The 52,770-nt window shown below is 63.8% G+C and carries 62 protein-coding genes, 1 tRNA gene and 1 pseudogene (2 of these 64 cut by a window edge); 35 read left to right on the top strand and 29 right to left on the bottom strand.

The window, feature by feature from the left end; all coding sequences use genetic code 11:
• From LDH74_RS07235 to moaA, 3 genes are all read right to left on the bottom strand, one after another.
• A protein-coding gene (locus LDH74_RS07235) for a 30S ribosomal protein S13 (protein ID WP_226041845.1) crosses the window boundary here: on the bottom strand, positions 1 to 475 show its 5' portion. 62 nt of this gene lie to the left of the window's left edge; 475 of the gene's 537 nt are visible here — the first part of the coding sequence; it begins with the start codon at positions 473 to 475; its stop codon lies off the left edge, out of view.
• A gap of 72 nt (positions 476 to 547) precedes the next feature.
• Positions 548 to 630: transfer RNA gene (locus LDH74_RS07230), tRNA-Ser, on the bottom strand.
• A gap of 210 nt (positions 631 to 840) precedes the next feature.
• Positions 841 to 1,830: a GTP 3',8-cyclase MoaA gene (gene moaA / locus LDH74_RS07225; RefSeq protein ID WP_226041844.1), complete on the bottom strand. Its 990-nt coding sequence runs from the start codon at positions 1,828 to 1,830 to the stop codon at positions 841 to 843.
• A gap of 225 nt (positions 1,831 to 2,055) precedes the next feature.
• Here moaA and LDH74_RS07220 point away from each other — a divergent pair, with 225 nt between their 5' ends.
• Positions 2,056 to 2,283 carry a hypothetical protein gene (locus tag LDH74_RS07220; protein ID WP_226041843.1) on the top strand — a complete coding sequence of 76 codons (228 nt, stop codon included), beginning with the start codon at positions 2,056 to 2,058 and terminating at the stop codon, positions 2,281 to 2,283.
• 95 nt (positions 2,284 to 2,378) lie between these two features.
• Here LDH74_RS07220 and LDH74_RS07215 read toward each other — a convergent pair whose 3' ends face one another.
• The 3 genes from LDH74_RS07215 to LDH74_RS07205 form a co-directional block, all read right to left on the bottom strand.
• Positions 2,379 to 2,603 (bottom strand): AbrB/MazE/SpoVT family DNA-binding domain-containing protein, encoded by a 225-nt coding sequence (locus LDH74_RS07215; RefSeq protein WP_226041842.1) that lies wholly within the window; start codon positions 2,601 to 2,603, stop codon positions 2,379 to 2,381.
• Between the two features lie 64 nt (positions 2,604 to 2,667).
• Entirely contained in the window at positions 2,668 to 4,134 is a 1,467-nt protein-coding gene (locus LDH74_RS07210; protein ID WP_226041841.1) for an RtcB family protein, read from the bottom strand.
• Positions 4,135 to 4,251: 117 nt separating this feature from the next.
• Complete coding sequence (locus LDH74_RS07205; protein ID WP_226041840.1) at positions 4,252 to 4,683, bottom strand: archease; 432 nt, start codon at positions 4,681 to 4,683, stop codon at positions 4,252 to 4,254.
• Positions 4,684 to 4,861: 178 nt separating this feature from the next.
• Here LDH74_RS07205 and LDH74_RS07200 point away from each other — a divergent pair, with 178 nt between their 5' ends.
• The 4 genes from LDH74_RS07200 to bcp all read left to right on the top strand — a co-directional run bounded on the left by LDH74_RS07200 (position 4,862) and on the right by bcp (position 8,126).
• Positions 4,862 to 5,338: an N-acetyltransferase gene (locus LDH74_RS07200; protein ID WP_226041839.1), complete on the top strand. Its 477-nt coding sequence runs from the start codon at positions 4,862 to 4,864 to the stop codon at positions 5,336 to 5,338.
• A gap of 122 nt (positions 5,339 to 5,460) precedes the next feature.
• Positions 5,461 to 6,636, top strand: a complete 1,176-nt coding sequence (priS, locus tag LDH74_RS07195; RefSeq protein ID WP_226041838.1) for a DNA primase small subunit PriS — start codon at positions 5,461 to 5,463, stop codon at positions 6,634 to 6,636.
• The gene (locus tag LDH74_RS07190) at positions 6,633 to 7,544 is read left to right on the top strand and encodes a hypothetical protein (protein ID WP_226041837.1); all 912 of its coding nucleotides are present in this window, start codon (positions 6,633 to 6,635) and stop codon (positions 7,542 to 7,544) included. Before priS ends, LDH74_RS07190 begins: the two co-directional genes overlap by 4 nt.
• A gap of 108 nt (positions 7,545 to 7,652) precedes the next feature.
• Positions 7,653 to 8,126: a thioredoxin-dependent thiol peroxidase gene (gene bcp / locus LDH74_RS07185; RefSeq protein WP_226041836.1), complete on the top strand. Its 474-nt coding sequence runs from the start codon at positions 7,653 to 7,655 to the stop codon at positions 8,124 to 8,126.
• Positions 8,127 to 8,161: 35 nt separating this feature from the next.
• Here bcp and LDH74_RS07180 read toward each other — a convergent pair whose 3' ends face one another.
• Positions 8,162 to 8,488 carry a HalOD1 output domain-containing protein gene (locus LDH74_RS07180; protein WP_226041835.1) on the bottom strand — a complete coding sequence of 109 codons (327 nt, stop codon included), beginning with the start codon at positions 8,486 to 8,488 and terminating at the stop codon, positions 8,162 to 8,164.
• Positions 8,489 to 8,722: 234 nt separating this feature from the next.
• On the opposite strand from LDH74_RS07180, the gene LDH74_RS07175 reads away from it, so the two are divergent.
• Positions 8,723 to 8,896, top strand: a complete 174-nt coding sequence (locus tag LDH74_RS07175) for a hypothetical protein (protein ID WP_226041834.1) — start codon at positions 8,723 to 8,725, stop codon at positions 8,894 to 8,896.
• Between the two features lie 112 nt (positions 8,897 to 9,008).
• On the opposite strand, the gene LDH74_RS07170 is transcribed toward LDH74_RS07175, so the two are convergent.
• From LDH74_RS07170 to LDH74_RS07155, 4 genes are all read right to left on the bottom strand, one after another.
• A complete protein-coding gene (locus LDH74_RS07170; protein ID WP_226041833.1) occupies positions 9,009 to 9,191 on the bottom strand; it encodes a hypothetical protein in 183 nt (60 codons plus the stop codon).
• 2 nt (positions 9,192 to 9,193) lie between these two features.
• Positions 9,194 to 9,580, bottom strand: coding sequence for a cupin domain-containing protein (locus LDH74_RS07165; protein ID WP_226041832.1), 387 nt, complete (start codon positions 9,578 to 9,580; stop codon positions 9,194 to 9,196).
• A gap of 186 nt (positions 9,581 to 9,766) precedes the next feature.
• A complete protein-coding gene (locus LDH74_RS07160; protein ID WP_226041831.1) occupies positions 9,767 to 12,028 on the bottom strand; it encodes a CDC48 family AAA ATPase in 2,262 nt (753 codons plus the stop codon).
• On the bottom strand, positions 12,025 to 12,273 hold the full coding sequence (locus tag LDH74_RS07155) for an Hsp20/alpha crystallin family protein (RefSeq protein ID WP_226041830.1): 249 nt from the start codon (positions 12,271 to 12,273) through the stop codon (positions 12,025 to 12,027). The genes LDH74_RS07160 and LDH74_RS07155 overlap by 4 nt, the downstream gene beginning before the upstream one ends.
• Before the next feature lie 237 nt (positions 12,274 to 12,510).
• Here LDH74_RS07155 and LDH74_RS07150 point away from each other — a divergent pair, with 237 nt between their 5' ends.
• The gene (locus LDH74_RS07150) at positions 12,511 to 13,308 is read left to right on the top strand and encodes an alpha/beta hydrolase (RefSeq protein WP_226041829.1); all 798 of its coding nucleotides are present in this window, start codon (positions 12,511 to 12,513) and stop codon (positions 13,306 to 13,308) included.
• A 41-nt stretch (positions 13,309 to 13,349) separates the two neighbouring features.
• On the opposite strand, the gene panB is transcribed toward LDH74_RS07150, so the two are convergent.
• Entirely contained in the window at positions 13,350 to 14,162 is an 813-nt protein-coding gene (gene panB / locus LDH74_RS07145) for a 3-methyl-2-oxobutanoate hydroxymethyltransferase (protein WP_226041828.1), read from the bottom strand.
• Between the two features lie 115 nt (positions 14,163 to 14,277).
• Here panB and LDH74_RS07140 point away from each other — a divergent pair, with 115 nt between their 5' ends.
• Complete coding sequence (locus LDH74_RS07140) at positions 14,278 to 14,511, top strand: DUF5822 domain-containing protein (protein ID WP_226041827.1); 234 nt, start codon at positions 14,278 to 14,280, stop codon at positions 14,509 to 14,511.
• 30 nt (positions 14,512 to 14,541) lie between these two features.
• Here LDH74_RS07140 and LDH74_RS07135 read toward each other — a convergent pair whose 3' ends face one another.
• From LDH74_RS07135 to LDH74_RS07125, 3 genes are read right to left on the bottom strand one after another with little or no spacing between them, the layout of a single operon-like run.
• Positions 14,542 to 15,081 carry an HAD hydrolase-like protein gene (locus tag LDH74_RS07135; protein ID WP_226041826.1) on the bottom strand — a complete coding sequence of 180 codons (540 nt, stop codon included), beginning with the start codon at positions 15,079 to 15,081 and terminating at the stop codon, positions 14,542 to 14,544.
• A 51-nt stretch (positions 15,082 to 15,132) separates the two neighbouring features.
• Positions 15,133 to 15,549, bottom strand: coding sequence for a hypothetical protein (locus LDH74_RS07130; RefSeq protein WP_226041825.1), 417 nt, complete (start codon positions 15,547 to 15,549; stop codon positions 15,133 to 15,135).
• Positions 15,550 to 15,604: 55 nt separating this feature from the next.
• Positions 15,605 to 16,729, bottom strand: a complete 1,125-nt coding sequence (locus LDH74_RS07125) for an acyl-CoA dehydrogenase family protein (RefSeq protein ID WP_226041824.1) — start codon at positions 16,727 to 16,729, stop codon at positions 15,605 to 15,607.
• A gap of 374 nt (positions 16,730 to 17,103) precedes the next feature.
• Here LDH74_RS07125 and LDH74_RS07120 point away from each other — a divergent pair, with 374 nt between their 5' ends.
• The gene (locus tag LDH74_RS07120; protein WP_226041823.1) at positions 17,104 to 18,261 is read left to right on the top strand and encodes a hypothetical protein; all 1,158 of its coding nucleotides are present in this window, start codon (positions 17,104 to 17,106) and stop codon (positions 18,259 to 18,261) included.
• Positions 18,262 to 18,273: 12 nt separating this feature from the next.
• On the opposite strand, the gene LDH74_RS07115 is transcribed toward LDH74_RS07120, so the two are convergent.
• The 3 genes from LDH74_RS07115 to LDH74_RS07105 form a co-directional block, all read right to left on the bottom strand.
• Complete coding sequence (locus LDH74_RS07115) at positions 18,274 to 19,185, bottom strand: dihydrodipicolinate synthase family protein (protein WP_226041822.1); 912 nt, start codon at positions 19,183 to 19,185, stop codon at positions 18,274 to 18,276.
• Between the two features lie 114 nt (positions 19,186 to 19,299).
• Positions 19,300 to 19,980: a helix-turn-helix domain-containing protein gene (locus LDH74_RS07110; protein ID WP_226041821.1), complete on the bottom strand. Its 681-nt coding sequence runs from the start codon at positions 19,978 to 19,980 to the stop codon at positions 19,300 to 19,302.
• A 376-nt stretch (positions 19,981 to 20,356) separates the two neighbouring features.
• The gene (locus LDH74_RS07105; protein ID WP_226041820.1) at positions 20,357 to 21,667 is read right to left on the bottom strand and encodes an HAD hydrolase family protein; all 1,311 of its coding nucleotides are present in this window, start codon (positions 21,665 to 21,667) and stop codon (positions 20,357 to 20,359) included.
• Between the two features lie 306 nt (positions 21,668 to 21,973).
• On the opposite strand from LDH74_RS07105, the gene LDH74_RS07100 reads away from it, so the two are divergent.
• Positions 21,974 to 23,098, top strand: a complete 1,125-nt coding sequence (locus LDH74_RS07100; protein ID WP_226041819.1) for a glucose 1-dehydrogenase — start codon at positions 21,974 to 21,976, stop codon at positions 23,096 to 23,098.
• On the top strand, positions 23,095 to 23,754 hold the full coding sequence (gene gfcR, locus LDH74_RS07095; protein ID WP_226041818.1) for a transcriptional regulator GfcR: 660 nt from the start codon (positions 23,095 to 23,097) through the stop codon (positions 23,752 to 23,754). Before LDH74_RS07100 ends, gfcR begins: the two co-directional genes overlap by 4 nt.
• 71 nt (positions 23,755 to 23,825) lie before the next feature.
• On the opposite strand, the gene LDH74_RS07090 is transcribed toward gfcR, so the two are convergent.
• Entirely contained in the window at positions 23,826 to 24,788 is a 963-nt protein-coding gene (locus LDH74_RS07090) for a transcription initiation factor IIB (RefSeq protein ID WP_226041817.1), read from the bottom strand.
• Positions 24,789 to 24,950: 162 nt separating this feature from the next.
• Between LDH74_RS07090 and rnhA the strand changes: the two genes are divergently transcribed.
• Together rnhA and LDH74_RS07080 are read left to right on the top strand one after the other, a co-directional pair.
• Entirely contained in the window at positions 24,951 to 25,544 is a 594-nt protein-coding gene (rnhA, locus tag LDH74_RS07085) for a ribonuclease HI (protein WP_226041816.1), read from the top strand.
• 487 nt (positions 25,545 to 26,031) lie between these two features.
• Positions 26,032 to 26,667: a rnhA operon protein gene (locus LDH74_RS07080; RefSeq protein WP_226041815.1), complete on the top strand. Its 636-nt coding sequence runs from the start codon at positions 26,032 to 26,034 to the stop codon at positions 26,665 to 26,667.
• On the opposite strand, the gene LDH74_RS07075 is transcribed toward LDH74_RS07080, so the two are convergent.
• The gene (locus LDH74_RS07075; RefSeq protein ID WP_098726897.1) at positions 26,664 to 27,023 is read right to left on the bottom strand and encodes a PadR family transcriptional regulator; all 360 of its coding nucleotides are present in this window, start codon (positions 27,021 to 27,023) and stop codon (positions 26,664 to 26,666) included. The two genes, LDH74_RS07080 and LDH74_RS07075, sit on opposite strands and share 4 nt — an antisense overlap.
• A 205-nt stretch (positions 27,024 to 27,228) precedes the next feature.
• Between LDH74_RS07075 and LDH74_RS07070 the strand changes: the two genes are divergently transcribed.
• From LDH74_RS07070 to bluB, 7 genes are all read left to right on the top strand, one after another.
• Positions 27,229 to 27,759, top strand: a complete 531-nt coding sequence (locus LDH74_RS07070; protein ID WP_226041814.1) for an inorganic diphosphatase — start codon at positions 27,229 to 27,231, stop codon at positions 27,757 to 27,759.
• A 248-nt stretch (positions 27,760 to 28,007) separates the two neighbouring features.
• Positions 28,008 to 28,142 carry a hypothetical protein gene (locus tag LDH74_RS26440; RefSeq protein WP_255680959.1) on the top strand — a complete coding sequence of 45 codons (135 nt, stop codon included), beginning with the start codon at positions 28,008 to 28,010 and terminating at the stop codon, positions 28,140 to 28,142.
• Positions 28,143 to 28,332: 190 nt separating this feature from the next.
• Entirely contained in the window at positions 28,333 to 29,676 is a 1,344-nt protein-coding gene (locus LDH74_RS07065; protein ID WP_226041813.1) for an alkaline phosphatase family protein, read from the top strand.
• Between the two features lie 65 nt (positions 29,677 to 29,741).
• Positions 29,742 to 30,116: a hypothetical protein gene (locus tag LDH74_RS07060; protein ID WP_226041812.1), complete on the top strand. Its 375-nt coding sequence runs from the start codon at positions 29,742 to 29,744 to the stop codon at positions 30,114 to 30,116.
• Positions 30,117 to 30,176: 60 nt separating this feature from the next.
• Positions 30,177 to 30,590 (top strand): DUF371 domain-containing protein, encoded by a 414-nt coding sequence (locus LDH74_RS07055; RefSeq protein WP_226041811.1) that lies wholly within the window; start codon positions 30,177 to 30,179, stop codon positions 30,588 to 30,590.
• An 82-nt stretch (positions 30,591 to 30,672) separates the two neighbouring features.
• Positions 30,673 to 31,590 (top strand): endonuclease III, encoded by a 918-nt coding sequence (nth, locus tag LDH74_RS07050; protein WP_226041810.1) that lies wholly within the window; start codon positions 30,673 to 30,675, stop codon positions 31,588 to 31,590.
• A 105-nt stretch (positions 31,591 to 31,695) separates the two neighbouring features.
• The gene (bluB, locus tag LDH74_RS07045) at positions 31,696 to 32,394 is read left to right on the top strand and encodes a 5,6-dimethylbenzimidazole synthase (RefSeq protein ID WP_226041809.1); all 699 of its coding nucleotides are present in this window, start codon (positions 31,696 to 31,698) and stop codon (positions 32,392 to 32,394) included.
• Between the two features lie 239 nt (positions 32,395 to 32,633).
• On the opposite strand, the gene LDH74_RS07040 is transcribed toward bluB, so the two are convergent.
• Positions 32,634 to 34,568: a beta-CASP ribonuclease aCPSF1 gene (locus LDH74_RS07040; RefSeq protein WP_226041808.1), complete on the bottom strand. Its 1,935-nt coding sequence runs from the start codon at positions 34,566 to 34,568 to the stop codon at positions 32,634 to 32,636.
• Between the two features lie 489 nt (positions 34,569 to 35,057).
• Here LDH74_RS07040 and LDH74_RS07035 point away from each other — a divergent pair, with 489 nt between their 5' ends.
• Positions 35,058 to 35,543: a hypothetical protein gene (locus LDH74_RS07035; RefSeq protein WP_226041807.1), complete on the top strand. Its 486-nt coding sequence runs from the start codon at positions 35,058 to 35,060 to the stop codon at positions 35,541 to 35,543.
• 63 nt (positions 35,544 to 35,606) lie between these two features.
• On the opposite strand, the gene LDH74_RS07030 is transcribed toward LDH74_RS07035, so the two are convergent.
• Positions 35,607 to 36,206 carry a hypothetical protein gene (locus tag LDH74_RS07030; RefSeq protein WP_226041806.1) on the bottom strand — a complete coding sequence of 200 codons (600 nt, stop codon included), beginning with the start codon at positions 36,204 to 36,206 and terminating at the stop codon, positions 35,607 to 35,609.
• A 125-nt stretch (positions 36,207 to 36,331) separates the two neighbouring features.
• Between LDH74_RS07030 and nucS the strand changes: the two genes are divergently transcribed.
• Positions 36,332 to 37,075 (top strand): endonuclease NucS, encoded by a 744-nt coding sequence (gene nucS / locus LDH74_RS07025; protein ID WP_226041805.1) that lies wholly within the window; start codon positions 36,332 to 36,334, stop codon positions 37,073 to 37,075.
• Positions 37,076 to 37,523: 448 nt separating this feature from the next.
• Here nucS and LDH74_RS07020 read toward each other — a convergent pair whose 3' ends face one another.
• Together LDH74_RS07020 and LDH74_RS07015 are read right to left on the bottom strand one after the other, a co-directional pair.
• A complete protein-coding gene (locus LDH74_RS07020) occupies positions 37,524 to 37,985 on the bottom strand; it encodes a YbhB/YbcL family Raf kinase inhibitor-like protein (RefSeq protein ID WP_226041804.1) in 462 nt (153 codons plus the stop codon).
• Positions 37,986 to 38,117: 132 nt separating this feature from the next.
• Positions 38,118 to 38,261: a hypothetical protein gene (locus LDH74_RS07015; protein ID WP_226041803.1), complete on the bottom strand. Its 144-nt coding sequence runs from the start codon at positions 38,259 to 38,261 to the stop codon at positions 38,118 to 38,120.
• Positions 38,262 to 38,367: 106 nt separating this feature from the next.
• Here LDH74_RS07015 and LDH74_RS07010 point away from each other — a divergent pair, with 106 nt between their 5' ends.
• Positions 38,368 to 38,895, top strand: coding sequence for a GNAT family N-acetyltransferase (locus LDH74_RS07010; RefSeq protein WP_226041802.1), 528 nt, complete (start codon positions 38,368 to 38,370; stop codon positions 38,893 to 38,895).
• Between the two features lie 16 nt (positions 38,896 to 38,911).
• On the opposite strand, the gene mutS is transcribed toward LDH74_RS07010, so the two are convergent.
• A complete protein-coding gene (gene mutS, locus LDH74_RS07005; protein WP_226041801.1) occupies positions 38,912 to 41,656 on the bottom strand; it encodes a DNA mismatch repair protein MutS in 2,745 nt (914 codons plus the stop codon).
• A 367-nt stretch (positions 41,657 to 42,023) separates the two neighbouring features.
• Between mutS and LDH74_RS07000 the strand changes: the two genes are divergently transcribed.
• A complete protein-coding gene (locus tag LDH74_RS07000; protein ID WP_226041800.1) occupies positions 42,024 to 43,340 on the top strand; it encodes a helix-turn-helix domain-containing protein in 1,317 nt (438 codons plus the stop codon).
• 43 nt (positions 43,341 to 43,383) lie between these two features.
• Here LDH74_RS07000 and LDH74_RS06995 read toward each other — a convergent pair whose 3' ends face one another.
• Positions 43,384 to 43,734, bottom strand: a complete 351-nt coding sequence (locus LDH74_RS06995; RefSeq protein WP_226041799.1) for a CHY zinc finger protein — start codon at positions 43,732 to 43,734, stop codon at positions 43,384 to 43,386.
• Positions 43,735 to 44,496: 762 nt separating this feature from the next.
• Between LDH74_RS06995 and LDH74_RS06990 the strand changes: the two genes are divergently transcribed.
• The 4 genes and pseudogenes from LDH74_RS06990 to LDH74_RS06975 all read left to right on the top strand — a co-directional run.
• The gene (locus tag LDH74_RS06990) at positions 44,497 to 45,012 is read left to right on the top strand and encodes an AsnC family transcriptional regulator (protein WP_226041798.1); all 516 of its coding nucleotides are present in this window, start codon (positions 44,497 to 44,499) and stop codon (positions 45,010 to 45,012) included.
• Between the two features lie 176 nt (positions 45,013 to 45,188).
• Positions 45,189 to 45,542 carry an ArsR family transcriptional regulator gene (locus LDH74_RS06985; RefSeq protein ID WP_226041797.1) on the top strand — a complete coding sequence of 118 codons (354 nt, stop codon included), beginning with the start codon at positions 45,189 to 45,191 and terminating at the stop codon, positions 45,540 to 45,542.
• Positions 45,543 to 45,597: 55 nt separating this feature from the next.
• Complete coding sequence (locus LDH74_RS06980; RefSeq protein ID WP_226041796.1) at positions 45,598 to 45,870, top strand: HalOD1 output domain-containing protein; 273 nt, start codon at positions 45,598 to 45,600, stop codon at positions 45,868 to 45,870.
• A gap of 159 nt (positions 45,871 to 46,029) precedes the next feature.
• Positions 46,030 to 46,173, top strand: a pseudogene (locus LDH74_RS06975) (transposase); the annotation flags it as partial.
• Between the two features lie 127 nt (positions 46,174 to 46,300).
• On the opposite strand, the gene gvpO reads toward LDH74_RS06975, so the two are convergent.
• Genes gvpO through gvpA form a run of 3 tightly spaced genes read right to left on the bottom strand, consistent with a single transcriptional unit; the run spans position 46,301 to position 48,231 of the window.
• Entirely contained in the window at positions 46,301 to 46,855 is a 555-nt protein-coding gene (gvpO, locus tag LDH74_RS06970) for a gas vesicle protein GvpO, halophile-type (protein WP_226041795.1), read from the bottom strand.
• 56 nt (positions 46,856 to 46,911) lie between these two features.
• A complete protein-coding gene (gvpN, locus tag LDH74_RS06965; RefSeq protein WP_226041794.1) occupies positions 46,912 to 47,946 on the bottom strand; it encodes a gas vesicle protein GvpN in 1,035 nt (344 codons plus the stop codon).
• Positions 47,947 to 47,952: 6 nt separating this feature from the next.
• Entirely contained in the window at positions 47,953 to 48,231 is a 279-nt protein-coding gene (gene gvpA / locus LDH74_RS06960) for a gas vesicle structural protein GvpA (protein ID WP_226041793.1), read from the bottom strand.
• A gap of 408 nt (positions 48,232 to 48,639) precedes the next feature.
• Here gvpA and LDH74_RS06955 point away from each other — a divergent pair, with 408 nt between their 5' ends.
• The 7 genes from LDH74_RS06955 to gvpL all read left to right on the top strand — a co-directional run.
• Positions 48,640 to 49,263, top strand: a complete 624-nt coding sequence (locus tag LDH74_RS06955; RefSeq protein WP_226041792.1) for a GvpL/GvpF family gas vesicle protein — start codon at positions 48,640 to 48,642, stop codon at positions 49,261 to 49,263.
• A gap of 2 nt (positions 49,264 to 49,265) precedes the next feature.
• The gene (gene gvpF, locus LDH74_RS06950; RefSeq protein WP_226041791.1) at positions 49,266 to 49,520 is read left to right on the top strand and encodes a gas vesicle protein GvpF; all 255 of its coding nucleotides are present in this window, start codon (positions 49,266 to 49,268) and stop codon (positions 49,518 to 49,520) included.
• Positions 49,517 to 50,113 carry an Hsp20/alpha crystallin family protein gene (locus tag LDH74_RS06945; RefSeq protein WP_226041790.1) on the top strand — a complete coding sequence of 199 codons (597 nt, stop codon included), beginning with the start codon at positions 49,517 to 49,519 and terminating at the stop codon, positions 50,111 to 50,113. Before gvpF ends, LDH74_RS06945 begins: the two co-directional genes overlap by 4 nt.
• The gene (locus LDH74_RS06940; RefSeq protein WP_226041789.1) at positions 50,110 to 51,036 is read left to right on the top strand and encodes a hypothetical protein; all 927 of its coding nucleotides are present in this window, start codon (positions 50,110 to 50,112) and stop codon (positions 51,034 to 51,036) included. Before LDH74_RS06945 ends, LDH74_RS06940 begins: the two co-directional genes overlap by 4 nt.
• 86 nt (positions 51,037 to 51,122) lie before the next feature.
• Positions 51,123 to 51,716 (top strand): gas vesicle protein, encoded by a 594-nt coding sequence (locus LDH74_RS06935; protein WP_226041788.1) that lies wholly within the window; start codon positions 51,123 to 51,125, stop codon positions 51,714 to 51,716.
• Positions 51,713 to 52,057: a gas vesicle protein K gene (locus tag LDH74_RS06930; protein ID WP_226041787.1), complete on the top strand. Its 345-nt coding sequence runs from the start codon at positions 51,713 to 51,715 to the stop codon at positions 52,055 to 52,057. The genes LDH74_RS06935 and LDH74_RS06930 overlap by 4 nt, the downstream gene beginning before the upstream one ends.
• A protein-coding gene (gvpL, locus tag LDH74_RS06925; RefSeq protein WP_226041786.1) for a gas vesicle protein GvpL crosses the window boundary here: on the top strand, positions 52,054 to 52,770 show its 5' portion. 252 nt of this gene lie beyond the right edge of the window; 717 of the gene's 969 nt are visible here — the first part of the coding sequence; it begins with the start codon at positions 52,054 to 52,056; its stop codon lies beyond the right edge, outside the window. Before LDH74_RS06930 ends, gvpL begins: the two co-directional genes overlap by 4 nt.

The following is a 52,770-nucleotide window of genomic DNA, read 5'->3' as shown; positions in this document are numbered from 1 at the left end:
GGATCTCTTCGACGTTGACTCCGATGGTGCCCTCCGTTCGGCCGGTGGACTTGGTTCGCTGACCGCGAACCTTCTGGCCTCGCTTGTGGCGAGAGCCCTTGTAGGAGTCGATCATCTTCATCCGGTTGATGTCGTGCTGTCGGGTCAACTGGAGATCGTTCCCGATCTCGTGGGTCGTTTCGCCGCTGTAGAAGTCGCCCTGACGGTTGTTGAGCCAGTCGGGGACCTGGTCGGCGTAGTTCTCCACGGCCTCGATGACGCCGTCGATGACGTCGTCGTCGAGTCGACCGAACGTCGCGGTTCGGTCGACGCCCGCTTCCTCGGCGATGAGTCGGGCGGTCCGGCGACCGATCCCGTTCATCTCCGAGAGCGAGCGCTCGACGGACTTCGTCCCATCGAGGTCCGTTTGTCCGATGCGGACGAAGTATCGGAGGTCTTCGTCGTCTTCTTGTTCTTGAGGTTCTTCCGCGCTCATGTATCGTGTATCTGTCTCTGGTCTGCCTGCGATGCAAATCGACTGGCGGGAAAACGCCAGCGAAGTGTCCGACGTTGTGGCGGGGATTTGAACCCCGGAGGCTTGACGCCACATGGTTAGCAACCATGCGCCTTGGGCCGCTTGGCTACCACAACACCGTTCCGTCTATCATCGCCCTCTCGGACTCGGGGATCACTCCCCTACACGTATTGCACCCGGACCTACCCCCGTCGACTACTTAAGGGCAACGAAAGGTGGTCGCTCCTCGTTCGAATCGATTCCACCGTTGATCGCGCTCAAGTCCCCACCATTCGACTCGAGTCGGTGGCAGAACGAAGGTGACAAAAACGGAGACGCGGGTGAGATCAGGCTCCGGCGTACTCTTCGATGTACTTCTCGTTGACCTCCCACTGTCCCTGCTCGTTCTGGATCATGTACTCGCCGTAGTAGGGAACCCGGTTCGCGACGGTGTCGCGAAAGGCCTCGCGGATCTCCGACGTGGTCATCTCGCCCATCGACTTGAGGTCGTCGTTGCGGTTGAGACAGCCCTTCAGGTAGCCCTCGTGGGTGACCCGAACCCGATGGCAGTTCGCACAGAAGGTCGGGTTCTCGACGGGGTCGACGATCTCGACCATGCCACCGCCGCTCCCGTCCTCGCCGCCGATCCAGTAGCGCTTTCGGTCGTGCATCTCTCGGTGTTCGATTTCGTCGGCCTGCTCGGCCAACCAGTCGTGAACCCGCTGGATGTCGATGTTCCACTCCGGCTTCCCCGTCAGCTCCGGCATGTACTCGATCAACTGGAGCTGTAGTCCCTCGTTCTCGGCGACGTGATCGACCATCTCCGGCACGTACCCCGCGGTGTGCTCGAAAACGACCATGTTGAGCTTGACCGGATCCAGACCCGCCTCGAGCGCCGCTTCGACGCCTTCGAGGACTTTGTCGTAGGCTCCGCTCTTCGTCACCGCGGCGAAATCCTCGGGATCGAGCGCGTCCTGCGAGACGTTGACCCGCTCGAGGCCGGCGTCCACGAGCGCCTCGGCGCGGCCGGGGAGGAACGTGCCGTTCGTGGTCAGCGAAACCTCCATCTGATCGGGCGTCCGTGCGATAATTTCCTCCAGGTCCTGTCGCAGCATCGGCTCTCCACCGGTGAACTTGACCGCGTCGACGTCGAACTCGGCGGCGACCTCGAGAAAGCGGACGACGTCGTCGGTCGACATCTCGTCGTCCTGCGGATCCATCGGTCCGCGAGTGTCCCCGAGCCCCTCGTTGTGACAGTAGACGCAGTCGAAGTTACACCGATCGGTGAGAGAGACGCGAACCCCGGAAACCTCCCGCCCGAATTCGTCGGTGAGCATGACACTGAGTTGCAGCCGGATCCGCTTAAACGCGCCGGGGATTTCGGCGGCTCGTAACCGATTTCGGTTTCTAGATACTGTCAACGAGGGAGTGAGACGCCGTTCGACTCGAGAGTCCCCCTCGGTTCATCGGGGCCGCGAAATCAAACGGTCGGGTGTCCCCCAGAGCGAGACCTCCCACCTTCCGACGGAAGACATACCTCTCCGACGCTCGAACGAGACGCTATGGACGAGGACATGCTCGCGGACCAGCGCCGGCTCGTGGAACTCGTCGAGGAGGAGGGATGGGACGTGACCGATCTCGAGATTTCGGCCTACGACAGTCCGTGGGCCGACGAGGACGACCCCGAAGCGACCGTGACGATCACGGCGCGGAAGCCGTACGAGAGCGAGGACAACGATGACGGTCGCGAAACGGACGAGGACGACGAGAGTCCGTTCCGCGTAAAGTAGCAATCGAGCGCACCGACAGAGAGTTTCGTTCTTCTCATTCGACCCGGTCAGCGTCGCCGTCGCAATCCAATTCAATCGAACTCGGTTTCAGTGTTTCACTCGCCAGCTTCTTCGAGCGCCTCTTTCAGTGCGCTCTCCTCGAGTTGTGCCGCTGTTTTCTCGCTCGCAGCGGCCTCGTCTCGAAGTGCCTCGAGCGGATCGTCTGGAATTGGGACGAGGATCAGTCGGTCGCTACGCTCGATGAGTTCGAATTCCTCACCGAACCGTTCCCGAATCGATTTCGGGAGAGGGAGACACCCGTCGTCGGCACTGACGCGCATATCCCAAGTATTCAATAGGAATATGTGACTCTTCTGCTTGTCCGACGTAGACGGTGTAACCCAATCAGCCCTTGATGTTACACACGGGGAACGTCCGCGCAACTTTGTCGCCGATGCCGAGTTCGTCGGAGACCCGGACGACCTCGTCGACGTCCTTGTAGACGCCCGGCGCTTCCTCGGCGATCGTCGCGCCGGACTGGGCCTTGACGTAGATCGCCTGCTGGTCCTCGAGGTCCTGCTGGACGTCGCCGCCCCAGAACTCGTTTTTGGCCTGCGTGCGGCTCATCAACCGACCCGCACCGTGAGCGGTCGAGCCGAAGGTCAGCTCCATCGAGTTCTCGCCGCCCCGGAGGACGTAGCTGCCCGCGCCCATGCTCCCGGGGATGATCACCGGTTGGCCGACGTCCCGATAGGCTGCTGGAACCTCGGGGTGGCCGGCTGGGAACGCCCGCGTGGCCCCCTTGCGGTGGACGTAGAGTTCGCGTTCGTCGCCGTCGTCGTTCACCGTGTGCGTCTCCTTCTTCGCGATATTGTGGGCCACGTCGTAGAGTAGCTCCATCTCCATCGACTCCCAGGATCGATCGAAGACGCGCTCGAAGACCTGCCGCGTGCGGTGCATGATCAGCTGCCGGTTGACCCACGCGAAGTTGATCGCCGCGTTCATCGCGCCGTAGTAGTCCTCGGCGAGCTGTGATCCCGCGGGCGCGGCCGCGAGTTCCTTGTCGGGCAACTGGTCCAGCAGCCCCTTGTGTTGCTGCTCGATCTTCCGCAGGTAGTCGTTGCAGGTCTGATGGCCCAGTCCGCGGGAGCCACAGTGGATCAACACGACGATCTGGTCCTCCTCGAGTCCGTAGGCCTCGCCCACGCCCGAATCGAAGACGTCGGTCACTCGCTGGACCTCGAGGAAGTGGTTCCCCGAGCCCAGCGAGCCGATCTGGTTCTTCCCGCGGTCCTTGGCCTTCTGGCTTACCTTCTCGGGATCGGCCCCCTCGCGCATCCCCTCATCCTCGCAGTGGAGCAGGTCCGCTTCGACGGCGTGGCCGTTCTCGAGCGCCCAGTCGACGCCGCGGGCGAGGATTTCGTCGATCGTCTCGACGCCGGCTTCGACGATTCCGCCGCCGCCGAGACCTGACGGGATATTGGCGAAGAGGGAGTCGACGAGCTCCTCCTCGTGGCCCCGTACCTCGTCGTAAGTCAGGTTCGTCCGCATCATCCGGACGCCGCAATTGATGTCATAGCCGACCGCTCCCGGCGAAATGCAGCCGTTTTCGGCGTCGAGGGCACCCACCCCACCGACCGGGAAGCCGTACCCCTGATGGGTGTCGGGCATACAGATCGCGTGGTTGGTAATTCCCGGCAGGTGCGTCGTGTTTTTGATCTGCTCGAGGGACTTGTCTTCCTGAATCTCCTCGAGCAGCGCTTCGCTCGCCAGTACCCGCGCCGGGACGCGCATGTCGCCCTCCTGGGGAATCTCCCAGACGTACTCGCGCACCCGCTCGAGCGTGATGCCGTTCGCGTCAAACGTGGTCATACGCGAAACTCGGACCGCAACGACGAAAACTATTCGTCTCCCGCGTCGCGAATTGCGGGTTTCCGGATCGGGGTCCGCCTGACAGTCGGTTCTCGCGTCGCCGGAGCAGCGGACCAGTTAGACGTCGAAGACGACGTAGGCTTCCCAGCGGTCGTCGGTTCGCTCGAGGCGCATCTCCGAATACGTCACGGCCTTCACTTCTCGAGCGTCGACCGCAGAGAGCGGAATTCCGCGTGCGCTGGCCTCGAGACGGAACGCCTCGGAACCGTCGGACGACTCGGTGAGTTCGATCGACTCGACGCGATGGTCGACGGGGAGTTCCACTCGCGTGTCCCGCAGGTAGATCAGTTCGTCGAGGAAATCGAACAACAGCGCCTCGCGGTTCTCGGCGGTCACGGTCACCGAAAACCGATCGCCGGCCTCGTCCGGAATCTCGTCGCACGAGGCTGCCGCGAGACCGTCGGCTACCGAGCCGAAAACCGCCTCGAGCGACTCGCCGGTCGCCGAGACCGCGATATCGGCCGTATGATCGCGGAGTTCGAATCCCATGTCGAATCGGGATTTTGCGGCCGGCCCCCTATGTCCGTCGTTTCGGGCGCATCGCCCGCAGTTTCTTCTTGTCGAAAGTCACGTTCAGGAGAAACTGCCGGCGAGTACGTTGCCGTCTGACGTTCCGGAGCGTTGACTGCCGGTGGAATTATATTGACGACGATGGTAGGCTGTGATAGTGAGCGTCAACATCGACAGTCGCGTCGTCGCCCCGGGGAGCGACGATTACGTCGACGAAGCCTGGCAGCTAAAGGAGGAGATCAATCGTCAGGAGGATGTGCTCAAACAGCGGTACGACTTCTTCACTGATGCGTATCGCCGGTCGAAGGTACACTGTTACGTCCAAGACAGCGATCTCGTCGGATTCGCCGCCGTTCGACGCGACGGGTACATTCTCTTTCTGGCCGTGGCCCCCGAATTCCGCGGCCAGGGCGTCGGCAAACGACTCGTCGCCCACGTCGCGGAGGACCACGATACGATCACGTGTCACGCCCGGACGAGCAACGAAAACGCGTTACAGTTCTACGAGTACCTCGGCTTCGAGATTAAACGGCGGATCGACGACTATTACGAGGACGGCGGCGACGCCTACTACCTGAAACTCGGCTCGGACGTCGGAATCGCCGATCGGATTTCCGACCTGATTCGGCGGTAACGAGCGGACCGGTTGCAAACGAGACCCGGTTTGCGTTCGGTTTTTACTCGCCGTTCACGCAGGCTCGATTGCCGCTTCATTCGGCAGGATTATACACCCCCACCGACGACTACTCGAAGCGTATGGAGGAGCGAACGAGGGCCTATCTTCGGGGGCGATTCCGCGATCACTACCGGCGAACGGAGATCACGCCGCCGCCCGCGGCCAACGAACGCGAGTGGGGGTTCATCCCCTGGACGGACGGCCCCGATACGACGATGGTCCGCCACCGTTCGCTCCTCGAGTTGGGCGATCTTTCGGAGTTTCTCGTCCGAAAGCGCCCGCGACACGTGTATTTCTCCGCGGGGCGATTTCGGGATCCCGGCGCGGGCTCGATGAGCGAGAAGGACTGGCAGTCGGCCGATCTCGTCTTCGATCTCGACGCCGACCACTTGCCGAGCGTGACGCTCGGCGAAGACACGTACGCCGAGATGCTCGCGAAGTGTAAGGACGCCCTGTTTCGACTGCTCGAGTTCCTCGAGGACGACTTCGCGTTCGAGGACCTCGAGATCGTCTTTTCGGGCGGCCGCGGCTATCACGTTCACGTCCGCGACGAGAACGTCCTGCACTTAGAGCGGGAACACCGGCGCGAAATCGTCGACTACGTCCGCGGCATCGGCCTCGAGTACGACGAACTGATTGAGACCGAGACCGTCGCGGGACTCGGGCGAAAGACGCCGACCGAACGCCGCACGCTCCGGATCGAGGGTGGCTGGGGGGCCCGGACGCACGCCCACTTCATGGAGTTCGTCGACGAGCTACTGGCGTTAGAGGACGACGCCGCCCTCGAGCGCCTACGGGAGTTCGACGGCATCGGCGAGGGGAAGGCGGCAGCCACGCTGAACGCGGCCCGCAACAATCGGGAGCAGCTCGAGGCCGGTAACGTGACCGTCCACACTGCAGTCGCACAGTTGGCCGAACGGTTCGCGAGTCGGGCCGTCGAGCGGGACAACGCGCCCATCGACGAGCCGGTCACCACCGACACCAACCGCCTCATTCGCCTGCCCGGGAGCCTCCACGGCGGGAGCGGGCTGAAAACGGTCCGCCTCGAGCGCGACGAGATCACAGACTTCGATCCGCTCGTCGACGCCGTCCCCGAGACGTTCACGGGCCACGAGATCACCGTCGACGTCACTGACGGCGGCGAAATCGAACTCGGTGGGGATAGCTTTACGGTCTCGGAGGGAGACCAGTCACTACCCGAGTACGTTGCCGTGTTCCTGATGGCACGCGGCCGCGCCGAGAAGGAGAAAGAATGAATCTAGACGAGTTGCGTTCGGTCCAGAGCAAGGAGCGTCAGAAGGATAGCCTCCAGAATCTGCGCCCCTCGTTCTACCAGGAGGTCGGCGACTACATCGCCGACCTCGAGGACGAACGCGATCGCGCCGCCGAGCAGTCCGACGACCCCTTTTCCGCGCCCGAGGTCGGCCGGCTGACAGACGAGATCGAGACCGCCAAGGACGTCGTCGAGGCGATCTACGAGCGACGGATGGGAAAACTCGTCAAGCAGGCCAGCCTCGCCGCGGCCGGAATGGCGGCCGACGACGACGGGCTGACGGCGGAAGAGGCCGACCTCTTCGACGATCTCGTCGACCGAATCGGCTCGAACAAGACGCGCGTCCTGGACGTCCTCGAGGGCGTCGAAGGCGACGCAGCCGGTTCGGGGACCGACGCGCCCGTGGCGACCGATGCCGGACCGACACCGGCCGGTGAGTCCGGCGATCCGGCGGACCAGCCCGGAGAACAGTCATCCACCGGTCCCGCCGCCGACGTGGATCCGGGAACGGACGACTCTGGCGGTGTCTCCCCCGCGGACGTCATGGGCGGAGAGGGGCTGGGCGGAGATGGTCCACCGGCCGGGGAGGCGGACCGAACCGATGAGAACGACGCTCCGGATCCGACGGACGCCCGGCCGGAGCAGTCCGCGGCCGGTCCCGATTCGGCCGTCGACACCGATTCGGAAACAGGAGGGCCGACAGCGGAGTCAGGGGCCGACGGGCAGGCCGACGACGTCGATCGCACGACCGTCAGAATCACCAGTGATATCGGCGACATTCTCGGCGTCGACGACCGCGAGTATACACTGAGCAGCGATGACGTCGTCACGCTCCCGGAGCAAAATGCCGCCCCCCTCATCGATCGGGAGGCGGCCGAGCGCCTCGAGTGAGCGCTCCTCGAGCCCACTGTGATGATCGGCTTCGTCTCGACGACTCGCGCCTCGCGGATCACGGTGTGAAATCGCAATGCATACATTAGCGCTCGCTAACTCCCGTGCATGCTCGATGTCGGCGACGAGGCACCGGAGTTCGAACTGCTTAACCAACACGGCGAGACGGTCAGACGCTCCGATTTCGAGGGGCAGCGACTCGTCGTCTACTTCTACCCTCGTGCCAACACGGACGGCTGTACGACCGAGGCCTGCGGGTTCAACGACGCGCTCTCGCAACTCGCGGACCGGGACGCCGCGGTCGTCGGGATCAGCGACGATCCGGTCGACGACCTCACGGAATTCGCGGCCGACTACGACCTCGAGTTCGATCTGCTGTCCGACGAGCTCGGCGAAGTCGCGACGCTGTATGACTCCTACGGCGAGAAACGGATGTTCGGCAACACCTTCGACGGCGTCTTCCGGAACACCTACCTCGTGGATTCGGACGGACGGATCGAAGCGGTGTACGAAGGGGTCTCCCCAGACGGCCACGCAGACGAGGTACTGGCAGATCTCGAGCCGGTCGACGTCACGCACTGAACGGAATCGGTCGTGCCGCCGGTCGTGCTATCGTCTCATCGAACCGACTCGGAGGATTCGCTCGGCCCGAAAACGCGCACGTGTCCGCTGTTCGTGATCCGAAGCAGGTACTCGCCCAGCGAGAGTTCGACGGTGACATCGCCGGCGCGTTCGGTCCGAGTAACGAGCCGATCGAGGGCCTCCGGGTCGACGTGATCGTACAGCGTGAATCCCAGTTCGGTCGTACAATCGATCGGATCGGTATCGAGGGCGGCCGAGATCGCGTAGACGGCCGCGATACTGGGCGGCGTCCCCTCGTCATAGGTGCGTTCGGCGAGCACCGGCCGGTCATCGTCCGCAGGGTCACGATCTGGACCGGACATTATCTGCGTTCCCTCCCGCAGCGCACCCGTCGGTCATCGGTCGCGGAATTTCGGTCGATCAGTGGTCCACCCATTGCCAGTGGTACTCGAGTAGTTACCTCGAAACTTGGCCTTGAATAGGAGAGTTCGGTCGACGTACCCCCTCTCAAAAATACCTAGCAATCAGTCGATACGTCACCGGGGTCGGATCGATCGCTCGGCCGACTGCTGCTCGCCGATCGGGAGACGCTCGTGTTGAGCGCGCTGACGGACGGTCTGGTCCCGAGCGAGACGTCCGAAACCGGGATCTGGGCCGGCGAACGCGGTCACGGGGTCGTGACGTGGTTTCGGTACGTCCTCGAGTGGCGACTCGCAATCTGTGTGTTCGAAACGGACACCGCCGGTCAACCAAAGGGATCCACCGTCTGATGCGAAACCTGCGAGGAGTGATACTGCTCGGAGGGGTGACTTCGTCGGTGCAGTAATTCGGAGTAGTTCGGGACGCGTCCTGAAAACGGAGTGACTGCACGCCTGTTGACCGTCAGCAGAAGTACACCCAGAACTCGTGATCGGCTGAACACTCGACGGTCGTATGGTCGCCGTAGAGTGCGACGGACCGTCTCACTTCCAGCTCGACATCCTCATCGGGAACCGAGACGGTCGTTTCCCGCTCGCAGTACGGACACGGTATCGTCGCCGTCTCCCGGTGTTGCGGTATCGCCATCGTTATTCGTCCATCTTAGCCGCCATATGCTCGAAGACCGCCGTGTGCTCTTCGTGCGGGCTAAACAGGATGAACTCCGTGTCTTCGTCCACCCAGAGCGTGTGGCCCGGCGGCCAGTAAACGAGATCTCCGGCTTCGTCGACCTCCTCCGAATCATCGGCATACCGAACGGAGATCGCTCCGTCTATCACGTACCCCCAGTGGGGACACTGGCACGTGTCCTCCTGAAGTCCCTCCAACAGGGGCGTGAGATCGGTTCCCGCGCTCACGCGGAAGTGTTCTGCGGCCAGGCCATCGTATTCGGTTGCCGCCCCGAACCCCGCCTGATGTTGGATTTTCGCGTCCGGCGTTTCCATAACGACCGTCAGTTCCTCTTTGGATTGATGCATTGTAATCGGCTCGCGTTCCGCTAGGAGAGCTACGAGCGAACGGAATATGTAGGCACCTCGTGGTACGCTGCCAGTCGCTGACCGCCGTGCAGACGATGACCGGCGATCACCGACTGCAAGCGGGGACGATTACTCGCAAAGAAGAATTGCTATTCGCGGACCGAACGACGGCTGGGGCCGTCGACCTTACTGGAAGGTGCGGCCGAGCTGTTCGTCTTGGCCCGGTTCGGCCTGCTGGAACTCCTCTTCGAGATCCTCGTATTGCTCCCGGGTTTCGGGGGCGACGCTCGGGTTGACCTCGTCGAGGGCGTGCTCGAAGTGGTCGCGACTGATGCGGACGTTCCCGATCGTGTCGGCCATCTCCTCGGGGTCGACCGAGTTGATGAACTCGCGGCTAGCGGCCATCGAGGCCTCGCGGCAGACCGCTTCGATGTCGGCACCGACGTATCCCTCCGTCCGCCCGGCGAGCCACTCGAGGTCGACCGAGTCGGCCAGCGGCTTGTCGCGGGTGTGGACCTCGAAGATCGCCTTGCGAGCGTCCTCGTCGGGGACCGGCACGTGGACGTGGCGATCGAGTCGTCCGGGACGGAGCAGGGCGCTGTCGATCAGGTCCGGTCGGTTGGTCGTGGCGATCACGACGACGTCCTCGAGTTCCTCGAGCCCGTCGAGCTCCGTCAGGAGCTGGGAGACGACGCGTTCGCCGACGCCGGAGTCACCCTGACGCTGACCGCGTTCGCCCGCGATCGAATCGATCTCGTCGAAGAAGATCACGGTCGGTGCGTTCGACCGCGCCTTCTCGAAGACCTCGCGGACGCCCTTCTCGGACTCCCCGACGTACTTGTTCAGCAGTTCGGGGCCCTTGATCGAGATGAAGTTCGACTGGGCCTCGTTGGCGACGGCCTTCGCGAGCAGGGTCTTCCCCGTGCCCGGCGGGCCGTACATGAGGACGCCCTTGGCGGCCTGCATGTCCATCTGCTCGAACACCTCGGGGTAGTCGAGCGGCCACTGGATCGTCTCGCGCAGTTGCTCTTTGGTCTCGCCCAGTCCGCCGACGTCGTTCCAGGTGACGTCGGGGACTTCGACGAAGACCTCGCGCATCGCCGAGGGTTGGATGCCCTTGAGCGCGTCCTTGAGGTCCCGCTCGGTCACTTCGAGTGACTCGAGGATGTCGGCGTCGATCTCCTCGGACTCGAGATCGAGTTCGGGGCGGATGCGACGGAGCGCGTTCATCGCGCTCTCGCGGGCCAGCGACTCGAGGTCGGCGCCGACGAAGCCGTGCGTGTTCTCGGCGTATTGATCGAGGTCGATCCCCTCGTCGAGGGGCATCCCGCGGGTGTGGACCTGCAGGATCTCCTTGCGGCCCTCCTTGTCGGGGACGCCGATCTCGATCTCGCGGTCGAAGCGACCGCCGCGCCGGAGCGCGGGGTCGATCGCGTCGACGCGGTTGGTCGCGGCGATGACCGTGACGCGACCCCGTTCCTCGAGGCCGTCCATCAGGCTGAGCAGTTGGGCGACGACGCGTCGTTCGACGTCACCGCCGGCCTCTTCGCGTTTGGCGGCGATGGAATCGAGTTCGTCGATGAAGACGATCGCGGGAGCGTTCTCCTCGGCGTCCTCGAAGACCTCCCGGAGCTTCTCTTCGCTCTCGCCGTAGTACTTCGACATGATCTCCGGGCCGGAGATCGTCTCGAAGTGGGCGTCGATCTCGTTAGCGACGGCCTTCGCCATCAGGGTCTTCCCCGTGCCCGGCGGGCCGTGCAGGAGGACGCCTTTCGGCGGCTCGATGCCCAGCTGTTGGAACAGCTCGGGGTGGCGCATCGGCAGTTCGATCATCTCGCGGACCTGGTCGAGTTCGTCGTCCAGACCGCCGATGTCCTCGTAGGCGACGTTCGGAACACCCTCCGCGGACGTCCCGGTGCCGGACTGTACCTGTTCGGCGGGCGTCTCGGAGATCTCGATACTCGTCGAGTCCGTGATGACGACGGTGCCCGACGGCGAGGTGCTCGCGATCTTCAGCGGGACCGACTGGCCGGAGCTGGCCATGGGCCCGAACGAGAGCGAGAACGGTACCGTCTGGCCCTCGGTGACGGCCTGTCCGCTCAGTTTGTCGCGGACGAGCGGCCCGATGTCGCCGCGGATTCGCAGGTTCTGTGGCAATGCCACGGTGACCGATTTGGCGGGTTTGACGTCGGCGGGTTCGATAGTGACGTTGTCATCGATCCCGACGTCGGCCTCCTGGCGCAGGCGGCCGTCGATTCGGACGATTCCGCGCCCCTCGTCTTCGGGGTAGCCGGGCCAGACGCGAGCGACAGCCTGTGCCTCGTCCTTGCCCTTGATGACGATGTAGTCCCCGTTCTCGAGGTCGAGTTCGTTCATGGAGACGCGGTCGATCGCGGCCAGTCCGCGACCGGCGTCCTTCTGTTTGAGTGGTTTGACGGTAAGTTTCATCGTTCCTCCTCCAGTTCGACAGTGAGCACGCCGTTTTTGATAAACGTGTGCGGATTCTCGGTCGTGTCGGGAAGTTCGATTTCGTACTGATCGTCGGCGAGGACGACGATAACCGTGTCGTCGACGACATCGACCGAGGCGTCGGCCTCTTCGGTACCGAAGTCGACGGCCATCACCGTGCTATCGTCGTATTCGTACCGGCGAGCCACCTGCCCCTCTTCGGGGGTGAATTGTTCGAGAGTCATGCTTTAACTAACCCAAGGTAAGTGCTGCTACTATATAAGCATTTCGCCGATAGACCGCATGAGGGCAGCGTATCGGATGGGAAACCGATTGTTCGTAGTTCACAGTGCGATCCCCTTCGGTCACGCTATCGGGATGACAGCACTCGATTGGTTCGGAACGGACATATTTTCGTTGCTGGCGTGCTCCGGTCGACGCCGAATCGAGTCTTTATACCCGTCCCCGGTGTGCTATCGCGTATGGAAACGGTAGCACATCACGGTCGGGAGACGGCATACGACGTCGTCGACCGGGGCAGCGACGGACCGCCCATCTGTTGTATCCACGGGAGCGGCGGGTCCCACGACGTCTGGGACGGGCAGCGACCGCTCGCGGACCACGCGCCGCTCGTCACGGTCGATCTCAGCGGCCACGGTGAGTCGGATGACATCGACGCCAGCGCGGGGTACTCGACGCTGTCGGCCTACGCCGACGACGCGCTGGCCGTCGTCGAGGCGACCGACGCGGCGGTCCTCGTCGGCAACTCCCTCGGCGGTGCCGTCGTCCTCCAGATCCTGCTCGAGCGCGAGTTCGATCCCGCGGCGGCCGTCCTGACGGGGACCGGCGCTCGACTCGGCGTGCTCGAGGATCTCCTGGCGTGGCTACGGTCCGATTTCGAACGCGCAGTCGAATTCCTCCACGGGCCGGATCGGCTCTTTCACGATCCCGACTCGGGCCTTCGCGAGCGATCGATGAACCGGATGGACGACACCGGCCAGGCGGTCACGCGCCGGGACTTTCTGACCTGCCACGAGTTCGACGTCCGCGATCGCGTCGGCGAGATCGACACTCCCACGCTCGCGGTGTACGGAGAGTACGACCAGTTGACACCGCCGTGGTTTCACGAGTACCTCGCCGACGAAATCGACGAGGCCGGACTCGCCGAGATCGAGGACGCCGCACACCTGGCGATGATCGAACGGCCGTCCGCGTTCAATACGGTCGTCGACGACTTCCTGTCCGAGATCGACGGTGACCGAAATCGAGACTGGTACTGAGAATCGGCTCGAGGCAGCCATCGGGCCGAGGCGGCGACGGATCAGTAAATGTCCTCGAGATCGCTCTCTTCGTGACTGTGTTCGTCGGCGGGGAACTCGCCGGACTCGACCGCCGAGACGTACTCCCCGACCGCGGATTCCATCTCCTCGCGGACGTTCCCGAACCGTTTCGAGAAGGAGGGCGACCACTCGCTGAGGCCGATCGCGTCGTCGACGACGAGCACCTGTCCGTCGCAGTCCGGGCCGGCACCGATCCCGATCGTCGGGATGTCCAGCGCCGCGGTCACGTCGGCCGCGAGGTTGGACGGGACGTGCTCGAGGACGAGCGAGAACGCACCGGCGTCCTCGTGAGCCTCGGCCAGTTCCAGGATGCGCTCGGCTCCTTCCCGATCCGTCCCCTGCCGCGGATAGCCGCCGTACTGGTTGACGTGCTGGGGCGTCAGTCCGAGGTGGGCCATCACCGGAATCCCGAGCTGGACCAACTTCTCCGTGAGGTCGACGGTGTGAGGCCCGCACTCGAGTTTGACCGCGTGAGCGTCGGCCTCCTTGAGCATCCGGCCCGCGTTCTCGACGCTCGCCGCCTCGTCGACCCCGATCGAGAGGAACGGCATGTCGGCGACGACGAGGGCGTCGTCGGTCGCGCGGGCGACCGCGTCGGTGTGGCGAGCCATGTCATCGACGGTAACCGGGAGCGTCGTCTCGTACCCCAGATTGGTGTTTCCGAGGCTGTCGCCGACGAGGATGATGTCGACGCCGGCCTCGTCGACGACCGCCGCCGTCGGCGCGTCGTACGCCGTCAGCATCGTGATCGGCTCTGCACCGGCCTTCGCTCTGAGATCCCGCACGGTAGGCATACCCATAGCTTGGCCGCCGAGAACTAAACTGCGTTGTTCTTCCGTCGGTGACGGTCGAGCGTCCGCTGGGGCCGCATTCGCGGCGCTTAAGGGGTCTCGGTTGCCATACTCACGCGTGCCAGAACCCGTCGAAACGACCTCGCCCGACGGCGTCGATTACGGCTGGGTGATGCAGACGACGTTCGTCGCCACCATCCTGGTCGGCGCGCCGGTCGTCGTCCTGCTGTCGACGGCGGCGCCCCTTCCGACGTGGGCCGACCGGGTCGAGTTCGCGATCCGAGTCGGTGCGCCCGTCTGGTTAGTCACGTCGATCGTCGTCTTCGCCTACGCGAAGCGGACGCAGACGTAACGGGCTCGAGTCGCTTCTCGAGCCGAACGCTCACACGCCCGATGGCCCCTCGCCGACGTACTCGAAGTCCATTCCCGCCCGTTCTGCAGCGTGTCGATCGCGTGCGGAATCACCGATGAATAGCGCCGCCGCCGGCTCGACCTCGAGCGCTCGAACCGTCGCGAGCAACGGTTCCGGATCCGGTTTCCACGTGTCGACCGTATCGCGACCGACGACGGCATCGACCGCGTCGTCGAGCGCGTGCTCGTCGAGCGCGATCCGACACGCTCGCTCGCAATTGAGCGAACAGACGCCCGCCGGCAGCGACCGCTCGAGTAGTTCGTCCGCGTGGGCGAGCCGAGCGGAGGTCCGCGCCCCGTCGTGTTCGTGGGCCGCGATAGCGGCCTCCACCTCGTCGGCCAGCCCCGCGTCGTCGGCGACCTCGAGCATGTCCCAGAGCCCGTCGCTCGGCGGTTCGACGTTCGCGGAAGCGTACACTTCGCGGACGTCGACGGCGACGGCGTCCCAGTCGACGTCGAGATCGACGAGCGTCCCGTCCAGATCGTAGACGATAGCCTCGTAGGCGGTCATACCTCCCGTTAGGTGTGACGGACGATTAGTGGCTTCGGTCGTTATCTCGACTTAGTCGAAACTCGAGGCACCGATCCGGGGCCAGATCACGTGGCGAACGACGGCTATCAGTGACGAACCCCACATGAACGCGATGGCGAAATGCACGAACGTCCCGATGTACGCCGCCGGGAGCACGATCCAGAGGAGAACCGCCACTACTCCGAGTCCCACCATCCCCACGATCGTCGTCACCACGTCGCTCTCGAAGCCGAGCTGCGCGTCCTCCAGCGTGAGAGTCACGATCGCTCCGATGAGCGTTCCGCTCCCGACGGCCGCGGCCGTTGCTTCGATCGAGACGATTTCTCGAGCGTGAGTTGGAACGAGGAGAAGCAGCGTCAGTACGGCCGTATACAGGAGTTCACGGAGCGCCCCTGATGCCCCGTCCGAATCGCTCGTGAGTGAACTGTTCGATCGGCTGTCATTCATATTGAATGTGCCCCTCCAAAGCATAAAAGAACTGTCGCGCTGATCCACAGTTAGGTTACTCGAGCAGTTCCCGAGCGATCACCGTCTTCTGGATCTCCGTCGTCCCCTCGTATATTTCGGTGATCTTCGCGTCGCGATAGAGCCGCTCGACCTCGCCCTCGGTTACGTAGCCGTAGCCGCCGTGAATCTGGACCGCCTCGTTCGTCACGAACATCGCCGCCTCGCTCGCGAAGTACTTCGCCATGCTCGCCTCGAGCGCCGCGCCGCCGGCCGCTCGCTTTCGGGCGGCGTCTCGAGTCAGCAGGCGCGCGGCCCGAATTTTGGTTGCCATCTCGGCGAGTTTGTGCCGGATCGTCTGAATGTCCGAAATGGGGCCGCCGAACTGGTCGCGCTCCTGGCTGTAGGCCAGCGCCTCGTCGAGCGCACACTGTGCGAGGCCGACGGACTGGGCGGCGATGGCGATTCGACCGCCGGTGAGGATGTGAAACGCGGCCGAGAGCCCCTTCCCCTCCTCAGTCAACCGGTTTTCAGCCGGAATCCGAACGTCGTCGAAGGTCAGGCTGGTGGTGTCGCTCGCGCGCAGACCGAGTTTGTCCTCTTTTTCGCCAACCGAGAGGCCGTCCACGTCGGCCGGAACGAGAAACTGCGTCACCGTCGACGGATCGTCGCGATCGGTCTTCGCGAAGAGGACGTAAACGCCCGCGCGCTCGCCGTTCGTGATCCACTGCTTTTCGCCGTTGATGACGTATTCGTCGCCCTTGCGTCTCGCTTCCGTCGACATCTCCGCCGGATTCGAGCCCGCGTGTGGCTCCGAGAGCGCGAAGGCACCGACCGGCCGCCCGTCGGCCATCTCGGGCAGCCAACGTTCCTGCTGCTCCTCGCTCCCGAACTCGGCGAGACAGGAGGTCGCGAGCGAGTGGACCGACAGCGCCGTCGCGACCGAGAGCATCCCATACGCGACTTCCTCGTTGACCACGGCGGCCGTCACCGGATCCGCCTCGTAGCCGCCGTACTCCTCGGGGACCGTTAGCCCCGTCAGATCGAGGTCGGCGAGGCCGTCCCAGACGGCTTCGGGGAACTCCTGCTCCCTGTCAGCCTCGAGCGCTGTCGGCCGAATCTCTTCGCTGGCGAACTCTCGGACGGTCTCCCGGATCGCCGCCTGTTCGTCGGTGAGCGTCATACCCCCACCCACGAGGTCGTCACACAAAGGAACTCACGTCGGAGCGGCCTGCGCCGCGGCCATCCCTCGGCCGTGAGACGGAATGAGTCCGCCTCGAGTCCGCCTCGAGTCTGCTACGAGTCCGTTCTCGTGGACGCTACGTTCGAGTTGGAGTCGCCGATCCGGCGGTATAGTAGTCACTGAAACGATTCACACGCTGGTCGCATCGCTGTCACGCGATCAGGTGTGTATTGACTTTCAGTGACTACTATAGCCTCGCGATCCCGCCGAACGGGAGGGCCGCGATACGACGGTGTTCGCCGACTTTCCTTCTGGAACGCAAATATGTCCATCAGCCAGAAATACTATATATAGATACTGTCTCCTCAAGAAGGATGGGAGAGGATATTTCACGGCGAACGCTTCTTCGAAGCGGTAGCGCAGGATTGGCCGCGGTCAGTTCCGCGGGATTGGCCGGCTGTACGGGAAGCCTCCCGTTCCTCGGCGACGAGGAAGACGGGAGTTCCGGGCCGCCGGTCGGAAACTGGCTCACCGCGCCGGCAGTTACCGACCTTCTCGACACGGAAGCGCTGACCGAGCAGTACACCGATGGAACGGTCGACTCATCGGAGGAGACCGATCGGCGGTTCAACGCCGTCGTTCCCGACGCGGTCTTCGAGCACGAGGAGGAACTCGTTGTATACTGGCCCCTCGAGAGGGGTGCGGCTCATCGGAGCAGGGCCGGCGTTGCCGCGACCGACCTCGACTGGGACCTCTCCCAGACCGTTACCTGGGAGTTCGAGGTGAGCTACACGCGACAGACCTGGGACGGAACGACGACCCAAACGGAGACGGTGGAGTCGTCGATCGAGTACGGATTCCTCGCCGGCTCCTTCGATCCCGCGTCTATCGAGGAGAATCTGCAGGACTGGGTCGACGACGAGTACACCGAGGACGACGAACTCTCGAGCGAGGGAGACCACGAAGGATACGAGTTGTACGCGATCGAGAACTGGGCCTTCGGTGTCAGTGAGGGGTACGTCGTCCAGGCCAACGGTGGGAGCTACCTCGATGCGGTCGGCGCCGTCGAAGCGGCCATCGACGCAAACGCGAGCGCGAGCGGACGGTGGTCCGAGACGGACGACGGCGGGGCGATGCTGGGCGAATTCAGCGCCAGACACATGTCCAACGGGAGCGTTCACGCGCCTCGAACCGTCGAGACTGAACTCGAGCGCCAGTACGGCGACCCCGACAACATTCCCGACCGGCAGCGCCAGGAGATCGAAGACCGCATCGAAGACCAGTTCGATGACTGGGAACGAGGGCTAACGGGGACGGCGACCACCTACGAGTTCGACGGCGACACGTCCGAATTCACCGAGGTGTTCCTCTACGACAGCGAGAGCGACGCGAACGCGGACGCCCTCAGCGACCACGTCGACTCCAACCGCGACGTCAGCGATCGCTGGGCGACCCTCCAAGATTCCTCGATTGACGAGAACGGGCGAACGCTGGTATTGAGCGGAACCGTTCGGACGCGGTCGCTCCTGTAGCCGCCGTCCACCTCAGAGGACGTCTATTTTTTCGAGCTGGGAGCGCATCTCCCGTGCGGAGTCGTCGTCCTTCAGCCGAAGCGGGCTCCGCAACGGGCCGGCGTCGAAGTCCCGCATCCGGAGTGCCGTCTTGACGCCGGACATGTACGCGCCGCCGGTCTTGAACGCGTCCCGAACGCGGAATATTTTGCTCTGGAGTTCGCGCGCTCGCTCCTCGTCGTCCGCGTCGTAGGCCTCGTAACAATCCACGACGAGTTCCGGGAACGCGTTCGCGACGGCGCTGACGAGTCCCGAGCAGCCGATCTCGAGTCCGGTGAAAAGCAGCGAGTCCGACCCCGCGAGGAAGGTCAGGTCGGGGTGGGCGTCGATCGCCTGCGCGAGCCACGGCACGTCCTTGCTCGAGTCCTTGACGCCCGCGAGGTTGTCGATTTCCGCGAGGTCAGCCAGCGTCTCGAGCGATAGCTCGTTGCCGGTCTTGCTCGGGATGTGGTAGAGATAGACTGGTAAGTCGACGGCCTCGGCAACCCGGCGATAGTGCTCGAGGGCACCGTCGTGGTCCAGCGGATAGTAGTACGGCGTCACGACGACGATGCCGTCCGCGCCGACGGATTCGGCGTGTTCGGCGTGGGCGACCGTCCGATAGGTACTGGGAGCGCCGACGCCGGCGATGACCGGCACGTCGTCACCGACTTCGTCGACGACCGCCTCGACGATCCGGTCGCGCTCCGGGCCCGAGAGCAGCGGGAACTCGCCGTTGGTTCCGAGCGGAAAGACGCCGTGTACCCCGCGATCGACGACGAACCGGGCGTGTGAAGCCGTCGTCTCGTAATCGACGGACTCGTCCTCCCGAAACGCGGTGACGGTCGGCGGAACGACGCCGCGAAGCGAGAGCGGGTCTGCGGCGCCGGGATCGTGATTCGACATGCAGGCCACTCCGTCGGGGACGGTCAAAAAACGCCTGCCGTCGTGAATCGGTCGGCAACTCGAACAGTCACCGGTCGCTAGACCTGATCGAACGACGCCCGCCGACCTCGAGCGTCAGTCTGGCGTCGCCATCTCGCCCGACGGGCTGTCCAACTGCTCGCCCGCGAGGACGCGGTTCGCCCGACGGAGCCGCTCGGAGAGCGCCTGATGAGAGATGTCGAGTTCGTTCGCGAGCTCCTCGAGCGAGATTTCGCGCGGGACGTCGTAGTAGCCCTGCCGATACGCCTCGGCGATCGCCTCCTGCTGGGGCTCGGTCAAGGCCGCCGTCGTCTCGAGTTCCTCGTCCTGACCGGCCTCGACCATGCGTCTGACATCGACCCGGACGCCGCAGTCCTCGATGGCCGAGACGGCGTCCGAGAGCTCCTCGCGGTGGGGAAAGAGGAGCCGAAGCGTCCACTGGCCGTCGGTCACCTGCGCGTCGAGGACCGTCCCGCCGTCGGTGTAGACGCACTGACAGACGGACTCGACGGTCGCCGCGTACTCCAGGCGATAGAACAGTTCGCCGTCCTCGGTGCTCTCGAGCAGCCGTCGGTACTCGGCGACGGTCGGATCCGATTCGAGAGCCGTCTCGAGGTCGTCGCGGTCGACGTTGGAAAACCAGACGAGCGGGACGGTCCGGGTCGGCCCCTCCGCGACGACGCTTTCGACGCGGACGTCGAGGGCCGGTAGTTGCTGAAGGGTCTCTGCGAGTGCGAACTCGTCCGTCGAAAGCGAAAGTTCTGCGATCGTCGTCATTGGTGGGTCACCTCGTATCGCTGGCTCGAGTCCGGTCGGTGAACGGCGCCGCTGTCGTGGCAGTGTCGGGACTCGATACGTCTCCGGAGTATCAAGCCGATCCGCTCGGTGTCCGTCGCGAACGCCTCGCCCGTAGCGGCTGTAAGGCCGCCGTCGACAGCACGCTCGCTCGGATCGTGCTGGGAGAAGAAACGACTCGGATACGCTTGATGAGCGGGCCTTTGTATTCCGGCCGTTTAAGGGAGTGAGTCGGACCTGACGACGGTCAGAATCGCGTGACGGAACCGGAATTCCGACGGTATCGATCGGACCGCAATTCCGAACCGATGGCAGTTCGGATCGGGTGACACTGCACGCGCGAAACGGGAGCGATCGATCACCCGAGACGGGCCAGCCGATTGAGCGCGTACACCGTCCGGAGCACGTCGACGCTCTTCCCGCGATCGAAGACGAGTTCGTCCGTTTCGAGAACGTGCTGGAAGGTCTCCTGAGAGGCGTGTTCCGGGGCGGCCGCGATCCCGGCGTCGGTGTCGGCGACCCACTCCATCACGCGCAGATCGCTCTTGGAGTCGCCCATCACGAGCGCGAAGGGGTCCTCGACTCCGAGCACGTCGAGCGCGCGTTCGACGCCCACCACCTTGTTCAGCTCGAGGCTACCGATTTCGGCCGCATCGGCCTCGTAGTAGGCGACGTCGATCCGCTCGAGGGTCGCTGCGACCCGGTCGGGGACGTCGTCGACCGCCAGATCGGGGTACGCCCCTTCGCCCTCGAGGACCGACCTGATCTCGGGGTCCTGCCCGGCGTAGAAGGCGCGGGTCCAGTCGGTGATCGTTTCGTCGCCGGGTGTCAGCTCACTTTCGCCACCGGTGGCTGATTCCCCATTCTCACCGTTTACCTCCGTCGTCGCGTCCTCGAGCATCCGTCCGACGGCGTCGGCGAGCAGATCGATAAGATAGACCAGTGCCTCGTCGATAATGTCGCGAGCCTCCGCGGACCCGGTTTCGTAGTTGGGCTTCATCGTGACGTTGAACTCGTTGCCCTGGAGGTGACAGCCCCGCCGGAGTCTCTCGGGCGCCTCGGGGAGGACGCGCGATCGGATGTCGTCGAAGACGGTCCGAATGGACTCGTCGAGGTCCTCGTAGAGCAACTGCTTCGTGTCCGCGCCGTGGCCCGGCGTGAACACGCCCGTTCCCGCCTCGTAGACGATCGAGAGGTTCCCCGAGTGGACGATCTCGCTGCCCAGCCCCTGAATCGCGAACCCCTTGACGTTCTCTAAGGTCTGGCCCGTACAGATGACGATCGGGACGCCGGCCTCGTGGAACTCCGTCAGGAGGTGCAGCGTCTCCCGGGGGATCTCGTTGTCCGTTCCGCCGGCGGAGCGCAGCGTCTCGTCGACGTCGAGCACGAGGACGTTCACCGCGCGGCCGTACTTCGCCTCGAGGTCGAGCGCGGTGAAGGCCTGGTCCCGGGTCGCGCGGGCGGCGATCTCCGCGAACGTCTCGCCGGCCGCGAACGCCGACCGGATCTCGTCCTTGCGAGCCTCGAGTTCCTCGGTCGCCTCCTGCCAGTGCTCGAGCGCGACTCTGGAGTCGACCGCCGGGAAGACGTCGACGAACTCCTGGTACTCCCGCAGCGTCGCCGTGTCGTGCTCGTCGTAGAGCCGATAGACGAGATCGTACCGTTCCATGTGGACTACAGGCATGGGCGGACGGAAAACCGTTTCCGGTCGCAGTTGTTTCGGTCGCAGTTGTTTCGGTCGCAGTTGTTTCGGTCGCAGTTGTTTCGGTCGCAGTTGTTTCGGTCGCAGTAGTTTTGGTCGCAGTAGTTTTGGTCGCAGTAGTTCCGGTCGCGGTCGTTCCGGTCGCTTCGGTCGCAGTCAGTTCGCCGCCCGATCGATCCCGGCCGGACGGTCCCACGTCTCCGATATCCGAACACACCGATATTTACTCGATTAGGAATAAATATTTAACGTCACGGTTCCTACCGGGAGCCAATGAAAGCCATCGCAGTCCAGCCCGGGGCGGGTATCCCGGCGGTCGTCGACCGACCCGTTCCGGAACCCGCTCCCGGCGAAGCGCTCGTGCGGGTCTGTCGCGTCGGCGTCGACGGGACCGATTACGAGGTCATCGAAGGGAGCCACGGTGGCGTTCCGGACGGGGACGACCGGCTGATCCTCGGACACGAGGCCGTCGGCGTCGTCGAAGACGCGAACGGAACCGACCTCGAGGAGGGCCAGTGCGTCGTCCCGACGGTTCGCCGACCGCCCGCGGGCGTCGAGACGAACGACTACTTCGAGGCCGGCGAGCCGGACATGGCCCCCGACGGCGAGTACGTCGAACGCGGCATCGTCGGCGCACACGGATTCATGGCGGAGTACGTCACGAGTCCGGCCGATTGTCTCGTTCCGATTTCCGCCGAACTGGCTCCGTGGGGCTTTCTGGTGGAGCCGATCAGCATTACCGAAAAGGCGATCGAACACGCTCGCGCGACGCGCTCGGCGTTCGACTGGCGGCCCGAATCCGCGCTCGTCCTCGGCACCGGCTCGCTGGGGCTGTTGACCGCCGCGATGTTCGCGGAGACGCTCGACTACGAGCGAGTCTACTGTCTCGGCCGGAATGATCGGCCACACCCGACGATCGACATCGTGGAGCGACTCGGCGCGACCTACATCGACTCCCGCGAGACGCCGGTCTCCGAGATCGCTGGCGCGTACGAGCCGATGGACATCGTCTACGAAGCGACCGGCTACGCGAAACACGCCTTCGAATCGATCGACGCGCTCGCCCCCAACGGCGTCGCCGCCCTACTCGGCGTTCCCAGCGACTGGTCGTTCGAGGTCGACGGCGGCCGACTCCACCGCGAACTCGTGTTGCACAACAAAGCGCTGGTCGGCAGCGTCAACTCCAACCGCCGTCACTTCGAGCGGGCAATCGAGACGCTCTCGGGCCTTCCCGACTGGGTACTCGAGTCGATTGTCACCGGTGTCTACGGCCTCGAAGCCGTCGATCTGGCGTTCCCGGCAGCGACCGCGCGCGTCCCGGCAGCTGGACACGCATCGACGGTGGGGGAGGATGACGACACGACTATAAAAACGGCGGTCGAATTCGCATCTATATGAAAAACGTCGACGACTTAATCGAGAGCGCGGCCGAGCTCGCGGCCCGAGGTCTCTCGAAGGGCGAAATCGCGGACGAGCTGAACGTCTCCCGAGAGACCGCGAGCTGGCTCGTCGAGCGCAGCGGAACGACCCCACAGGCGACCGAACAACCGCCCCAGCGAACCGACGAAACCCCCGGTGCGAGCGGCCCACAGGACATCCACGTCGACTGGTCTGCGATCGGCCGGGACAGCAAACGGATGAGCGCCATCGCCTCCGCGATGGCCGACATGCTCGCCAAACACGGCGAAGACGTGGATCTGACGATCGGCATCGAGAAAGCCGGCGGCCCCATCGCGACGCTGGTCGCCCGCGAACTCGAGACGGACCTCGGAACCTACACCCCCGCGAAACACCAGTGGGAAGAAGGCGACATCGAGGAACTCGGCGGCACCTTCTCCAGGAATTTCGCCGGTATCCGCGATCGGGAATGTTACGTCGTCGACGATACCATTACCAGCGGCACCACCATGCGCGAGACGATCGAGGCGATCCGCGCCGAGGGCGGTAAACCGCTCGCCTGCGTCGTCATCGCGGACAAACAGGGCCTCGAGGAACTCGAGGGTGTTCCCGTCTACTCGCTCTTGCAGGTCATCAGCGTCGGCAAGGACGACTAGCCGAGGACGCGGTCGCTGGATCGAATACGCGACGCAATAAAATCGAGAGTGAATATCGAGTTCTCCTTCGACTACCCGTGAATGCCCATCGCTTCGATCTGCTCCTGATAGCGGTTCCGGATCGTCACCTCGGTCACCTGTGCGACGTCGGCGACCTCGCGTTGGGTCTTCTTCTCGTTGCAGAGTAGGGACGCGGCGTAGATCGCGGCCGCGGCGTACCCCGTCGGTGACTTGCCCGAGAGCAGTCCTTCTTCGGCCGTCTTCTCGATGATTTCGTTGGCCTTGGTCTGGACCTCTTCGGACAGTTCGAGTTCAGAACAGAAGCGCGGGACGTACTTTTTCGGGTCGACGGGACGCATCTCGAGGCCGAGTTCCTGCGAGATGTATCGATACGTGCGACCGATTTCTTTGCGTTCGACGCGCGAGACTTCCGAGATCTCCTCGAGGCTTCGCGGGATCCCTTCCTTGCGACAGGCGGCGTACAGCGCGGACGTCGCGACCCCTTCGATCGATCGTCCGCGGATGAGGTCTTCTTTGAGCGCGCGCCGATAGATGACCGACGCGACCTCCCGAACCGAGCGCGGGACGCCGAGCGCGGATGCCATCCGATCGATCTCGCTGAGCGCGAACTGGAGGTTCCGCTCGCCGGCGTCTTTGGTTCGAATGCGTTCCTGCCACTTGCGCAACCGGTGCATCTGGCTGCGTTTTTTCGAAGAAATCGAGCGGCCGTAGGCGTCCTTATCTTTCCAGTCGATCGTCGTCGTCAGCCCCTTGTCGTGCATCGTCTGGGTCGTCGGCGCACCGACGCGGGACTTTTCCTGCCGTTCCTGGTGATTGAACGCCCGCCACTCCGGGCCTGGGTCGATCTGTTCCTCCTCCACGACGAGCCCACAGTCTTCGCAGATGAGCTCTCCCCGGTCGGAGTCCTTGACGAGATTGTCCGATTCACACTCGGGGCAGGCACGTTCCCCCTCTTGTTCCTCGGTCTCGTCCGTCTCGCGCGTTCGCTCCCGCTGGCGGGTGGACCGTGTCATCGCACTTTTATAGTAGTCTCATTATGGTATATAAAGATTTGGGAGGTCGTTCCACCCGTTGCTCAGTATCGCTCGAAAACAGTCGATACGAGCGTTCACTCTCGAGTTTTACGAAACGGAACCGGAAAAGCTTTATCCGATTCTGGCCGATCACGGAGACGAATGCCGGTCATCGAGTGCGACGTCGAGGCGGCCCGCGAACGACTCGAGGAGGCGGGCGTCGCCGTCGACTCGGGAAACACTGACCACGAGCGCTGGCGAGCGAGCCGCGGCGGTGCCACGGCCGTCGCCTACGACGACAAGGTCGTGATTCAGGGGTCGGACCCGCGAGATATCGAGGCGCTGCTCCGCGAGAACGGCGGGCGCGCTCACGTCTACTTCGACGGCGGCTCCCGTGGCAATCCCGGTCCCGCCGGAATCGGCTGGGTGATCGTCACCGGCGACGGAATCGTCGCCGAGGACGGCGAAACGATCGGGACGGCCACGAACAACCAGGCCGAGTACGAGGCGCTGATCGCGGCGCTCGAGGCCGCGCGCGACTACGACTACGACGAGGTTCACGTCCGCGGCGACTCCGAACTCATCGTCAAGCAGGTCCGCGGCGAGTACGACACCAACAACCCGGAACTCCGCGAGAAGCGCGTGACCGTCCACGAACTCCTCCGCTCGTTCGACGAGTGGACCCTCGAGTACGTCCCTCGAGAGGCCAACGACCGCGCGGACGGCCTCGTGAACGAGGCGCTGGATCAGGCCTAGGATCGCTCAAGTCAGAGCAGGTACGTTTCTCATTCCGGACCGACCGTCCAGAGTGCGGTGGCGCGCGCTGGGCCGCGGTGAACTGCGAGGCCTGAACGAAGTGAAGGCCTCGATAATGTGAGCGGTGACCGCAGGGAGCCGCGAACCACCGGTGACCCGCGGTCCGAAGTCGTGCGAGGTCGTCACGAGTGTAGCGAGTGACTGCTTGGAAGACGCTTTGCGTCTTCCAGTGGATGAGCGAGAGAACGAAGTGAACGAGCGTTAGCGCGGGACCGACGGTCCCGCGAACCATCCGAACGGACGCGAAGCGTCCGTGAGGAGAAATCGGCTGGGGAGGGCGTGGCGATTCCCTGTTGCCACGATAGCAGGACACGTCGTTCATCGAACTCACTACCGAACACCCTGCTCAGTCAACAACTGGCTCTTCACCGCGCTCGCTCGGAGTGAATCAGCAAGGGGAAAACCATTCGAGTGCGTACGCTCCCCCATGACCGATTCGAACGCAGCCGACGCCGACGGTGCGGGCGACCAGCAGGGCGGAGACGGTCCCGATGCTCCGAACGACATGGAACTTCCCAGAGAGGCCGTCGACGAAGTCGAACGACTGACCCGCCTCGAGCGCACTGCGGTCGACGAAAACGAGATCGAGGCCTACGAGAGCCGACGCGACGAGCTTCTCGACGAACACGATTTCACGTCACGCATCCGTGACGATGACGGCGACGATGTCCTGGTACTCCATCCCGAGGAGTGGCACGAGGACGGCGTCATCCGAACCGATCGCATCGAGGACATCGACCGTGCGGTCGAGATTCCGCTCGAGGGAACCGAGAATCCGGACGACTGGGAGGCAGTCGACGAGCACAACCGCGACCTCGTCGCGGCGGTCAGAGCGGATCACGGCGACGTGCACGGCGACAACGCGGCGATGCTGGCCGATTTCGCGGGCAATCACTACGCGAAGCCGATGGATGAACTGACGGGCGACGAACTCGCGGAGTTTCAGTCAGAGTACGTCGTCAGGAACGCTTGGCCAACCGAAAAACAGCAAAATGTGTTGGCGGAGTCGATCGAACTCGTCTTCGAGACGGCAACCGAGCCGGTCCCGAAGCGCCAGTTCTAGTAGCTGTTCTCGACGATGTCGCGGATCTCGTCGGCGCGGTCGTCGCCCGTGACGACCTTCGAGAGGGACCACTGGATGCCGTCGAGGACGGCGTCGTAGCCGTCGTCGGTCAGCGAGTACTGGTTCGTTCGCTTGTCGAGTTCGCTCTTCTCGACCAGACCCAGATCGACGAGCTCGTCGAGGTTGGGGTAGAGCCGCCCGTGGTTTACTTCCGTCCCGTAGTAGTCCTCGAGCTCTCGTTTGATCGCCAGACCGTACATTGGCTCCTTGGCGAGGATGACGAGGATGTTGTTCTGGAAGGCGGTGAGTTCGCGTGCAATACTCTGTTCGCCGGTGATTGATTGTGCCTCTGACATACGTGTGCAAATGTTACCAGAGTATTTAAGACTTGTCAACTATCCCTTCGTATCAGCCGGTTGTACAACCTGCTACCGGCCACGACACCGCCGGATACGGATGCATGTGCTTGATTCGTGTCTCTTCGATATCTGGCAACCGTCACGTAGATGATGACACTCGATTACGAAAGTACTTTTTGATCGACCGTGAACTCTCAGATACATGGTCAACCTCTGGGAAGACCTCGAGACCGGACCGAATCCGCCAGAAGAGATCTACGCCGTCGTGGAGTGTCTCAAGGGCGAGCGAAACAAGTACGAGTACGACAAGGACGTTCCGGGCGTCGTCCTCGATCGCGTGCTGCACAGCAACGTCCACTATCCGAGCGACTACGGCTTCATCCCGCAGTCCTATTACGACGACGAGGACCCCTTCGACGTGCTCGTCCTCGTCGAAGACGCGACGTTCCCCGGGTGCGTTATCGAGGCCCGTCCCGTCGCGCTGATGAAGATGGACGATGACGGCGAGCAGGACGACAAGGTCATCGCCGTCCCGAGCGAGGACCCGCGCTACGACCACATCCAGGACCTCGACGACATCCCACAACAGGAACTCGACGAGATCGACGAGTTCTTCTCGACGTACAAGAACCTCGAGGAGGGCAAGGAAGTCGAGACGCAGGGCTGGGAGGACAAACAGGCGGCCTACGACGCGATCGAACACGCCCAGGATCTCTACGACGAGAACTTCTAGCGACGGACCGAACTGCAGTGCGATCTGCGTTGCGATCCGTTTTTTCTCGCGGGACGCTGAGAGGGAGTCTCGGAGACGGCCATCAATTCGGAATACAGGACCGAGGGAGACGATTGAGTCGAGAATTACGAACCGACCGGGTAGCGACGATACGCCCGCTGATTCCCGAGAGTAATCCGCGGCCGGTCGGCACATGCATTATGAGCATGGGTAATTTTATCCCCGCTCCTGACGTTACTATTCCGTGTATGGCAGCATCCAACTCCGCCGCGCGAACGTCTCCCTCGGCCGACGAGGCAGTCGAGGCCGCCGCCGGCATGGCCCATCCGACGGTCGTTCCGACTAACTTCGACCCCGAAGACTCGAGTGGACGCGAGGAGTGACGATTTCCCTGTCCCGGTTCAGTGATCGTCTGCCACGATCCCCTGTGTCACTACCGATCACTGACATCCCCGGCGGCTGACTACCGGATTTCCCACAGCCGTCCATCGGTTCAGCGAACGGAGTGTCAGCCATTCGCAAAACACTGTCTCGAAACGAAGCTTCTTGTATCCGGTCGGACTACGTCCGCCCATGGGTCTGTTCGACCGACTACGGGGCGACGGCGACCCCCGTGTCGCATTTATCGGGGTCGACGGCGTGCCGTATAGTCTCCTCTCGGAGAACGAGGAACTGTTCCCGAACTTCGCTGCGATCGCCGAGAACGGAACCGCCGAGGAGATCTCGAGCATCGTTCCGCCGGAATCCAGCGCCTGCTGGCCGTCGCTGACGACCGGCGTGAACCCAGGTGAGACGGGAGTGTACGGCTTTCAGGACCGCGAGGTCGGCACCTACGACACCTACGTCCCGATGGGCCGCGACGTCCAGGCCGACCGCGTCTGGGACCGCGTCCAGGAGAACGGCCGCAAGGCGACGGTGATGAACGTCCCCGTCACCTTCCCGCCTCAGCGCGACGTCCAGCGGATGGTCTCGGGTTTCCTCTCGCCCGGCCTCGACAAGGCGGCCTATCCCGACGACGTCCGCGACTACCTCGAGACGCTCGACTACCGGATCGACGTCAATCCGAAACTCGGCCATCAGGACGACAAATCCGAGTTCATCGAGGACGCCCACGCGACGGTCGACGCGCAGTACGAGGCCTTCCAGCACTATATCGAGGAGGACGACTGGGACCTGTTCTTCGGCGTCTTCATGACGACCGATCGGGTCAACCACTTCCTGTTCAAGGACTACGAGCGCGACGGCGAGTACAAGGACGAGTTTATCGAGTTCTACAGGAAGGTCGACGACTACATCGGCCGCCTGCGCGATTCGCTGCCGGAAGACGTCACCCTGATCGTCGCCTCCGATCACGGCTTTACCAGCCTCGACTACGAGGTCCACTTCAACGAGTGGCTCCGGGAGGAGGGCTGGCTCTCCTTTGGGACCGACGAGCCCGAAGAGCTGGGCGACATCGCCGACGACGCGAAAGCGTACTCGTTCATCCCGGGTCGGTTCTACATCAACCTCGAGGGCCGCGAACCCCGCGGCTCCGTCCCACAGGACGAGTACGACGCGGTCCGCGACGAGCTCAAAGCCGATCTCGAGGCGCTCGAGGGGCCAAACGGCAACAAGGTTGTCGACCGCGTCGTCGAGAAGGAGGAAGCCTTCCGCGGCGATCACGCCGACATCGCACCCGATCTAGTCGCGATTCCGAACAACGGCTTCGATCTCAAATCCGGCTTCAAGGGCGACTCCGAGATATTCACTACGGGGCCGCGCAACGGGATGCACAGCTTCGACGATACGTCGCTGTACATCGACAGCCCGGACGCGACGATCGAGGACGCCGATCTGTTCGACATCACGCCGACGATCCTCGATCTGATGGAAATCGAGTACAGTCGCGGTGATTTCGACGGCACGAGTCTCGCTTGACCGCCGTTCCATCAATTCGCTGAACAGACGGAAGATGTATTTTTGTTCGTTGCCTATCGAATAGTATGAGCGATGTTCGCGTCGTCGGAGCGAGTGTGACGCTCGCGTTCTTGCTCGCCGGCGTCGTTAGCGCGATCACCCAGAGCCCGGCCGTGCTCGGCGTCACGCCGGTCGGAATCGTAATCTATCTAGCCGTCGGCGTCGGGCTCCCCCAGTACCTGCTATCGCGTCGAACCGGCTCGCGGCTCCGACTGGGGCTGGCCTGTCTCGCGGCCGCCGGTGCGGCGTTCGTCGCGGTCGCGGGCATCGGGACGGGCTCTCTGCACGCCGAGTGGAGCGGCGGGCTCGTCGCGATCCTGTTCGTCGTCGTCCTCGGAAACGCCCTCGGTGCGGGCGTCCGCGAATTCCGGTCGGGGTACCGATCCACGTCGCGACCGTAATCCACCACCGCCACCGCACCGATTCGATCCCGTTTTCCGGCCGGCACCGAACCGCCTTCCATGGACGAGGTAATCCACGCTCGCGGCCACGAGAACGTCAGCGCCGAGCACGCGAGCACCTTCGAAGTGACGACGGACGACTTTCTCACCGCTGCCGGCGACTGTATCCTCGCGATCGAGGCCGACCGCGCGCCGGCGGATTTCGATCCCGACTTCGTCGCGGCCTGCCGGGACGCCGATGCGACGATCACGGTCACCGTCGAGGCCGACGGCCACGCGGACTCCGTGACGGGACACGGCGATCCGGCCCTCGAGTTCACCAGCGAGCGCAGCGCGGTCGGCCGGACGAGCGACTACGTCGACGACCGAACGATTGTGCTCGGTGCCGAGTTCGCGGCCGAGGGATTCGACCGCGACCTCGTCGCCGCGCTGGCGGACGGGGCCGAGGCAACGGTGACGATCTCCGTCGAGTGATCGCCGGCAGTAGTACGGAATCAACGGACTCGAGTCCGACCGCTCCGTCGCGGTTTTGGTCGCCGAGTCCGAACGGACGGCTATGAGCGACGATCCGGAGCCGACCGTGAACATCAGCGGCGGCAGGGAGGGTGGCGGCGCGGCCGCGGAGTTCGATCCCGCGACGGCAGACACGCGCGCGGAACGCGTCGTCGACCGGCTGGGCGAGCGCTACTGGCAGAAAACGTACGGTGGACAGGACGCATTCACCTGCCTCGTCCGGACAATTCTGAGTCAGAACACCAGCGACAAGGCGAGTCAGCCGGCCCACGACGCGCTACTCGAACGGTATGAGGGCAGTGCGTCGCAACGCGATGCAGACAGTTCGAGCGGTGCGAGGCGCAAACGACGTGAGGGGCTCGATGATGCGAACGGCGAAGCCGTGAGCGGGCAACTGGGAGCCGAGGATGTCGACCTCGCCGAATCGCTCGCGGGCGCCGAGCAGTCGATTCTCGCCGAAACGATCAGCGGTGCGGGGTTGTACAACCAGAAGTCCGAAACGCTCATCGACACCGCGGCGTGGGTCGTGGAGACGTTCGGCTCCGCAGCGGAATTCGATGCGTTCGTCAAGGACGAGGACCCCGAAACGGTGCGCGAGACGCTGCTCGAGGTCCGCGGCGTCGGCCCGAAGACCGCCGATTGCGTCCTGCTCTTCGCGGGCGGTCGCGGCGGCGTTTTTCCCGTCGACACGCATGTCCACCGGATCTATCGCCGCATAGGGATCGCCCCGCCGGACGCGGACCACGAGGGGGTTCGGGCCGTCCTCGAGCGCGACGTGCCCGCGGCGAAGTGCGGCTTCGGTCACACGGCGACGATCCAGTTCGGTCGCGAGTACTGCACAGCGCGGAAACCGGCCTGTCTCGAGGATCCCGACGCCTGTCCGATGGCCGATATCTGCGATCAGGTGGGAGTCTATCCCGCGACGGGCGAGGTCGTCGACCCGGCGGACGCACCCGAGTAAGCGGCCGGCCGATCGAGCGGCAGCCGTCGCCGTTCACCGGACTCGAGTTCGCATCCCGAGGGCCAGTCAGCGGTTTTAAACAACCGTTCTTTCATAGATGAATCAATGGTTGCATTCACGGAGGCGGAGCGGGATGCGGTGTACAAGACGATCTACGCCCGACGCGATATCCGGCGGTTTCGCGATGAACCGATTCCGGACGAGATCCTCGAGCGACTGATTCGGGCCGCACACCACGCCCCGAGCGTCGGCTTTTCGCAACCGTGGGATCTCGTCGTCGTCGGCGACGACGGGACGAAGGCCGACATCGCCGAAATCGCGGAGCGCGCCATCGCGGCCGCCCGTGAGGGCTACGAGGAGCCACAAAAAAGCGAGTTCGCCGCGCTGAAGCTCGAGGGGATCCGCGAGTCTCCGATCAACGTCTGCGTGACCTGCGATCCGACCCGCGGCGCGCCCCACGTTCTGGGCCGCAGTTCGATGACGCAGACCGACGTGTACTCGACCTGTCTCGCGGTGCAGAACCTCTGGCTGGCCGCTCGAGCGGAGGGCGTCGGCGTCGGCTGGGTGAGCGTCCTCTACCCGTACGAGGTCCGGGAGGCGCTCGGGATTCCACCGCACGTCGAGCCGGTCGCGTACCTCTGTCTGGGCTATCCCGAGGACGGCTTCCCCGAGGAGCCGGTCCTCCAGCGGGAGGGCTGGCGCGATCGACTCGAGGTAGAACCGCTCGTCCACGAGGAGCGATGGGACGCCGACGAGTCGACCGAGACCGACGGCGAAGCGGTCGGCTCGCCGGACAGCAGTTGACGGCCGTCTGCTCTTATTCACCGGTTCTGTACTAGCTGAATTCCTCGCGTCTGTTACACGGATCGATCATGCATAGTGGCCGGCTCGAGCGCGCGCCTCGATCAGGAGGCGCGCGCTCGAGTCACGGGGAAGGGCAGGCCACCTGGCGCGGCGCGCGGATCCGCGCGCCGCGCTCTAGCGGCGCCTGGTGGAAATGAAAAGGGCGAGCGATCGCTGCCAAGCGATCGCGAGGGCTTTCTTTAGAGGAAGCGGAAGGTCTCGAGGTTCTTCGGCGCGAAGGTTCGCATGTCGTAGTCGTGGTAGAGCGCCGAGGAGAGGTCCTGCGTGGAGCGTTCGTCGCCGTGGACGCAGAGCACTTTCTCGGGGCGTGGATTCATCGTTTTGACGAAGTTCTCGAGGCCGGCGCGGTCGGCGTGGCCGGAGAAGCCGTCGACGGTTTCGATATCCATGTTCAGCGAGAGAGTGCCGCGGCCGTCGCCGCCACCCATGGAGCCGACCTCGCTCGTCGGGATTTCGTCCCAGCCGTTCTGGATGCGTCGACCGAGGGTCCCCTGGGCCTGGTAGCCGACGAAGACGAGCGACGAGTCCGGATCGGGGCCGATGTGGCCGAGCCAGGACATGATCGGGCCGCCGGTGACCATCCCCGAGGTCGAGAGGATGATACAGGGCTCGCCGTCGGCGACCTCCTGTCGTTCCTCCTCGCCGGCGTCGATGTGGTTGAACTCCTCGGCGAGGAACGGGTTCTCGTCCTCGTGGAAGATGCGGTCCCGCAGATCGTCCCGGAGGTACTCGGGGTAGGTGGTGTGGATCGCCGTCGCCTCCCAGATCATGCCGTCGAGGTGGACCGGCATCTCGGGAATTTTCCCGTTGCGCATCGCCTCTTCCAGGACGAGCATGATCTCCTGTGACCGGCCGACGGCGAAGGCGGGTATAACGACCTTGCCGCCCCTGTCGTGGGCTTCGTTGATGACCTCTATCAGGTTCCGCTCGGAGTCCTTCTGGTCGGTCTGATAGTCGTTTCGACCGCCGTAGGTCGACTCGAGGACGAGCGTCTCGACCCGCGGAAAGTCGTTGACTGCGCCGTTGAACAGGCGAGTGTCGTCGTAGTGAATGTCGCCGGAGAACGCGACGTTGTAGAGGCCGTCGCCGATGTGGAAGTGCGAGACGGCCGAGCCGAGAATGTGACCGGCGTTGTGGAAGGTGAGTTTGACGTCCGGCGCGATGTCGGTGACGTCGCCGTACTCGAGGGGGATGCAGTGTTTGATCGCCTCGCGGACCTGCTCGCTCTCGTAGGGCGGGCTTCGGCCTTCCTTGGCTGCAACGTCGAGGTAGTCGAGCGTCAGCAGCCCCATCAGATCCCGCGTGGGCTCGGTGCAGTAGATCGGCCCGTCGTAGCCGTACTTGAACAGCAGCGGAATCAGCGCGGAATGGTCGAGGTGGGCGTGCGTGAGGACGACCGCGTCGATCGTCTGTGGACCCGCGCCGAGCGCTTCGGGCGCGTGGAGGTACGGCACTTCGCCCTCCGCGCCGGGTTTGTCGCCGCAGTCGATGAGGATCCGCGTCTCCGGCGTCGAGAGGATGAACGAGGCGCGGCCGACCTCGCGACAGCACCCCAGCGTCGTGATGCGGACGTACTCGTCGTCGGACATCTCCTCGCGGTGGATCTGTCGACCGACCTTCTCGAGAATATCGCGGCGCTCGTCGCGCTCCTGTTTGAGAAAACTACGGACGTTGGAGACGGTCGACGATTCGATCGGCGGCGTGCGGACGACTTCGGGCGTCCAGCCGACGGTCTTCGTTATTTCGCGGAGCGTCGACCCGTGGCGGCCGATGACCATACCGGGCTTTTCGGCCTCGATGACGACTTCGCCGGTGTCGGCGTGGAAGTCCAGGTCGGTGACCCCCGCGTCCTCGGGGACGACGTTCATGATCTCCTCGCGCGCCTGCTCGGGGCGCGAGAGAACGCTGGGGTCCGGCCGGACGGTGATCCGCTTGCGTAGCTTGCTCGCGAGTTGCCGAATGAGGTCACCCTTCTGGGCGAACTTCTTCGGATCGCGCGTGTAGACCACCAGTTCGGGGCCTTCGTATTTCACCGAGGAGACCGAGATATCGCTCGGTAACTCGCTCGTGATCTGTGCTTCGAGATCGTCGAGTTGCTGCTCTACAGTGCTCATAGGTCGCCAATGTGGCTTGCGTGAACTCGCCGTCCGGGATCGAGTGCGCCGCCGGATGGGGCAGAATCGATAGGAGACCAGCGTCGGATTACAGTGTCGTGACGACCGTTAACGGATGGTCGCCGCGACATGTGCGAGCGTTGTCCGAACGGGACAACGTAGCTCACACTCCGTCTCGTCTCCCGAATCATCGTATCCTACTCCGTACCTGACGAAGACGCTCCCGGATCGGTTATCCTGGTTCGTGCGGGACAATTCCAGGGAGAACCCGCTTACTCGAGGCTATTCTTTGCGTAGTATAAAAGCCTTCGCAAAACCGGGCCGTGCGGACGGACTACCGTCGGCCGGCAGTCAGTGAAGGCCCGATCGTGCGGCGATCACGACGGGGTCTCGACGGGATCGTGGTATCGCTCCCAGCGACCACGTCGACAATGTGGTTGCGACCAATAGTACAGCGTTTTGGGAAACGGGGTCGTTATTTCGATATCCATGCGCATCACGCCCGCTCGAGTCCGCGAGGAACGAAACTGGGTCGTCGACCGTACCGATCGGGTCGTCCCCCTCATCAACGACGTTCGCGACGACCTCGGGGAGGTCTTCGGTACCGACGTGGACGCGGTGACGGCGGATCGGTATCGTGAGGAGGTCGACGCCGTCTTCGCCGAGGGCGATCTGGCCGTCAACGTCGCTGCCCTGATCGCCATTCTCAGGGACCTCGATGTGGAGAACGATTACCCGGGGTTCGTGGTCGACGAACTCCTCGGGCGGGAACTGGCGGCGACGATCGCCGGCGACCAACCGCTGCGGACGCTCGGCGAGGCGACGTTCCATTATGCCGATCTCCAGGTCCACGGCGATGCGAGCGAAAACGCCGGCATCGACGACTGCGAAGCGGCGCTCGCCGCCGGCTTTCAGGAGCGACTACCCGGCTGGAACTGGACCGAACGCGAGAGTCCGTTCTCGCTCGAGCGGTAACTCCGGCGAGAGGGGTGTATCCAACTGTCGGCGGGTGCTCGAGTCAGGCGGCTGGTGCTCGTGTTAGCCGTCCGTCTCGTTTCCGGAAGCGGGTCCGTTCGTCTCATTACTGGAACCGGAGCCGCTGGTCACGTTGCCGGAGTCGGAGCCGTTCGTCTCGTTCCCCTCCTGTGCTTGCTGCTGTTCTTCGAGCATCGCCTGTTGTTGCTCCTGGCGCCGTTGTCGCTGAACGAGTAGTTCGTACTGTTCACCGGGATAAATGCCGCCGACGGCGCCGTTTTGAAGGGCGTCCATGATCGCCTCGTCGGGCCCCGTAACGCGAAGCAGTCCGTACTTCGGTTCCGACTCCTCGACCGAAATCCCGTTCTCGCCGGCCGACTCTTCGAACGACGTCGTGGCTTCCTTCCGCAATTCGAGACGCCCCGCCTCGAACTCCCGTGCCGCCTCCTGATCGCTGAGATTTCCGTCGTCGATATCTGCTCGAATCTCCTCCTCGAGGTCGGTCAGTGCCTCCCGTTCCGGCGTGACCGTTAGCGTGACCGCGTTCTCCCCCTCGTCGTTCGATCCCCCCATGGAATCGAGCTGCGAACAGCCGGCGAGCGCTGCGGCTACGCCGGTGCCGGACAGTGCGAGTAACCCCCGACGGGTCGATAGGTTCGACATCGTGTCTTGCGCGGGGACGAACGTGGATATACCTTCTGCGTTAGGCTGCATTTGAACGCGACGAACCGATGGGAAATCCGCACGACAGCGGGCATCTTTTATCCATCCCGGCGCTACCACGACCAGTGACGGACTCCGAGTACGGCCACCGAACGGAAACCCTCCAGGGGCCGACACCGGCAGCGGCCCGCGACGTGATCGCCCGCGGAATCGATAGCGACGCCATCGTCACCGTCTACGGTCGCTGTACCGTCGATTACGACGGCCGGGCAACGAGTTACCTCGAGGCGGGCGATCGCCACGTCATGCTCAAACCCGACGGGGCGGCGCTGGTCCACACCGACGAGGGCCAGCAGCCGGTCAACTGGCAGCCGCCGGGCTGTGACCACGACGCGTCCTGCGAGGACGGCGCGCTCGTCCTCGAGAGTCTGCGGTCGACGCCGGACGAACGGCTGCGTGTCAGATTCCAGGAGGTCCTGCAGGTATCCGCGTTCTCGGGCTCGGACGAGAACGAACTCGCACTCGTCGGGACCGAGGAGGACCTCCGCCAGCGAATTCTCGAGGAGCCCGGCCTACTCGAGACGGGGTTCACGCCGCTGGCAACCGAGCGCGAGACGCCGGCCGGTGCGGTCGACATCTACGGCGAGGACTCAGCTGGGCGGGCGGTCGTGGTCGAACTGAAGCGCCGCCGCGTCGGCCCCGATGCGGTGAGCCAGCTTCGGCGCTACGTGGACGCCCTCGAGCGCGATTTACACGCCGATGCGGCCGTTCGCGGGGTGCTGGTCGCTCCCTCCGTGACCGACCGCGCCCAGCGGCTCCTGACGGATCACGGCCTCGAGTTCGTCTCGCTCGAGCCGCCGGCCGAGTGAGTGACGTGAGACGTGTCGGTTTTCGAATCGGTTCCCTCCCGCCAGATAGTACAGTCAGCACGGACCACCGAGTCCGACGGAGAGCTCACTGCCGGTATCAATGGCGAACGTGATGGTTCCTCGCTGACGAGTCGATAGTATTACGATTCGTTGAAAAGCATATTAAGCGGCGAAATACGATGGACGACAACCTCTCTCGACTACAGTCCGCGTTACTCATGGGGTTATCGGGAACAATGGCCCTCTTACTTGTGGCCATTATATTCGACTATCCGAGCGTCCCGAGAGCGTTGCTGGTTGGACTCCTGACGACGATCGTCTGGTACGTTTTCGACCCTCGTCTCCTCGCAGACTCAGATTGAGCAAAGACTACAGCTACTGTCAAGGCGGAACTATTCAGACTACAGTTTCTTATCGAGGGCTCTTTGAGGTGAGATAAGCGTGCAATTCACTCGTTAGGGCGGTATGTACCCTCGAGTAGCGCTCGATCGAGGACGTGGCCATCCATTGCCGACTCGGGGTCGTCCGCGCCGGCGTCGGGCCCGAGATCGAGCGTCGTATCCAGCGCGAACAGTATGAATCGGTAGGTGTGTTCTCCGTCCGGCGGATTCGGGCCGCCGTAGTCGCGTTCTCCCCAATCGTTCGTTCCGACGGTCACCTCGTCCGACTGCCAGTCTTCCGGAAGCATCCCCGTCTCCGGCGAGACATTCCAGACCACCCAGTGGTCCCACACCTTGCCGGCGGGTTCCCTCGCATCGGGGTCGTCCACAACCAGCGCGAGCGCCTCGGCGCCGTCCGGAACGCCATCGATCTCGAGCGGCGGGTTGACGTTGTCCTTCGTATAGCCGTACTCCTCGGGGATTCGGTCGCCGTCGTCGAATGCGGGACTCTCGAGCGTGAAATCTCCCATGTCGGTTTGACCTCCGTGTAACTTCCGCGTCGGCCGTTCACTACCGGAATAGAAGAAACTTACAGCTCCTGCTGGTTACGATAGGGCCACCGAAATCATCGCGATCGAATCTGTTTCCGGTCGAAACAGGTGCTACCGGCGAACAGCGAATACCACGATCCCTAGCACCAGCAGTCCGACCCCCCACATCCACGACTGGCCCGGGAGATACGCCAGCAACAGCGTGACGATACCCGAGGTGATGAGCGACCAGCCGATCGTCGTTTGATATGTCATGAAAACCACGACATCACCACTATAGTTGTGTGTTGTGCTGGTCACTGCAGCCCGACGATACACCAAACCGATGTTATTTTTCAGATCGGAAACACACTATTCGAATATGGAGACCGCTCCGACGATCCGTCGATATCGGCCGGAAGACGGCGAGCAGGTCCGTGAGCTGCACGAAACGGCCATGCGAGACGCGGGGGCCTACGTCGACACCGTTTCGGATACCGATCTCGAGCGAGTTTTCGAGACGTACGTCGACGGTGATGGGGAGTTCCTCGTCGGCGACTTAGACGGAAGCGTCGTCGCGATGGGCGGATTTCGTCCGGTCGGAGAAACGGACTACATCGCGGAGATCGTTCCCGACCTGATGGACGGCGCAGTCGAACTCACTCGAATGCGCGTCGACCCCGACTATCAGCGACGAGGATACGGCCGCCGGATCTACGAGGAACTCGAGCGGCGCGCTCGGTCGCAGGGTGCCACACGGATCGTACTCGACACGATGGCGAAACAAACCGCAGCGCGCCGGCTCTACGAGGCGCAGGGCTTCGAAGAAGTCCACCGCGAACGGATCGAGGCGTTCGACGACCCCTTCGAACTCCTCGTCTATCGGAAACCCCTGGTCGACGACGGCTGAGTGGAAAGCGCCAGCCTCACTCCTCGAGAAGCCGTTTCAGCCGGTCGAGTTCCGTCAGCGCCTCGACGGGGGTGAGGTGGGCGAGATCGAGCGCGCGGAGTTCTGCGGCCACGTCGGTCGGCACGTCTCCTCCGTCCGTGGTAGCTGCCGATTCTGCAATTCTGGTTGCTTCGGGCACCGCATCCTCGTTCGAATCACGAGCGGTCGGCCTGTCGTCACTCTCCGTCTCGAGGGCATCGTCCGCTTCGTCCGCGACCAGGCCCCGCGCGCGGTCGACGACGGAGTCGGGGACGCCGGCCGCGGTCGCGACCTCGACGCCGTACGAGCCCGTCGCCGCGCCGGGCGCGATTTCGTGGTGGAAGACGACCTCGCCGTCGACCTGCTCGACCTCGAAGTGCAGCGTGAACGCGGCCTCGAGGTCGTCCGCGAGTTCGGTCAGCGGGTGGTGGTGCGTCGCGAAGAGCGTCGTCGCGCCGACCGCGTCGTGGAGGTGTTCGGTGATCGCCTGGGCGATGGCCATCCCGTCGGCCGTCGAGGTCCCCCGTCCGACTTCGTCCAGGAGGACGAGCGAGTGTTCGTCGGCCTCCTGCAGGATCGTCGCGAGTTCGTCCATCTCGACCATAAACGTCGAGCGGCCGCCCGCGATGTCGTCGCTGGCTCCGACGCGGGTGAAAATCCGATCGACCGGCGTGATTCGGGCCGCGCTGGCGGGCACGAAGCTTCCGACCTGCGCCAGCAGGACGATCTGGGCGACCTGCCGCATGTAGGTCGACTTGCCGGACATGTTCGGCCCCGTGATCACTGCCAGCCGCCGATCGCGCGCGAATCGGGCGTCGTTCGGGACGAACGACTCCTGCGTCCGCTCGACGACGGGATGGCGACCCCCCTCGATCTCGAGGGTCTGACTCCCGTCGCGCTCGAGGATCGCCGGCCGGCAGTAGTCGTACTGGGCCGCGGCGCTCGAGAGTGAGACGAGCGCGTCCAGCGTCGCGAGCGCCTCGGCGAGGTTCTGGACGCGTTCGACCTCGTCGGCGATTTCCCGGCGGACCTCGCAGAACAGTTCGTACTCGCGTTCGTCCGCCCGCTCCTCAGCGCCGACGATCTGATCCTCGCGCTCCTTGAGCTCCGGCGTGACGAAGCGCTCGGAGTTCTTGAGGGTCTGGCGGCGCTGGTAGTCGTCGGGCACCGACTCGAGGTTCGGGTTCGTCACCTCGATGTAGTAGCCGTGGACCGAGTTGTAGCCGACTTTCAGCGAGTCGATCCCGGTCCGCTCCCGTTCGCGCTCCTCGAGGTCGTCGATCCACCGTTTGCCGTCGCGGGCGGTCCCGCGCAGGTCGTCCAGATCGTCGTCGTACCCCTCCGCGATGATGTCGCCCTCGGTGATCTCGATCGGTGGGTCCGAGACGATCGCGTCCTCGACCAGCTCGCGGACATCGGCCAGCGGATCGAGGGCCTCGTGGAGCCGTTCTAGTCGCTCGCAGTCCGCGTCGGCGAGCTCCTCGCGAACGTCGGGAACGACGGCGAGGGTATCCCGCAGCGAGCGCAGGTCCCGCGCATTCGCTCGCTCGCGGGAGATCCGTCCGATCAGCCGCTCGAGATCGTAGACCGACCGCAGCCGGTCGTGCAGCCGCTCGCGCGTCTGAACCGCGCTCGTGAGTTCCTCCACGGCGTCCAGCCGCGCCTCGATCCGGTCGGGCTCGAGCAGCGGCCGCCGGAGCCAGTCCCTGAGCTTTCGGCCGCCGAGCGCGCTAGCGGTGTCGTCGAGCACGCCGACCAGCGTCGCCTCGTCCCGCCCGTGAACGGCGCGGGGTTCGAACAGCTCGAGACTTCGCAGGGCGACGGCGTCGAGCAGCAGGTACTCCCGCGGATCGTACCGCGTGAGGTGAGTGAGGTACTCGAGGTGTGCGTCGTCACTCTCGATACCGTCCGCAGCTCCAGAATCGTCCTCGGTCTCGTCGTCCGCTTCACCGCGTTCGCCGACGTGTGTACCGCCGCGGACGTACTCCGCGTAGGCGAGTACTGCGCCGCAGGCCCGAATCTCGGCGTCGCTCGCGAGCAGCGCATCGGGATTGCGGAAGTACGCGGAGAGTTTTTCGCCCGCCCGCTGGCGGTCGAACGCGCTCACGTCGTACGGCGTGACCATACAATCGTCGGGAACGAGATCGGCGGGCGCGTCCGGGCCGACGACGGCCTCCGCGGGATCGAACCGACTCACCTCGTCGACGATCGACTCCCTCGAGGTGGAACTCGTGGCGAGGAAGTCACCCGTCGAGACGTCGAGTAACGCCAGCGCGAGTTCGCGGTCTTCGCCGGCGGCTGCGTCGCCGCGAGCCACCGCGGCCACGAAGTTGTTGTCGTCACTGGCGAGCAGTTCGTCCTCGGTGAGCGTCCCGGGCGTGATAACGCGCGTCACTGCGCGTTCGACGACGCCCGACGTCTCGCCGGGTTCCTCGACCTGATCGGCCACCGCGACCCGATAGCCGGCCTCCAGCAACTCCTCGATGTACGACTCGGCGTTGTCGATCGGAATACCAGACATCGGGTACTCGCCGGTGTTGTCCTCCCGGCTGGTCAGCGCGATCTCGAGGAGGCGCGCCGTCCGTTCGGCCGCGCCGCAGAACGTCTCGTAGAAGTCCCCGACCTGAAAGAGGACGATCGCGTCGTCGTAGCGCGCGCAGAGATCGTGATACTGGCGCATCATCGGCGTCAGCTCGTCGCGTATCTCGGCCATCTCCTCGGGAGGGCCAAGCGCCGGATCCATACGTGAATTCGGCCGCCCGACGCTGAAATACCTTGCTGGATCGGCCGCGTTTCGGGCTCGAGAGCCGCTCGTAACAACTGAAGCGATTGACACACCGATCGGACAGTCCGTAGTTCTCGATCGCGGTTCTCGCTCACTACGTTCGCTCACGGCTCGCTTCGCTCACCGTTCGCATCCCCGCGGTTCTCGCTCACTACGTTCGCTCCGAACCGCGCTCGCTCCGAACCGCGCATTGCTCTAGACCGCGCTACTATCCTGCGATCGGGTGCGCAGCGACTATCAGTGGCGACGATAGCTATCGGATCACGTGACTGTCACGAAACGGGAAAAGGTATTACGATCCATCGCTCATAGGTGCACAACAGCTATGGAGTCGGATCCGTCGGTCGGGGTCCGCATCTTCGCGTGTCTCGTCGCCGCCGTGTTCCTCGGCGGCGCGGTCACGGGTGCCGTCGCCGGAGCGGCGAGCGGCGGCTCGGTCACGGGTGCCGTCGCCGGAGCGGCGAGCGGCGGCTCGGTCGTGACGGCGTCGACGGACTCGCTCGAAACGACCGACGACGGAACGACGAATTCGACCGAGAACACCAGCGAGGAGCTCGAGAGTACGACTGAGAGCCTCGAAACTAACACCGAAAACACGACTGACGACACGGAGAACACGACCGACGGCCTCGAGAATACGACAACCGACCCGGCTGACGCCATAGAAAACACGACCACAGAGACGACGGAGACGGTCACCGACACCGTCTCGAACACGACGGAAACCGTCAATAACACGACGACGATTGCCAACGAGACGGTCACCAACACGACGGCAACCGTCAATGAGACCGTCAGCGAGGCGACGGGGGCCATCAACGAGACCGTCGGCGAAACGGCTGAGACTACCAATGGCACTGTAGCCGGAATCGGCGGACGGCTCGAGCAAGCGATCGGCGGTGCCGCCGCTCCCGTCGATCCGCCGAGCACGAGCGAAGCGGCCACGAACGCGATCCTCGTCGGGATGCTGGGTGCGATCTCCGCATCCGGTGTCGCAGCGGGCGGAGCCGGCGGAGCCGGCGCATCGGGGGCCGCCGGGGGCGCGAGCACGGCGACCGCCAGCTGGCTCCGTCATCTCCGAGAGACGGACCGGCTCCGACGAGCAGCTGCGGACCTCTGGAAGGCCCTACCGATCTTCCGGTACAGCCGCTACGACGATTCGGACCCGCTCGAGCACGACTGCCGTGCGGCAATCTACGAGACGGTTCGGAAGCAACCCGGCGCGTACCTCTCGGAGGTCAGCGACCGGACCGAGGTGCCCCTCTCGACGGTTCGCCATCACGTCCGAATCCTCGAGGATGAGGGGCTGGTGACCGCACGCAAGGTCAACGGCAAGCGCCGCTACTTCCTCGAGGGCGACGACGCCGAACTCCTGGCCGCCCTCGCGGAACCCGCGAAGCGGGAGGTGCTCGAGACGATCGCCGAGTTCGGGCGCGCGCCCAACGGCCGGCTGGCAGACGCGCTCGAGCGCGACCCGAGCACGGTGTCCCATCACCTCGCCGCGCTCGAGGACGACGGACTCGTCGTGCGCGAGAAAGACGGTCGCTCGATGGTCAACGAACTACCGCCGCGGGTCGAAGCGGCGCTGGCCGACGAGCGGGCCGCCGAAACCGACTCGCGAGCGATTCCGGCCGACGACTGAGTTCGGTCGCTCGAGGCGTGCAGGATGTCTCGAGTCGGCCCGGTCACTCGAGATCCGAATCCGCCGTCTCGAAGTACAGTGACGCGTGCTTTGCACAGCCGGGATTAAAGGGAGCGTCGCAGGCCGGACAGCTGTAGTCGGTCGCGAGATAGCCGGGGACGGTGAGTTCGCTCCCGCAGCAGCCACACAGCACGGACGGCTCGTCGAATCGGGCTCGAGGCCACGGCACGGCCTCGTGGTCCGTCGTTTCCTCGTGGCAGCAAAAACAGGGATAGTAGCGCTCGCAGCAGGCGAATTCGAACGCGATCACGTCGCGGTCTGTGTCGTAGTGGGCACACCGAGTTTCCGGACCGACGTCGACGCCGTGGACGGTGTGGCCTCCGATCGATTGCACGAGTGGCTCGACGGCTAGAGGATGCTTCGGTGTTGTGGTTGGATGGGATTGTAATTTGGCCTCGAGGAGAAGTTCGTCTGAAACGGTAGTGCCCCTACGGAGGCGGGGCAATTGCGCGGTGCGCGCTCTGCGCGCCGCGCTCGCGAAAAGTCACAGTTGGCCGATTCGAGACGGTACAACGGTGCTGCTCCGGTAGTAGGGGAGGATGGAACCTCGATAACGAGTGTTGTCGAGTCCGCTTAGGAGAGAGAGAGTAGATTATGACCGAGCGGTCAGTACAGGCAAAAGAATTCTCGAAGTGCCCCGCAGGTCAGTATCGATGATAGAATAACCAGTGGTCGTTCGGAAGTGTGAGGATATGGGTGAAGGAGGCCCTTATACGTCTTCCACGTATCCAAGGACACAGAGAGTTAAGCAGTGAACGGATCGCTGACGGCGTGTCGCCGGCCACTCGCTGTTTCTCCACATGGTTTGCAGAGATGACCAAGCAAAAAGAGATCGCGACAGACGAAGCCGTGCAAATCCCACAGAAAGTCCATATTGTGTGTACTGTGTGTAACTTCTCAAAGCTGGTAACGAAGGAAGGGAACAAATCGTCTGAGGTGATTATTGAACACGGGCGGGAAACTGGGCATAAACTCACGGTTGAGGAACCTGACGACGATACGTAAGTATGCACAGCCGTTCAGTACAGAGGAGAAGACTCCACGCGCGTCCAGTCTGGGCGACCAACTCAACTGACTTGGCACCGAATAGACCGTCATGAACGATGACCCACTCGACAACCTCGACCGCCGCATTCTACACCTGTTGCAGGTGGACGCCCGCGAGGCCTCCGACACGGACATTGCGGAGGAAACGGACGTAACTGGAACAACCATCCACAACCGAATCAAGCAACTGAAGGAGAAGGGAATCATCACCGGCTACAATCCGGAACTTGACTACGAACAGGCGGGGTATCCGATGCAAGTGTTGTTCATCTGCTCGACGGACCTCTCCCGCCGGTCGGAGATGGCGGAGAATACCTTAGAAGTTCGGGGTGTCGTCAACGTCCGGGAGATGCTGTCCGGCGAGGAGAACCTCCACGTCGAGGTCGTCGCCGAATCGACCTCCGAGATCGAGGAGAGTACCAACCAGTTAGACGACCTCGGCCTGCGAATCGTGAGTAGCAACATTCTGGCAGAAGAACACATCCAACCGTGGAATCACTTCCATCAGGAGTTCGCCGGAGAGGATGCCGATGCGCCCGAGGAAATCGGTTCGTCCGAGGAGTAGCCACCGGCGGGAAGGATAGCAATTGCCGGAGTCCCGAACTCATACTGGATTCGGCCCGGCTGTCTCCTCTATCGTGCTTGGGAAAGTCAAGTAAATAGCCGCTCTTGGTTGTATTATCAAATAGGTAAAATTATCGCAAAAAAGAGACTAAGGCGGTCCGGCCCAGACGATGGGTGATGGCAGAACAAACTCAATCAGGAATGAACGAGATGTTTGACCTGTTGCGGCATCCGTACCGGCGCTACGTCTTGTATCACCTGACCCGAGAGTCCGAAACCGTGGACTTCGACACGCTAGCGTCTTCACTCGCCAACTGGGACGCTGGCCAACCTGAGGAGAGTCGGACCAGTAGTGCTACCATTGAGGTACAACTTCGTCATATGCACCTTCCGAAACTCGCCGATGCTGGCCTCATCACGTTCGCCCAGGAGAGGCAATCGATTGAACTCGACGGCATAAATAGGGGCGGCCAGTTCATCGACCAAGCGGCACATATCGACGGCTATGCACCGCCCGTCGCGGGCGAGTGAGAACAGTGCCTCGCCCACATTCATTCCGTCCACAACGCCGAACTATAGAGATACTATGACAGAAAGCCACAACGACGAAATCGTTCACCGGGAATTGGACACTGACAGAGAGGAGCCGGCTGTGGCGGTAGCGGAAGTTATCGCTGACCTTGAGGGAAAGCAAGCAGACGAATTGACACCGACCTACAACTGCATCGACGGGATGATATCGGAGTTGTATTCGAATCCGCCGTCGCCAGAGGCACAGATAACGGTCGAATTCACGTACAGCGGCTATCGCATTACCGTCGAGCAGAGCGGCGCCGCGGAGTTCGTCCAAGTCACGTAACCGCTGTCGGCCGACCCCTAGACAACGGTAGTGTATCCACGCACGATTGGACGAGACCATCGGTCAACTCGCAGGTGTAGTTATCACGGCGTTCACCCAATATCTAAGTGAATAGAAGGCGGGAAAGCACTGTTTCGATTCGACTACTTTCGGTTGTACGACACCGTTGCCGCTGATTTCAACGCCGCGACGGTCCTCGCGCGGCGTTACTACCCCGGCCGGTGTTGTGACTATCGGCCGCCCGATCCGACTGCCGCCGACGATCGATCGGCACTCGCCGCCGACGGCGGCCCTCGGATCTGAGCGATCACGCGGAGGAAATTCACGACGCAAAGGAGACGACGGGAGTGAGCGACAGCGGCCTGCGTTACCACTCGAGCGGCCTCGTGCGAAGCTCGTTCGTTCGGAGCGAACGAGCGCCGATCGGCCGTTACTCGAACTCGGTGGTATCGCCGCGGCGGTAGCGGTCGAGGCGTCGGTAGCCGTGAACGGTGGCGTCGCTGTCGAGTTCGATCTCGTAGCGGCCGATGATATCCTGGGTGTCCGGGACGGCTCGGCGCTCGACGACCTCGACGACCGCGCGCCAGCCGTCGTCGGTCGGCGAAATCTCGCTGACGCCGTCGAACTCGTGGCCGATGAGTTGCCCGGCGGTCGACTGCACGGTGTTTCGGATCGGGAGGATGCCCGCGATCTCCTCCTGTTCGACGTCGGCATCCTCGTCGACCTCCTCGGGATTGGTCTTCTCCTCCGCGGTCATGTCGGTCGTCCCGCGAGAGTTGGGCTGCTCGACGTCGCCGCTCTCGGCCGTGTCGTCCGTTTGGTCGGCCTGTTCTTCCTCTTGGGCTGTCTGACTGTCGCTCACTGTTTGATCACTCTCGTCGTGTTGGAAGCAGAAGCCGTCGTCCTGCGCCGGCCGTGAGCAGCGCTCGCCGTCCGTGGTGAGGGCCTTGCACTGCTCCCGTGATTGCGTGTCGGCTTCGGCCATTGGTCTGGGTTTGGTCTGTCGTTCGTTCGGATCGGTCCGATCGCCTCCGCGGTGGATCAGATCGTCTCGGTGATCCGCGATCGCAGGTCGTCGATGCCGGCGTCGTTCTCGCCGACCAGCTTGGGCGCGAGGACGTCCGTGAAGACGTCCGCCAGCGTCTCGTCGTCGAACTCGCCGTCCTCGTCGGTCTCGGCGTGGCCGTCGAAGACGGTCAACCCCTTCGCTGCCGTGATCGCCGCGCGCGTGCCGACGACGATCTCGAGTTCGTCGCGAAGCGCCCGCGTCGTGTCGACGATCGTCGCGATCTCGTCGTCGGAGAGGTCGACGTGGGCGGCGACGATCTCTCGCTCGGTCTCGTCGTCGTAGTAGTCGATGTGGACGCCGACGAACCGATCGAGAAGCGCGTCCTGCTGTTCGTGGACGCCGGCGTACTCCACGTCGTTGGACGTGAGGATCGCCCGGAACTCGGGGTGGACGTCGATCGTTCGATCGTCGCCGTGTTTGCCCGGCCGCTCGAGGACGCCCTCCTCGAAGACCGAGAGCAGGACGTTGTGAGCGGCGGGGTCGCTGCGCGAGAACTCGTTGTAGACGAGCGTCGCGCCCTCTCGCACCGCGACGGACAGCGGGTTGTCCACCCAGCGTTCGCGAACGATCTCCGTCTTCTTGCTGACGCCGCTGACGAACTGATCGTTCTCCTCGTAGCGCTCGCCGCCGGCGTGGGAGCCGACGAGTGCAGCGGTGTCGACCGCTTCGTCGCCGTTGAGCCAGACGACCGGCCGGCCGCGCTCTGCCGCGGCCGACAGCGCGAGCGCCGTCTTGCCACAGCCCGTCGGTCCGATCAGGTGAACCGGCTGGTCCGCCTCGAGCCAGCCGTCGATCCGATCGCGCAGCGATCTGACCGCGTCGGTCTCGACGAACGGGTCGGGGACGACCGTCTCGGGATCGGAGAGGGGACTGTCGCCGTTTCGTTCACCTGCGTTCGATGCCGTTCGCGCGAGCTCTTTCTTCGCTCTGCGACCGTCCTTCTGCTCGCGGCTGGCCGTGATCTTCCTGCCACGGACCGTACGCTTGCGCGAAGTGTCGTCGGCCATGGGGAGTTACTCCGCCGATTTCGGCGTCGATTCGGGGCGGGGCTCGACCTCGACCTCCTCGAGGTCTTCGAGATCGCCCTCCGCCGTGGCTTGCTCAATTTTTGCGATCTCCTCCGCATAGTGCAGGAAGGTGTCGACCGAGGCGACCACGACGCGGGCTTCGATCGTCAGTAACTCGATCCCGACAACGGAGATGCGAGCCCAGACGTCGATGACGACGCCCTTGTCGAGGACGCGGTCGAGTACTTCTGCCAGACTCGATGAATCGGGTGTTCGTTGGGACATAACACCTTCCGTTTGAGCGGCGTCTCCTAACTCGGCTTGCACTGCGACTGCAAGTCACCCTATCCCGTGGCGCTCTCTCACTGTCGTGACTCCCGGTACTATCAGCCGTCGGTGTCGCCTTTTTCCGGCGTGATACCGCGGGTTGCAGCTGCAAGCACTACGATAACCCGCAGCGGAACCGAACAACTCGTGACGATACTCGAGTGCTCGACACGGCGCGCACAGCGGCCGCGAGGAGCGCAGCTATCGCACCCCCATGTCATCCAGATGTCCTATCACCAACCGAGCCGACGGATTACGCGCGCGCCTCTCAACCCGTCGGTCTCGGCAACAGGGTCGTCGCGGGCAACGACTGGGCTCGAGTTAGCGACGAGACAATAATATGACCAGTCAACGAGTGATCTACCGATGAATAACCGGTACGTCTACGGCGTCGTTGAGTCGGATACCGTCGAATTCGAAACTGACGCGGTCGCCGGTGCTGACCGCGTCTACACGATCTCACACCGGCGACTCGGTGCCGTCGTCTCGGATACCGACACGACCGATCCCGAGGAGACGGACGAGGACGCACAGATCCACGACGACGTCCTCCGGGAGATCATGGCGTACGACGGCGGAACGACCGTCGTGCCCATGCAGTTCGGGATGGCATTCGAGAGCGATCGAGCGCTGAAGAACGTCCTTCGCGGGGCGCGACCGGCCTTCCGACGCGCGATGAACGACATCGAAGGCAAGATCGAACTCGGTCTCAAACTCGTCCGCGAGGAAGACGCCGACGTCGATCGCGAGGAGATCGAGGCGGCGGTCGCCGACCACCTCGAGCCCATCGCCGCACAGTCCGTCGAGAACGACCTGTTCAGCGACCGACTCGTGCTGAACCGATCGTATCTCGTCGACGAGGACGAACGCGAGGCGTTCGACGACGCGGTCGCCGACTTCGAGGACGACCACGACGAGCTCATGGTCCAGTACACGGGGCCGTTCGCACCGTACAGCTTCGTCGACGTGAAAATCGGAGCCAAACAGTAACCATGTTCATCCTCGACGACCTCCTGTTCCGGCCGCTCGTCGGCATCGTCGACGCGCTCCACACGATCGCGCTCGACGAGATGTACGACGTGGAGGGTCTCGAGGCCGAACTCAAAGAGAACCAGCTCCTGTACGAACTCGGCGAACGCTCCGAAACGGAGTATCAGCGCCGCAAAGAAGAACTCGAGGCGGAGCTCGAGACCGCCCGCGAGGTTCACGAGCAGCTCTCGAGCGGCCGCGTGGAGGTGAAAAAATGAGCGACAGTTCCCCGGACGACGACCGCGACGAATCGCCCGACGACCGATCCGACGAGCACCGGACCGACGACAGTCAGATCGACGAGGACGATCACTGGCTCTCGAGTCTGCTGTCCGCTCTCGAAGCGCTCGACGACGGCCCGACGTCTCGTTCGGGCCGCCGGCGCGGCGATCGAACGATCTTCGATTACGACATCTCGATCCGATCGGGCGACGATCTCGCAGACGAGTTGTCGCTCGATCGGGATCGGCTCGGCGACGAGGGGTCGCGAGGGCGGAACAGCGATCGATCGCGGACGCGCCGTATCCGATCGTCGGGTCCCTCGAGCGACCACCACGTGGCGATCCGGACGCACGAGGACGAACTGCTCGTCACGGCGGACATCGCCGGAGCCAATCCGGACGACGTGACGGTGGGTTTCGACGACTCGACGCTGGTCATCGCCGTCGAGGGATCCGAACTCGATCGCGTCGATATCCCCTGGCCTGAGACGGAGTCCCGGGCGACGATCAAGAACGGAGTGCTTACGGTCCAAATCAGACCGGAGACGGCGACGGGTGGGGATAGCGAAGCGATGGAGGGTGACGAATGAGCGACGACGAATCGGCGGACGCGTTCGAAGTGCTTCTCGAGGATGCGACCGAGAGCCTCCAGCGTCTCGACGAGACCCTCGCCGATGCCGACGCGATCGACGAACTCGACGACGACGCCATCGACTCGATAATCGGTGATCTCGACGCTCTCGCACGAGTCGCAACGGAGGTCGGCGAACTGCTCGAGGAGATGGACCTCAGCGAACTGCCGGAGGCGGTCAAGGAGGAGGAACTCCTGGATGCGATCGATGTCGACGAACTCCCCGCCATTCTGGCGGACGACGATAGGGACGCGACCGAACTCGTGGATTTCAGGGAGTTGTTCGACGCGATCGACCTGCTCGAAACCTGGAACGCCGCGGACCTGACTGGCCTCTGGGAGGAAAAACGCGAACTGGACGAGGCCCTCGATGAGTTGGAAGACAGTTCCGATGCCGGCACGGTCGAAAAAGCGGTCTCGGAGATCGTGGCCAGCGACGAGCGCCTGTTCGGTGAGGAGGGGGAACTCCTCGAGACGGACATGGACTCAACGGAGGCCGCGACGGCGGCACTCGGCGACATCAACATCCAGGAGGATCCCGAAGCCTACCAGGCGGCCATCCAGCAGCAGGCGATGGAAGGCATCGACGCCTTCCGGTCGGCGCTGCTCGAAACGCACGAAACGTTCGAGAAGCTCTACGAGTTCAACCGCGAGAAGATGCGCCGGCAGGACACGAGTACGAACTCGCGAAATCCGACGGCAGCGTCGACGATTTCGACCGATCGGCTCGACCTCGGCAGCGGCACCCGGTATTCGACGGTGCCACAGGAGGTCAAACTCTCGACCGCACCGACGCGGAAACGGATCTACGGCCGTCGGTTCGAACTCGAGCGGGAACGACAGCGGAGACAAGAACGACAGCGGAGGAACGACAATGAATGACCGACCACTCCGACGATCGACCGGCTGCGAGGTGAGTTCGACGACTGACTGCGGTCCAACCCTGCGCACCGCTGGGGGTGATCGCAATGGTCGATGAGTTCCAGCCCAGCCGCCAGAAGGCCGACCTGGCCGAAGTCGTCGAGATGCTCCTGGACAAGGGAATCGTCATCAACGCCGATATCGCCGTCTCGATCGGCGATACCCAGCTGCTCGGCGTGCAGGTCCGGGCCGCGATCGCCTCCTTCGAGACCGCGGCGAAGTACGGCCTCGAGTTCCCCGAGGGGACGGACATGCGCCGCGTCGCCGAAGCGGTCGGCGACCCCGAACTCGCGGAGATGGACCGACCGAATCCGGTGATCGATCCGACTCGAGGCGTCAACGTCACCGCCGACGAAGACGGCGACGCAACTGCCGATAGCGCCGAGCGCGACGCGGAAACCGACGAAGCGAGCGAGCGCGACGCCGCCGGCAGCGACGACGAGCTAGTGAGCGAACGCCTCGGAGCCAGACCGAACCCCGACAGACCGACCAGCGGCGGATTCGACCTGCTCAGTGACGAGTCGGAATCCGACGCGGACTCGGAGTCTGACACGGACTCGAGCGAGAACGAAGCGGAGTCGGCTGACGAGGAGTCAGCGGAGAACGAGGCCGCCCCGGAAGCGGAGGGCGACGGATCATGACTTCGATCGACGTCGGCGACGGCGAGGACGCGCGACAGGGGCTCGTTACCCTTGTCATAACCGTTGTTGAAATCCTAATCGACGCCCTCGAGCGCGAAGCGGTTCGTCGCATGGAGTCGGGGAACCTCTCGGACGAGGAGGTCGAACGCCTCGGGAGCCAGCTCGCAACGATCGAGGCCGAGATCGAACAGCTCAAAGCGGACGAGGAGATCGAGGACGGCGTCGACGATCTCCGGGGCAATCTGGACGGGCTGGTCAACGACGCGATCGAACAACTTCACGGCGAGCCGACCGCCACGCAGAAACCTGGGTATTCCGTGTTCGGCGGTGAGGGCGAATGAGCTCCGACGGCACGAACGACGGTGACGATGGCGCCGAGGGACTCGAGGCGCTCGACGAGCAGCCGGCCGGCGAGCACGCCGAGACACCGGCTCTCGACGAGGGACGCTACCTGTACTGTCTCGTGCGGGCCGACGAGGACGCCGCCCTCGAGACGACCGGCGTCGACGACGAACCGGTCTCGATCGTCGTCGAAAACGGAATCGGAGCCGTCGTCCACGCGTGCGACAGTATCTACGACTCGGCGGATCTCGCACAGATCCGCCGCTGGCTCGTCCGCCACCAGACGGTCGTCGACGAGGCGGGACAGGCCTTCGGAACGCCGATCCCGTTCCAGTTCGACACGATTCTGCGCGGCGACGACGCCGCCGTCCGAGAGTGGCTCCGGGAGGAGTCCGAGACGCTCGAGCGCGCCCTCTCCGGGCTGGCGGACCACTGGGAGTACCGCGTCGAAGTGGTCGAAGTCGATCCGATCAGCGACGAGGCGCTGATCGAGCGCGACGAACGGCTGCGCGAACTGGACGAGCAGATCGACGGCTCCGAGGAGGGAACGGCGTTCCTGCTCGAGAAAAAGTTCGACCAGCGACTGACGGAGATTCGAGCCGCGCGACGGGAATCGTTGACCGCTGACCTCGAGGAGCGACTGGCCGCAAAAGCGCGGGAGGTCCACGCGCTCGAGCGCTCGCCGAGCGCGCAACTCTCGAACGACATAACC

The organism is Natrinema sp. DC36, from assembly GCF_020405225.1.
Classification (GTDB): Archaea; Halobacteriota; Halobacteria; order Halobacteriales; family Natrialbaceae; genus Natrinema.
Note: the sequence above shows the minus strand (reverse complement) of the source record. Positions and strands in the feature narration are given on the sequence as shown.

Coding starts and splice junctions, on each gene's coding strand:
- moaA (WP_226041844.1), bottom strand. CDS start 1,830: ATGCTCACCGACGAATTCGGGCGGGAGGTTTCCGGGGTTCGCGTCTCT.
- LDH74_RS07220 (WP_226041843.1), top strand. CDS start 2,056: ATGGACGAGGACATGCTCGCGGACCAGCGCCGGCTCGTGGAACTCGTC.
- LDH74_RS07215 (WP_226041842.1), bottom strand. CDS start 2,603: ATGCGCGTCAGTGCCGACGACGGGTGTCTCCCTCTCCCGAAATCGATT.
- LDH74_RS07210 (WP_226041841.1), bottom strand. CDS start 4,134: ATGACCACGTTTGACGCGAACGGCATCACGCTCGAGCGGGTGCGCGAG.
- LDH74_RS07205 (WP_226041840.1), bottom strand. CDS start 4,683: ATGGGATTCGAACTCCGCGATCATACGGCCGATATCGCGGTCTCGGCG.
- priS (WP_226041838.1), top strand. CDS start 5,461: ATGGAGGAGCGAACGAGGGCCTATCTTCGGGGGCGATTCCGCGATCAC.
- LDH74_RS07190 (WP_226041837.1), top strand. CDS start 6,633: ATGAATCTAGACGAGTTGCGTTCGGTCCAGAGCAAGGAGCGTCAGAAG.
- bcp (WP_226041836.1), top strand. CDS start 7,653: ATGCTCGATGTCGGCGACGAGGCACCGGAGTTCGAACTGCTTAACCAA.
- LDH74_RS07180 (WP_226041835.1), bottom strand. CDS start 8,488: ATGTCCGGTCCAGATCGTGACCCTGCGGACGATGACCGGCCGGTGCTC.
- LDH74_RS07170 (WP_226041833.1), bottom strand. CDS start 9,191: ATGGCGATACCGCAACACCGGGAGACGGCGACGATACCGTGTCCGTAC.
- LDH74_RS07165 (WP_226041832.1), bottom strand. CDS start 9,580: ATGCATCAATCCAAAGAGGAACTGACGGTCGTTATGGAAACGCCGGAC.
- LDH74_RS07160 (WP_226041831.1), bottom strand. CDS start 12,028: ATGAAACTTACCGTCAAACCACTCAAACAGAAGGACGCCGGTCGCGGA.
- LDH74_RS07155 (WP_226041830.1), bottom strand. CDS start 12,273: ATGACTCTCGAACAATTCACCCCCGAAGAGGGGCAGGTGGCTCGCCGG.
- LDH74_RS07150 (WP_226041829.1), top strand. CDS start 12,511: ATGGAAACGGTAGCACATCACGGTCGGGAGACGGCATACGACGTCGTC.
- panB (WP_226041828.1), bottom strand. CDS start 14,162: ATGCCTACCGTGCGGGATCTCAGAGCGAAGGCCGGTGCAGAGCCGATC.
- LDH74_RS07135 (WP_226041826.1), bottom strand. CDS start 15,081: ATGACCGCCTACGAGGCTATCGTCTACGATCTGGACGGGACGCTCGTC.
- LDH74_RS07130 (WP_226041825.1), bottom strand. CDS start 15,549: ATGAATGACAGCCGATCGAACAGTTCACTCACGAGCGATTCGGACGGG.
- LDH74_RS07125 (WP_226041824.1), bottom strand. CDS start 16,729: ATGACGCTCACCGACGAACAGGCGGCGATCCGGGAGACCGTCCGAGAG.
- LDH74_RS07120 (WP_226041823.1), top strand. CDS start 17,104: ATGGGAGAGGATATTTCACGGCGAACGCTTCTTCGAAGCGGTAGCGCA.
- LDH74_RS07115 (WP_226041822.1), bottom strand. CDS start 19,185: ATGTCGAATCACGATCCCGGCGCCGCAGACCCGCTCTCGCTTCGCGGC.
- LDH74_RS07110 (WP_226041821.1), bottom strand. CDS start 19,980: ATGACGACGATCGCAGAACTTTCGCTTTCGACGGACGAGTTCGCACTC.
- LDH74_RS07105 (WP_226041820.1), bottom strand. CDS start 21,667: ATGGAACGGTACGATCTCGTCTATCGGCTCTACGACGAGCACGACACG.
- LDH74_RS07100 (WP_226041819.1), top strand. CDS start 21,974: ATGAAAGCCATCGCAGTCCAGCCCGGGGCGGGTATCCCGGCGGTCGTC.
- gfcR (WP_226041818.1), top strand. CDS start 23,095: ATGAAAAACGTCGACGACTTAATCGAGAGCGCGGCCGAGCTCGCGGCC.
- LDH74_RS07090 (WP_226041817.1), bottom strand. CDS start 24,788: ATGACACGGTCCACCCGCCAGCGGGAGCGAACGCGCGAGACGGACGAG.
- rnhA (WP_226041816.1), top strand. CDS start 24,951: ATGCCGGTCATCGAGTGCGACGTCGAGGCGGCCCGCGAACGACTCGAG.
- LDH74_RS07080 (WP_226041815.1), top strand. CDS start 26,032: ATGACCGATTCGAACGCAGCCGACGCCGACGGTGCGGGCGACCAGCAG.
- LDH74_RS07075 (WP_098726897.1), bottom strand. CDS start 27,023: ATGTCAGAGGCACAATCAATCACCGGCGAACAGAGTATTGCACGCGAA.
- LDH74_RS07070 (WP_226041814.1), top strand. CDS start 27,229: ATGGTCAACCTCTGGGAAGACCTCGAGACCGGACCGAATCCGCCAGAA.
- LDH74_RS26440 (WP_255680959.1), top strand. CDS start 28,008: ATGGCAGCATCCAACTCCGCCGCGCGAACGTCTCCCTCGGCCGACGAG.
- LDH74_RS07065 (WP_226041813.1), top strand. CDS start 28,333: ATGGGTCTGTTCGACCGACTACGGGGCGACGGCGACCCCCGTGTCGCA.
- LDH74_RS07060 (WP_226041812.1), top strand. CDS start 29,742: ATGAGCGATGTTCGCGTCGTCGGAGCGAGTGTGACGCTCGCGTTCTTG.
- LDH74_RS07055 (WP_226041811.1), top strand. CDS start 30,177: ATGGACGAGGTAATCCACGCTCGCGGCCACGAGAACGTCAGCGCCGAG.
- nth (WP_226041810.1), top strand. CDS start 30,673: ATGAGCGACGATCCGGAGCCGACCGTGAACATCAGCGGCGGCAGGGAG.
- bluB (WP_226041809.1), top strand. CDS start 31,696: ATGGTTGCATTCACGGAGGCGGAGCGGGATGCGGTGTACAAGACGATC.
- LDH74_RS07040 (WP_226041808.1), bottom strand. CDS start 34,568: ATGAGCACTGTAGAGCAGCAACTCGACGATCTCGAAGCACAGATCACG.
- LDH74_RS07035 (WP_226041807.1), top strand. CDS start 35,058: ATGCGCATCACGCCCGCTCGAGTCCGCGAGGAACGAAACTGGGTCGTC.
- LDH74_RS07030 (WP_226041806.1), bottom strand. CDS start 36,206: ATGTCGAACCTATCGACCCGTCGGGGGTTACTCGCACTGTCCGGCACC.
- LDH74_RS07020 (WP_226041804.1), bottom strand. CDS start 37,985: ATGGGAGATTTCACGCTCGAGAGTCCCGCATTCGACGACGGCGACCGA.
- LDH74_RS07015 (WP_226041803.1), bottom strand. CDS start 38,261: ATGACATATCAAACGACGATCGGCTGGTCGCTCATCACCTCGGGTATC.
- LDH74_RS07010 (WP_226041802.1), top strand. CDS start 38,368: ATGGAGACCGCTCCGACGATCCGTCGATATCGGCCGGAAGACGGCGAG.
- mutS (WP_226041801.1), bottom strand. CDS start 41,656: ATGGATCCGGCGCTTGGCCCTCCCGAGGAGATGGCCGAGATACGCGAC.
- LDH74_RS07000 (WP_226041800.1), top strand. CDS start 42,024: ATGGAGTCGGATCCGTCGGTCGGGGTCCGCATCTTCGCGTGTCTCGTC.
- LDH74_RS06990 (WP_226041798.1), top strand. CDS start 44,497: ATGAACGATGACCCACTCGACAACCTCGACCGCCGCATTCTACACCTG.
- LDH74_RS06985 (WP_226041797.1), top strand. CDS start 45,189: ATGGCAGAACAAACTCAATCAGGAATGAACGAGATGTTTGACCTGTTG.
- LDH74_RS06980 (WP_226041796.1), top strand. CDS start 45,598: ATGACAGAAAGCCACAACGACGAAATCGTTCACCGGGAATTGGACACT.
- gvpO (WP_226041795.1), bottom strand. CDS start 46,855: ATGGCCGAAGCCGACACGCAATCACGGGAGCAGTGCAAGGCCCTCACC.
- gvpN (WP_226041794.1), bottom strand. CDS start 47,946: ATGGCCGACGACACTTCGCGCAAGCGTACGGTCCGTGGCAGGAAGATC.
- gvpA (WP_226041793.1), bottom strand. CDS start 48,231: ATGTCCCAACGAACACCCGATTCATCGAGTCTGGCAGAAGTACTCGAC.
- LDH74_RS06955 (WP_226041792.1), top strand. CDS start 48,640: ATGAATAACCGGTACGTCTACGGCGTCGTTGAGTCGGATACCGTCGAA.
- gvpF (WP_226041791.1), top strand. CDS start 49,266: ATGTTCATCCTCGACGACCTCCTGTTCCGGCCGCTCGTCGGCATCGTC.
- LDH74_RS06945 (WP_226041790.1), top strand. CDS start 49,517: ATGAGCGACAGTTCCCCGGACGACGACCGCGACGAATCGCCCGACGAC.
- LDH74_RS06940 (WP_226041789.1), top strand. CDS start 50,110: ATGAGCGACGACGAATCGGCGGACGCGTTCGAAGTGCTTCTCGAGGAT.
- LDH74_RS06935 (WP_226041788.1), top strand. CDS start 51,123: ATGGTCGATGAGTTCCAGCCCAGCCGCCAGAAGGCCGACCTGGCCGAA.
- LDH74_RS06930 (WP_226041787.1), top strand. CDS start 51,713: ATGACTTCGATCGACGTCGGCGACGGCGAGGACGCGCGACAGGGGCTC.